We start from the raw sequence: 57,671 nt of genomic DNA on the forward strand, positions 1-57,671 counted from the left end.
AATCCTAAATAGTCATACAAGGTCTGGACGAGACAATTTCTTCTTTTTTCCATGTTTTGTTGAACCCAGATATTGACTTGATTTACTTCTTGCAGCGCAGCCACAGCGGCCCATTGGCTAAGGGTGGTCACTCCACTAGTGCTTTGACTGACCAGGGCGCTTAAAGGTTTGATGAATATTTCCGGGGCAAAAATAAAACCTACTCGCCACCCGGTCATGGAAAAGTTTTTTGAACAGCTTTGAATGATGATGACACGCTCCCGAAACTGGGGTAAAGAACCACAGGATACGTAATGATGCCCGTCATAGGTCAGTTCGCTGTAAACTTCATCAGAGATCACTAAAAGATTATGCTTCTTGGCAATTTGCAATAAGTGAATCAGCTCGGACTGGGTATACAGAGCTCCGGTGGGATTGGTGGCATTATTCAGAATGAGTATTTTACTTTTTGTGGTACACGCTTTTTGCAGTGCCTGTGGCGTTAGTTTCCATTCTTCGGCTTCTGTCGTTTCAACTGGCACGGGGTTGCCGCCAAACAGGCTAACTATGGCTGGATAGGAAACCCAGTAGGGAGAAGGAATAATGACTTCGTCGTTAGGCTGCAGTAATAATTGCATGAGTAAATAAATGCCAAGTTTTCCGCCATTCACAACCAGGCATTGCTCATTTTGGAATGAGCAATCATAGGATCTATACATCCACTCACAGCCCATATGACGTAGTTCAGGAATCCCCATTATTGGAGGATAAAGGGTATGTCCTTGTTCCATAGCTTGTGTGACGGCATTTATTATGGAGGGATGGGGTGGCAGTTTGGGTTCTCCAGCACTGAGATTATGAATTTTGATTCCCGCGTTTATTTTTTGTTGGGCTAGAGAATTGATGGCAACTGTTGCGGAATCTTTTAGCAAGCTCATTTTTTCATAATGGTTCATTATTTTTGGACCTTTTTTGAGTTTGAGATAATTATCTTGAATAATTGATTCACGAAATCCTGCTGCAAGTGATATTGTCTGGATAAAAAGTCATAATATTCAAACAATTTTTTTTCGCGCAGGCGATCTATAATTTTTTTTCCTTCTTTAGCCTTTAAAGCACCGATTTGCTTGGCCAACTCTTGGCGTTGAGCCAACTTTTCAATGATGTCTGCATCAGTTTGCTCAATTTGTTTTCTTAGTTCTTCAATCGTTCCCATGATGAACTCCTTAGCGGATAGGGATCTTATCACTTATTTTTTAACTAATATAAAAGCCGTTCTGTTCAGATGGCTGTCCTGAATATTTCTCGCACTGATTTTTAAATCATAAAGTGGTGCACAACGTGCCGACGCAATGACTGCGGCATGGGGTGGCAATATTCCTTCTGCCAAATCCTTTGCTGCTTTTGCTGTATCGATCCATTCTATTTTTTTCGCATTCTTAAATTTGTTTCCCAGGAATTTTTTGCATTGGGCAAAGCCTTGAGGATGTGACACAATATGTGAGATTTTATGATTTTGAGTATTTGTTTTAACCAACAGGCATTGATTTATGTCATGCCAAATCTCATCGATGGGAGTAAAGGAATATTTGCCCATAGCCTGAAATGCTGGCTTTACCAATCCCCCTAAAAGATTAACAACGGGTAATATGCCCAGCTCTATCGTTTCATTCTCAATGGCATTTAAAACGCCTTTCATATCTAGCAAATGAACGAGATGGGCATTAAGGCCTTTTTTCCTGGCATAAAGCAAAGCCGCTTCCTCCGAAAATGATCCAATATCCCCTGAAACACCAAAGCGAAGGGCTTCTTTTTTTTCAACGAGATTATTCATAATGCTTCCCTCTCCGCCAGCTCCAACAGGAACGATTCTGTCTTCTCCCAACTGAGGCAAGGATCGGTAACGGATAACCCGCTTAAATCAATGTTATCGGGATTGGTAGAATCTAATTTTTGATTACCTTCTTTGATGAAACTTTCTACCATGAATCCCTTGACCAGTTGTTTTAAATCAGGTCTGTTTTTGATGCTTTCCAGAATATTAAATGCAATCTCTGGTTGTAGCTGATGATTTTTTTTCCCATTCACCAGACAGTTGTCATGGCTAACATCAATAATGACAGAAGGGTTCACTATCTGATGCATGCCCATGTAGTACATAACTTCCTCCAGATGAGAAACGGAGTAATTGGGAGCTTGGTTTGAACCACGCAGAACGAGATGAGCATGATGATTACCATGGGTTTGCACTTCATAGCCATCGAAGACAGCAACATGAGGATGCTGTGATGCAACCAGGCTATTTACTCCGACAGCGAGTGAACCATGTGTAGGGTTTTTTAATCCTACGGCACAGTCAAGGGCGGAGGCAAAAATTCGATGCTCTTGATCCTCTGAACTACGGGCGCCTATTGCAACCCAGGACAGAAGTTCAAGAAATCCTTTGGCATTATGGGTGAAAAGAGCTTCATCAGCGATAGGGAGCCCCATTTGAATGACTTTTATCATCATGTCCCGGGTATATTTTATACCTGCCTCAATATCAGGAGTTGAAAATAAATCGGGTTGATTCACCGGCCCAGTCCAGCCTTTGGTGGTTCTTGGCTTTTGAATGTAAACGCGCATGATTAATTTTAAAGCGTGTTTTACTTTGCTGTTGAGTTGTACCAAACGCTCAGCGTATTCCAATACCGCTTTTTTAGGCCATGCTGAGCAAGGACCAACTATCATCAAAAGACGTTTATCTCGCCCTTCCAAAATAGCTTTGATCTCTTGCCGGTCTTGAGCAATTTGTAGATAGGCGGGGTGGGATAGTGGCAATTCCCGGATGATTTTTTCTATTGGTGGCAGTTTTTTTAAGATGGAATAACTCATCGCATCCTCCTCAAGCCAGAAAGCGCTTTAGATGGATGATGAATTTGACATTGATGGTTCATCGTTCACACTCCTCTTTTGTACCCAACCCCCTTATTAGACTGGGGATCTTGGGTATCAAAAACCCCCAGACTCAGCTGGGGGTTGGAGTGTTAGTATTGCCTACCTACCACCCAGCTCAGGGCTGAAAAAGCTAAAATAAAAAAAGCAAGCAAAAGCCTGTACAAAGCTTGCTTTTTTATTTAACTGATTTGGTGTAGTAGTGTAGAACATGAATAATCACAAAAAATTTAATTTGTATATTATATATACAGGACTATGGCAATCCTGTCAACACATGTTGCCCTTGGTTATTTTTAAAGCCAATTTTTTCCTGTGAATTAAATCAATGATTTCCATATAAGGTCAATCATGATTGTACTATGTCAAAAGACTAAAATTTTATATGAAATAAATATATACTATTTGCTCAGTTGTTAATTAAAATTGATAATAAAAAGCTGTATGTCGAACCTGATCTGATCTTTATTTCATAATTAATATTTTTTGATTTAACAAGAACTTGGCATTTGTGATCAACCATTTTTAGCTTAAATTTAATCAATTAGATTATATCGCTGTCTAAATTTGATTCATAAAAAATATCTTTACACCCAAATTTGTTTCTGATAACAATAACTCGCTGCTTTTTAGCAAAGAGATGTAATGGATTTACCTTATCTTTACGAAGGAGTTAGTTATGCCAAACGATAAAATGGATATCGATGAAGGTTCTAAGGATAAAAGCGACCTGAAAAAAAGCAAAAAAGTTCAACAAAGCGGAATAGAAACTTCTCACCCCTACCCAGATTCAAAAACTACCAAAGAATTTACAGCACATGATTTTTCTTTCCTTGCAGAGAATGAGCATTTTCGTTATGCACCAAATAGCGAAAAAATAGGACATGCTGTGATCACTAAGGAAGATGACAAAACTGTTGCGCTGCAATATGAGTTACCACAAGGCGAGAATGAAGAGACACCCAAAGTCCGTCCTTTAATTAATATTGAAGCGATTCAACCTTTTAGAGGAATGCATCGATTTCGTGCACAAACACCCGATGGCCATACTCCTATGTATGGAAAACGTTCCATTTATGGGAAGGTTGGGGAAAAGGAAGATGAAGATCCCATTCAAATCGTTTGTTTTTCTCCTTCTCCTGAAGAAGGTAAGCAACCTTTTTGGGGTTCAATTAAAGAAACACCCTTATTTAGCGATAAGCTTAAAAAATCAGCTAAAAAAGAATTAGAGAAAGAATTGGCCGAAATAGGTCAGGTCACAAAAGGTGGGTCTGAATTAGAGATTGATCATGACTCTGTCCCACAACGTGATCTCATTAAAACAAGAACTCCTGACCAGAATACGGTTATGGGGGAGTCAGCTCGTGATGCTTATGAACACTTTTTTGAAAAAATGAGTGATGAACTTCATCCGGATATGAAAGCACGTCTAAAGCGCGCTTTTGAGGCTGACATTAAGGATAATTTTTTCAAAAATAGTTATCGTCCTGAGTGGTTGCATCTTTATGGTTGGTCCTTAATGCCAATGGATCAGGACCCGCAAAAAAAAGAGAATTTAGGTGCCGCGCCAAAATGGGCGAATACTCAGATGATGATTTTAGAGCGAACTGTCAAATGGTTTGCTATAAACGCCCCAGAATCATTATTAACCATTAAACCTAAATTTGAGATGTTACTTGATTCAGAATTGGTTAAGCATATTGATTTTAGTGTACGAATTAAAATAAAAGAACGCTATGTAGAGTTGATGCAAAAAATCGATCCGTTTTTAACCTACCCATTATTTGCGAAAGCATCGGATTTAGCTCAAGGAACTGCAATAACTTACAATATTCTGAATAAGATTGAGCCTGTGAGTAAGCAGGTAGTGAAAGGCAACAAATCCAAGGGTGATGAAGGCCTTGCGATTGTTTCATCCAAAGAAACAGGATCTATCTTAACAAAAACACAAGTAGCTAAGAGTCATACTGAAACCACTTCAATTTCTCACCAAGACACTTCTCTTACCAAGACAGTTGGTGGGAAAAGAAAACGTGATATTGAGATGGAAGATGAATCGGTAATAGCTCGGTCAAAACCAAAAGCCGCTTCTTCCCAATCTGATGATTTGAATCGTAAAAGAATACGCGATGAGGATGATGCTGAGCTTGAAATGAGCGCACCAAAATCAAAACGTGCTGCTCATGAAGACCAGGTAATGAAATCCAAGCATAAAACAGCCCCTGACAAATCAAGTTCGTCCAATGGTAAAAAAAGACGAAGAGAAGAGGATAGTGACGATGAGGATATGAGAGAAACTCCAAAAAAACGCATCAAATTCCCTACTCAAAATCAGCATGAACTATCAGTAGTGCAAATTTACTCTGACTTTTTTGTGGCTGATTATGATAATCCTTGGCGAGGTCCAGAGTCATCTTCTTGTTCAGGATCCGGTTTTATAGTTCAAGATCCATCTTCAGGCAAAAAATATATAATGACCAATGCTCATGTTGCGGAGAACACAACATTTTTGCAAGTACGATTAGCAAATAATCGTATTAAAAAATATGAAGCAAAAGTCAAATGCGTTTCATATCAGTGTGATTTAGCCTTATTAGAGGTTGAAGATCCTGAGTTTAATGATCTTGTCGAACCTGTTGAATTGGGTGAAATGGTGAGTTTGCGAGATCGAATTATGGTTGTTGGTTTTCCCATGGGGGGAACTGAAATATCCCTTTCAAAAGGAATTGTCTCGCGTATTCAAGTTGATGGTTATTCTATGAGTGGCCAAAATTTATTGCAAGCTCAAGTTGATGCAGCAGTTAACCCCGGAAATAGTGGTGGACCAGTATTTATAGGCGAAAAGGTCGTTGGGGTTGCTTTCCAGGGATATGGTGGACATCAAGGATTAAGTTATATCATCCCTATTCCAATTATGCAGCATTTCCTAACAGAGGCATTAAGTGGTAAGCCATATCGTGGATTCCCTAGCATTCCAATTGTTACAGAAGAAATTGAAAACCCAAGTGAACGTGAATTTTATAAAATGGGTAAAAAATCGGGTATTCGCGTTTTAAAAGTGGATAATTTATCGGATGCATACACCAAATTAAAACCAGACGATATCATACTGGCTATTGATGGATTACCCATATCAAATGAAGGAACTGTAGATATTCCAGGGATCGGAAATTGCATCGATTATTTTCATGTGACTCAGTCTAAATTCATCGGCGATAGCGTTAGACTCAACATTTTACGTAGGAAGCCTGATACTGATGCTGTTGAGGAACTGGAGGTAGATGTTATTTTAGATACGATCTTGGGTGATACAGAAAAAGTATCAGTCCCTGAACACGACAAAATGCCGACCTATTACATTAACTCGGGAATTTGTTTTGTTCCACTGACCCGTAATTACATGGAAGGAAATGGGTGTGATTTCGAAGAAATGCATTTAGTTGAAGAAAATTGCTCCTTACCTGATGCGCCTAAGAAAAAACCCAATGAGCAAATTGTTGTGATTAATACCATCCTCAATTGTAAGGAAACTCAAGGTTATGAGAAGCATATTCGTGGAATTGTTAAAGAAGTTAATGGCCAACCAATTAACAATATTCACGATGTTGTTCGTGCCATGGAAGGGAATAAAGAAAAAAGGCATGTGATTTCTCTGGCTTCAAAGTCAAAAATTGTTATTCCTAATATGTCAGCCGAAGAACACGCCAAGTTATTAAAACGTAATCACATTGCTCACGATCGGTCCGCGGATTTATCAGATAAGATGCTTGTTGATGAAGAACTGGAAGTTTTTTCTCATATCCCTGCGCCAAAAAAATCAGAATTATATGTAGAAGAAATGGAATTAACCCAATCAGGAATGCATGCTCTCTTTGCCCGTATGGGGTATTCAGAAATGGTTAGTGCTTCTATCTATAATGGAAATTTAACGCTTAATTTAGATGCACTGAACCATCAAGGTTTTATGCCTGTATTAACCGATGTGGGAGAAAGCAAAGTTTCTGGCCATTGGATTATGTTAATTCGCGGTCGTGATAATCAATACTTCATTTTTGATCCAATAGGTCAAGCATCAGGAAATAAATATGTTACCAGTTTAGCGAGTCAATTACCCACAGTAGCTACTCTTTCGGTTATTCCTAACGCTGAGGGATTCAACCGAGGTTTATGTGGATATTGGGTTGCATCAACAGGTATAAGGGCTTATGCGGCATTAAATCAAGCAACTCCACCAAGTTTAGCAACACTCGGACAAATCATCTCTTATGAGATGCAGGCAGAGTTAGCAAATAATGGATTCATGAAAATTATCACTTGGTTGCAGTCTGTGGCTGAAAAATTTTCTGGATCTCCTGCAAAGAAACCAATTGATGCTCGAGAATTAAGGCTAGCAAGTGAGGCGCCACTTAAAAGTCATCCAGAAATTGTTTGTCCAATCCCTATAAGACCAAGTTCTTCAAGTTTTTTCAATCAACTTCCTAAAGAAACCGAAGAAAAGATTGCAAAGCCTAAAAGAAGGCGGCTTATTATTGAATCAGATGAAGAAGAAGGAGCTTCTATATTTTCAGGTAAAGAAAACGAAGATGTGGGTTTAACAAAGGATATGTTGCCTGGTTTAAAACGCTGGCAGCAAAAAATTGTGGAAATGGAAGAGAAGTATAAGGATCTACCTGAGAATGAAGAAGATGATGAGTATTATGCTAATTCCTCAGATAATTCAGAAGGTTCCGATGAAGAAGAAATCGAATCCGAGGATCGTAGTGAGGACTTAGAGGAAGAGGATTCAGAGACGGAAGAAGAATCGATTGATGTGAAACCGAAGAATAAAGCTTCTAAAAAAGCACAACATCATAATCCTAGGTTAGAACGACATGGATTTTTCAAACGGCCAGCCGAGGATGACGAAAGGGAGCATCAACATAATACAAAACGAGCCCGCTACAAATAATCAATTTTCTCTATTGCGCCGGGGGTATTAGACCCGGCGATTTCTATTCCGTAATGATGTAGTTGTATTGCTGTAGTTGTATTATAAGGAGATAATGATGTTGCAAAAAATTGAGGAAATTAAAAAATTTCGTGAAGCGTTAAAAGACATTCATTTTGATACTTGGTTGGTTTTAGATCTAGATAATACCGTCATGACACCTCGGATTGCATTTGGAGGTGATGCATGGTTTGAGGGATTGTTCTCTCACGTCAAACAAAAAGAGATTAATCAGGACATTGCTAAGCCTTCGCTGATGTCGGTTTATAATACGGCACAGCATTTTGTTCGAACAACCGCAGTAGAACCCAATATAGTTCGCCTCATTAAAGCACTACAAGATATTGGTGTACCCATTATTGGATTAACTGCACGCGGATATACGATTCGACACCAGACATTGAGACAACTTTCTGATATGGGGGTCGATTTTTCGCGTAACAGCATTGTACCTAATGATGGATCATCATGTCAGGGTGGTGTCATTTTTTGTGCTGGGGGTGATAAAGGGGAAAATTTAAGCGCGTTTTTTGAGCGATTAGGGCGCACTCCTCGCCATGTTGCGATGCTTGACGATAAGAAAAAGCATTTAGAACGTGTGATGATTGCCTTAAAGCCATTAGGAATTCATTTTAGTGGATTTCGTTATGGCTATCTTGATGATGAGGTGAAGCATTTTAGTATGGAAACAGCCAACCTTCAATTGGCACACTTATGGGAATGGCTATCTGCTACGGTACAAGAAGATGTTAAAAAATTAAAACTTATTTCCGAAGAGCTTATTGGTACTCTAAGTCCACTGGTTTATTCAGAGAGTTTTTTTCATCCCGCTCATCCCTTACATCCTATATCAAAACTTCATTCAGATGAGAAGAAACCTAAATTACTGAAACGTACGCTCAGTGTATCTTCATTTTTTTCTGGAGAAAAGCTATCGCTTACACCATCCACAAAATGTAAGAAATTTAGGAACTTAGAAATCGACACAGGCGATTGTGAATCAAGCTACGAGCCACCACCGACATCAATTCATCCCCATCGAATTGACAGAAGAGGTACAGTTGGATTTTTCACTATGGTTTCATCTGAAGGTGTTGAGCAAAAGGGTACTGGTAATGGGCTTAGCTATTTCTGTAATTGAATATCAAACTAGCGTCTTAGTCCCAGCCATTTTCAAACTTGGTTAAACTGGCTGGATTTATCATCTTAATCAACCAGTTTATATTCTTGACTTGGGATGTTTAATCTAGTTAACTTTATGATTGATTTTTTATCATTTTAAAGAGAGTGATTATGTTAAAGGACTGGCAGGTAAAATTTCCAAAAAGTTTTGAACAATTTCCAAATCTTTTTACTGAGTTAGATTTTGAAGAGCAGGAATATTTGTCTCAACTATTACATTTAATAAATAATGCAGGTACAGGATTACTTGATGAAGAAACAGTAAGCCGTATCTTTGATAACTCCTCTCATGTATCTGAATTAACTGCCCTCATTAGTTTGATCAGTAATCTTAAATGTTTGAACAAATCCATGCTCAATTATTTGATCACAAATCACTATCTACCTGACTTGCAAGAAAGTATTGATACTCTTTCCAGCCAAACTTCTCTCTCTACCGATGTGGTAACGTTTTTATTTTCCACCAAAATTCCCCTGGATTGTGTAGAGTTTATGATGCGTGCACTAAAAAACGGAGTAGATTTAACCAGTATTGTAAATTATTTATCGCAACATGTTGATTTAGCGGGTTTGAATCGTGCAATAACCCTATTTGATCTTAGTAGCTTTAGCTATAAACAAGAACATTTTTCAAAGTTTAGTATCCTATCAAGCGTACTCGCAAATCCCTTATGCCAAACTATATTTGATGCCAGATTGCGAGGATTTTCTGATTACTCTGAGCTTTCAGAGCCATTACGATCTATTGATGCTAATGAAATTATTAATCAACTTGTTGATTTGGTCGATGAAGAAACCAAAGCACAAATCTTTTTTGATTTTTTTGCACCATTTCGCCCTTTTCCTCCTAGCCAAAAATACATTGTTGATGTCGATATTGTTGATAAAGTAGCTAGAGTACTGCAAGGTCCAGAAATGAAATCAACATTACGAATGAAAAATGGTATTAGGGTTGTTTTTGATAAAATCAAATATGAGATTGCTAGCAGCATAGAATCAGAAGACTTATATTCTACACGGAATTATAAAGACCTTATGAATGAAATTTGGTCGACACTTAACCAACTGCATAAAGGTTATGGATATCAAGGTTTTTTTGCAGAAGAATTGAGACAACAATCGTTTTTAACCGATACAGAACCTAAGGATATGATGGATGTTGAAACGCGGAGTCCATCAATATCAGTGTAATGCGTTGCATTACACTAATTCTTCTCGGAACCAGGTGACATGATCATAATTTATTATAAGGAAAGAAAATATGAGCCTCGATATCATCTCATACAAAGATCTGTTCGATACTCATAATGATTCAATCAAAGATAGAATTCAAACTGCATTATGCATGACAGGGATTATTGGGGTAAGAGATGTGCCTCATTTTATCGAAAAATCAAGAGACTATCTTCAAGCCGCACGACATTTTTCTTCATTAGGGATGTCAATTAAAAAGCAATATGCTCCTGAGCGCGATGCTGGTTTGACTGAAGGGTATGAATTAGGTGCAGAACAGTTTTTAGATCAAAACGGCCAATGGCAAAGAGATGATAAAAAAATGTCTTTTTACGCATTTGTCCCTGATCATAAACGAAACAAATGGCCAAACGAGATGGATTTAAAAACACCCTACTTGGCATTGGGTGAACTGATGTTTAATACCGGTAAAAAAATTCTAAATTTTATGGGATTGAATGAATCAATTGGACTCCCACTTAATAATCTAGTGGGTTATGGGCGGATGTTGCATTACTTAGCAGTTGATGAAATACAAAATCCCAATTGGTGCGGCGCTCATCTAGATCATGGAGTGTTAACAGCACTGATGCCTGCTTATTATTTTAGAAATGGAGTAGAAGTTGATGAGCCAGAAAATGCTGGGCTTTATATCATGCCTTCGAATAGTGATCAGTTCGAGAAAATTGATGCCTCAGATAAATCAATTATGTTGTTTCAGGTTGGAGAATTTGCGCAGCTCGCTTCAAATGATACAATCCGTGCCACGAAACATTTAGTTAAGAAAACCACAGGTTCTATAGAGCGTTTCACGTTCGCTTTATTTTTTTCCGCACATGATGATACAGTTATTTATAGCCATTCAGAGTTAACTCAAGATGCTCGATATCTTGGGCATAAATCACCAGATGGGAGTATAAGTTACGGTAAATGGGAAGCTGCTTCTTATGCGCGATATCGAGCACTTTAGACGTACTTCTACGAGAATAATAAGCAAACTCCTGAGAGAATATCCAAAATAAGAGATTGCTGGTTTACAGATATTTTAGAGTATTATGCAAGCTCTTTTATGCGTACCTGTTGGCTGTGGTTGGTTTTATAGCCAGTTTTCCCTGTAAATTAACCCAATGATTTCCATATCAAAATCACCTTGGTATTAATCGCACTTACTGATTGGAAAATGAGATGAAAGTATTGCACGAATCATTTTGATCGTATACATTGCATTTTATATCAAATAAAAACTAAGGGATTAATGTTGTGTCAATTTGTTGGGATTTAATCATAAACAATATTACCCCACAGCAAGCCAATTTCCCTGGTCACCGGCTTCAAATGACTGACTCGGGATTCATCCTTAAAATAATTTTTTTCTTATCAAATCAAAAACTTATCGATTTACTCACTTGTATTACTGAGTATCAGTCCATTACCAGAAAAAAATTCATGAATCTTTCAAATAATAAAATCAAGCCAAGGAGGAAACGCAATAAAAGACTATTAACGTGGTAAGGATTTTAAATTTACAAAAAGGAGTCAATATGTTTAATGTGGATAATAGTGGTAAAGGCAATTGCTTGTATTATGCTTACAGTATTTCATTAATGTATTATTTGCGGGCAAAAAATAATGTCAGGATTACTGAAGATATTTTTAAAAAATTAGGATTAAAGGAAGAAGGTCGAGCTAGTTTACGAAAACTATTATCCAAAGACCATGATAGGGCCTTTACGCGTGAAGAAATAAAAACAATTATAGAACCCATTCTTGGCAGAGCAACCAGAGATTTGGCAGCGGAACATACCAAAATTGAATTCAAATCGTCACCTCATGATACGCCTATATTTTCATCCCTCCATTATGCTGTGGAATTTGGTTTTAAACGCGCTCTACAAATCAATGAATCAGAGTTGGTCTTGTTAATAGACAATGATTTCTCCAATCCTGATTATACTGAGGCTGAGATATACAAGGTCAGTGGTTTGTTAGATGCTCTTCAAGAATATATTTTAACAAGAACGCCTGCTGTTATAGAAGAATTCAATCGTCAATGGGAAAGTAAAAAACAGGAACTCAAAGAGCAAAGCTTAACTGAAAAAGAGATCCAGGTTCATCAGGCGACTATTTTAGATAATATCCTAAGAAAAGAAACGATAGATTTTTTATTAGCTGATAATGAAAAACATCTTGATGAATATAGAGAGCATCTTCGAAGAGAGTTCGTATGGGGTAGTGAAGAAACGCTGATGGTTTTACATCGTGCCATACAAGGTGAACGCATGGTACGTAACCATGAGGGAAGAATTGAGCTTGTCTATGATCATGAAATTATTTTGCATGTTCATAGAAATGGCACAAGTCCGTCCTATGATGCGGGATGTCCGGAAATGATATTAAATAATGAAGGCAATACTCATTGGACTTCTATCATTCCTGATTCGATATTTACATCAAAACTAACCGACAAAGAAGAAAAATTACTCGAACTATTGGATAAGATGCAGTCAGAGTATGGCAGTAAAGAGCTTGGGGTAGAAAAATATTCCTTGATAAGTGATTGGCTTAGCGATTTGATGAAGCAGGTAGAGCTTATTAAAACCAGCGCAACTGCTGTTACGAAACAAAAAGAAATCGAATTATTTTTTCAGCTTCTAGGCAAAGCAACACCTAAATTGGCATCAGAACCCGCCTTGAGGATGTCGCTTGGTACTCTTTTTTCCAATTTTCTCGAATGTATTCCAGCCCTTATGGTTGAAAATAAAATCAGTACAGGGTTAGCTAAATTTGGATTGTATAGTCCTGTAATATCTCAGAAAAAAGAAGATTTGTCCTTGACCAAATCATCTGAGGAGAAAGTTAATCCTGAACAGCCTCAAAAGGGGGTATTAAGTCAATTCTCGAAACATACTCTGCTTAAGGTATCTGAGGATGTAAGCCCCAAACCATACCCTACAGAACTAAACCCGTATGTTCGAAAATACATGCAGTCTGGTCCACGAGTAGCGAGAGCACTCACCCAAATGTACCAAAAAGGACTTGAAGGTGATGAAAGATATACGCCAGAAAAGTGCAAAGGCATTGCTCAGAGATATATAGAGTATTCGAAATCTCATAAACGCAATTTCATTCTTGATGATGTCATCCTCTTTGAGCAGGAAATGGATAAAATCATTAAGCAACAAGAATCAATTAGTGAAAATTCCTCTAAGCGTGTTGCAATGTAAGGGTGCTGTTTTTGCTTGAAGTGTGGGAAAAACAACATCGTCAGATTGATTTTGCTTTCTTATCAAGTGGTGACTTAATTGGTGAGGAAGCAAAATAGTAACCGCAATGATTTTCCATGCTGTTATTAATATTAATATACGCAACTCTCTCCCAATCTTTTTGATTAGGCTGAGCATTTTTATCGACTTTTTGAATAAAAGATTCAAAAAGCTCACTAGCATTTCCTTGTTTAAAAAGGGTTGATTTGTTTAGTTTGGTTTTCATGGCACACCTCATTAAAAGCGAACTCTAAAGGGTGACATTTAATCTTAATGTTTAAATTTTATCCTTTTGCGGTTATCGAAAAATGAGGTGATATGTCGCATAAGCGACATTTCTGTATTTAATTATTTAGGGGCATTGATTTGCTAACCTGTCTTGAGTTATCGAGGTGATAAAATTTCTTTTGTGCAAGGGCAATATCCTATAACAAATGCTAAAAATTATTCATTGATCACAAAATAGAATGATTTGAATCAGAGAAAAATGATGGTTGATGTAAAAAACAAATAACGCATAAACTACAGGATCCTGGGATTCGGCCAATAGAAATTAGTTTTGCAGAGTTATGCTGGTCTTTGAGCATTATGATGCTTAGGTTTTTAAAAAATATTTTAATGGTAAGCACAAGTAATTTATGTCATAAAACGCATTTGTCGACCATTGTGAGTGAATAATCTCATGAAAGAAAAATACATCGGGCTTCATAAGATAGAGTTAAATACGCCATGTCTTGTAATTGATTATCAAAAGCTGAAATATAACTTAAAAAAGATGCAGCAACATGGCTTAAAATGGGATATAGGAATAAGGCCACATTGTAAAACTCATAAATGTTCTCAAATCGCACGTTTACAACTTGAATATGGAGCAATAGGGATTTCTGCCGCCAAACTATCAGAGGCCGAAGTATTGGTATCCAAACAAATTACAAATGTTTTGATTACTTCACCCATTGTATCAGAGGCCAAGTATTCAAGATTATTCAATTGTCTTGAATCAGCACCTGATTTAATGCTAGTTGTGGATAATAAGGATAATATTCACATGCTTAATGAGCTTGGTAAGTTGCTAAACCAGCCAGTTCACGTCTTGCTTGATATAGACTCAGGTATTGGTCGAACAGGCATTCATCCCGAGACAGCACTGGAATACGGGCATTTTATCAATGGCATGCATTGGCTCAAACTCAAAGGAATTCAATGTTATGCAGGCCATTTGCAGCACATTCAAAACTATGAAGAAAGAAGAGCATTTTCTTTACGCATTATGGAAATGGCCAGCAAGATTGTTCAGAGTTTTAGAGATGCTGATCTTCCTTGTGAAATATTAACCGGTACCGGAACTGGTACTTTTGATATTGATGTCGAGGCGAGCGAAGTAACGGAAATTCAACCTGGCTCATATGCTGTAATGGATGTTGAATATGGTGCAATCGGTTCAAAAATTCATCCATCAGGATTTCCTCTATTTAAAAACTCGATGACTCTTTTAACGAGTGTGATAAGCAGTAATCTTAAAGAGCACGCTACTGTTGATGCTGGAACGAAATCGATTTATGTCGATCCTCATCATAAACCCCAGATTATTAGTCATCCAGGACTGGTTTATGACTGGGGTGGATTTGGAGATGAGCATGGCAAGGTATTTTCTTGTGAAGGAGGGGAGCATTTTCTGCAAAATGGTGATGTTTTAGAGCTTATTGTTCCGCATTGTGATCCGACAATAAACCTATATGATAAGTTCTATATTACAGAAAATAATGTAGTTATCGATATTTGGGATATCGACATGCGTGGGAAGTCACAATAATCTATACTATTCAACCAGGCGTTTGAGTTTCATATTTTGGCTAAACAGGAGGAGGTCCACTACGTCGGATTAATCCCATAATAAGAAATATGACAAACATCACCAAAAATAGAAAGAATAATATCTTTGCAATTCCAGCGGCAGCCACTGCAAAGCCGCCAAATCCAAAAGCGGCTGCAATAATTGCAATGATAAAAAAGATAAGTGCCTAACTTAACATAATAGCTTCCTGTCAAGATTATCTTTTTTATTAAATTATAGACAGGACTTACAATAAACCCCAATCTCTTTGTTAAAAAATGCTTTTAATTCGGTTCATTTAGTTTATATAAATTCCCTCATTAAAAGCATTTTTTGCCTCGACCTTGGGGTTTATCGTAAGTCCTGATAGACTAATAATGGTCTACAATTAGACAAAAGACAGTTAATCAGGGAAGAATATGCAAACCACTAAAGCTCACTATAGCAAGATATTCTTTGCCTTATTTCTTTTTTTCTTCGTCAGTTCAAGCGCATTATTTGCCTGCCCGTGTTTTAACATGGGTTTTTTACATGTAGCCTTTTTGGATGACAAGGATACAGAATGTCGCATATATAAAGAAGGAAGTGTCGTTTATAAGATCGAGATTTTTGATAAGGAAAAAATTGCGTCAAGTACCCATACCCAATGTACGCTGAATACTGAGCATCATGATGTGTTTATGAATTATGATTTTCATTACCTCGATGATCATGGGGATTGTATAAGGGAAATTCTGGATGCATGTAACAAGCTGAAAATAAACTCCTTGCATATGGATGATGAGTAAGACAGGGCAAGGTGAAATAGGACAGGTATTGAATGATTGGGATAATAACCCGGATTATAATTAAGATTAATACGGGTTAGGCTTATCAATTTTTAGTTTTAAGTCAATGTAAACTGAGGAGCGACTTCGAGTTCTCTTCTTTTTTCATCGATAATGGGGTTTAATATTTTTAACTCAGAAACAGCTTTTGATCTTTGATTTTTCGACAGCGCAAGATGAGAATTTAATTCATTTAATTTTTTGTATGTCGCATCGATTTCATTTTGTAAACTGTTGCTATTGCTATAGTAGCGATCTAGTGGTGACATCCCAAGAGCATTGAGTGCTAAATAGCGTTCTGCTCCAGTACAAGAATCGCCCATAATCGATGAGCGATTGTTTTCATATTGTTGTTGTTCAATAACGATTTTTTCATAATTTTGAGAAAGCTCTTCCCGTCCTTTTAAAAGTACGGATAGTTTTTCTTCACGAGTGGATATCTCTTGAGTTAGTCTATCAATTGTGTTTTCCAGATTTTCAAAATGAGGCCCATAGGAGAGATTAATTTCTATTAATTGTTCCAGGCTTTTTCCTCGGAAATATTGACGAAGTGTCTCAGGGTTTTTATACGGGAATTTAGACATGTTTTTACCTTTTTGAATCAAAATCAGCATATCTTAACATATGCTTTTTAAGCATATCAAACATATATGCTTCACAATAAGTAAATTGAGAGCTTTTTTCATTGGGCAATAAGTGATGACAAGGTTCATTTTAACTCAATATCAATCAGGAAGAGTATTTTTTACGAGTTTAAAAATACTCTTACTGATTATTGATACTTAGAGATTCTTTAAAATGAAATTGTCTTAAAACTGATTAGCAAAAGAATAGTTGTAATCTTCAGACGATTCTGGTCCGCATAGTGCATCACCGAGTATTGCAATCGGATAAGTCACGAACATACTGGCTACCGCAAGCAACATGGCTATTGAAGACAGGGTAAACGTAAAAGCACATAGAACTGGTAATACTGGAACAACAAAAGTGAGAACTCCGCAGACAATGCTGGCAGCAAGAGCCCTGGATAAACAATCTGCTTCTTCAACCTCTTTCGATTTGACGATGGATAGAAAAGTATTGGTATAGGGGGAAACAGCAAATTTAGTACATCCCCAAAAGAATGAGCCGTATTTTTGACCTAACGAGAGAGTCATTGACATTTTTTACTCCAATTTAACTTAAATTAGGTCAGCAATTATAATTCAAATTCAGATTAAAACCTATAAAAATAAGCATTAAATTACTAAATTTGTTCTATTTTTATCTATTTTTTATAGAATTTTCGATTTTATAGGTAGAACCAGGTACTTTCGAATTAGTATTTATTGAATAATTTAATATTCGAAGAACAATGCCCTAATCCAAATGATCAAGGGGCAGGGCGGTTGTGTCAGAAACATTGCGTAATATAAAGCTGGAGTGAACACTTGCAACGCCATTGATACGGGTTAATTTGCCTAATAAAAAAGCTTGATAAGCGTTTAAATCGGGCACAATTATCTTCAATAAATAATCAGCAGATTGGCCTGTAATCAAGTAGCATTGAATGACTTCCGGAAAAAGTTGTATGGTTTTTTCAAATTGATTCATAACCTCAGGTTGGTGATTGTTTAACCCTACTAAAACAATAACGGTCAATTTTAACCCTACTTTTTCTGGCTCAAGCAGGGCGACCTGTTTCTTGATATAACCATTATCTATTAATAATTTGACTCGGCGCAAACAGGAAGAAGGAGACAAGGCCACAAGGTCAGCTAATTCCTGGTTATTGATTTCGCAATTTGCTTGCAGTATTTCAAGTATTTTTTTATCAGTACGATCGAGCATCATATTTTATGCAATGAAAATGGCATTGATATTTCTTAATATAGAATTATATTCCAAAAAAATCTATTAAATTAGAATTTAAAATCAAAAAAGAGGGTTTTATTTTGTTTTTTGCAATCCAATTTCAAGGGAAGTAAGATAAAATACTTTGTGATAATTATTTGATCTTCATGGTATTTTTATTTGCTTTTCCGAGGGTGATTATGTCTGTTTCACGAGTTACAGCCTGGTTTGTATGGGTCATAGTATCCATATTTTACGCATACCAATATGTTCTGAGAGTTATGCCCAATATTATGCTGGATGATATTACTCAGCAATTTCACATTGATGCCATAATTTTTGGGCAATTTTCCGGTATTTATTACATTGGTTATTCTTTGATGCATTTGCCTATTGGGATTATGCTCGATCGTTTTGGCCCAAGAAAAGTGATGACAGGATGCATCATGTTGACCGTGATAGGTTTACTTCCCATTTTGTTTGCTGAAAATTGGGTGTATCCAGTGATAGGAAGAGCCCTGATTGGTATAGGTTCATCGGCTGCCATTTTAGGAACATTTAAAATAATACGCATGACTTTTAAGGAGAAACATTTTCCAAGGATGTTGAGTTTTTCAGTCATGATAGGACTTGTTGGCGCGGTATATGGTGGCGGCCCTGTAAGTTACATGTGCCAACTTATGGGTTATAAAATGGTGGTGGAAATATTTGTAGGCATAGGAATAGTGCTGGCTGGTATTACCTATTTGATTGTTCCCGATGCACAGCCTTCTCGCCAGGATAGCGTGATTTCTAATATCAGAATGGTTTTTGGTAATAGTAAAGTGATCCTGTTGTGTTGTTTTGCGGGATTGATGTTGGGACCACTGGAAGGTTTTTCTGATGTATGGGGCTCTGGCTTTTTAAAAATGGCATACAATTTGAATACCAACGCGGCGAATTATCTTCCATCAATGATTTATATTGGCATGTGTTTTGGTGCCCCTGTCTTAAGTCTGATTGCAGAAAAAACAGGCTATTATCTTGGAACTATCATCGCATCAGGCGTGGTTATGTTTCTGGTATTTGCTATGCTTGTCGGAGGTGTTCTGACTGTTCCCAGTATAACAATAAGTTTTATCCTGGTTGGTATTTGTTGCTCTTATCAAATTTTGGCTATTTATAAAGTATCCACTTATGTCCCCGATAATCTTGCAGGGTTAACTACTGCAATTGCCAATATGATTATTATGATCTTTGGGTATGGTTTTCATTCTGTAATTGGTTATGTCGTCAATATGTATGGGGGGACACATGTAGCTCGCGCTTTTGTTTATGGAGTTGGGGTGATTCCTTTGACATTAGCTGTTGGCGTGGTGGGTTTTTTGTTTCTGGCCTATCAAGAGAAAAATTTTACCCCGGATGCTTCCTTTGCCTCTCCTGAATTACGATAATTACTGGCATTTCTATCTTGTGGGGTAATTAATATCAAGGGAGGTATAGCTATCATGTATATGTTGTATTTTCATGTTCCAGAAACTCATCTTAACGAAGTAAAAAATGCAGTTTTTGCGGCAGGGGCAGGTTATGTTGATAATTATAACCATTGTGCCTGGCAAACTTTAGGTGAAGGCCAGTTTATGCCTTTACCAGGTAGTCAGGCATTTATTGGAGAAATTAATCAATTGGAAAAAGTGCCTGAATACAAGGTGGAAACGATTTGTGCCAGAGAGAGAATCAAAGATGTGGTTGCAGCTTTAAAAAAAGCTCATCCCTATGAAAGTCCTTCTTATCAAGTGGTACGTATTGAGACAGAGTTCTAAATATTAGAGCGAGAAATTCAGGCAGGTCGAATCACCAGATGGTTGGTCAATTAGTAAGAATTTGTTTCTTCAGGATACTTGTCCAATTGAGTATTCATAGATAATATCTGATGATTGATGAACCAATAGTTCAAATCCATCTTCAATCTACATAAGCTGCTTTTGAACAGATAGGGAAATACTAGTATACATGTTGAAAATCCTTGCTCTCTTAAGTTGTTTGATTCTAAGCTCCTGTCTGGTCGGGCCAAATTTTAAAGAGCCTAAAAAAGATGCGGCCAATTATTGGCTTACTTCAAGCCCTGCAATAAAACAATCCGCTTTTCAAAATGCGAATTGGTGGAAAGTCTTTAATGATCCCACTTTAACTGCATTAATCGATAACGGTTATCACAACAATCTCTCCTTGCAAATGGCAGGAGTACGAGTTTTACAAGCAAGAGCTCAACTTGCTCAATCAGTTGGGGAGCTTTATCCCCAGCAACAAGCTATGGTGGGAGATTATAATTACAATCGAATCGGGGGCAATCAATTACAAGGGCTTCTACCCCCCGATTTTTTAACAGCCAGCCTCGGATTTTCCGCAAGCTGGGAACTTGATTTTTGGGGAAAATACCGAAGAGCGATTCAATCTAATGATGCCCTGTTCCTTGCCTCTCTGGCCGCTTATGATTCCGCATTGGTTACTCTCACGTCAGATATTGCCAGTACTTTTATTAAAATCCGTACCAGCGAAGAATTAATCAAAGTAACAAAAACTAATATCCAGGTGCAGGCGATGAGTCTTAAAATCGCAAAGGATCGTTATTATGGTGGTCAAACCAGTTTACTGGATGTGGAACAAGCGGCAACAGAACTTGCGGAAACTCAATCAAAACTGCCCCAATACGTGAGTGACCTCCAACACCAAAAAGATATTTTGGCTGTATTACTTGGTACCACTCCCGATAAAGTGGATGATTTGCTTAAAAAAAATAAAGGAATACCAAAAGCTTCAGCGGTAGTGGAAGTTGGAATTCCTAAAGAAGTGATAGCGCGAAGGCCGGATGTTTATCAAGCCAGAATGGAGGCTATAGCCCAATCAGCTGCAATTGGCGCCGTGAAGGCTAATCTTTATCCTTCACTTTCATTAGTGGGGACTTTTGTTTTTGCTTCAAATAATATTGGCAATTCTACTATTAGTGATATATTTAACTGGTCTAATCGCAATATAGTCGCAGGCCCGTCACTGGGATGGTCTTTATTAAATTATGGTCAAATCACGAATGCGGTACGAGCTCAAGATGCTGCTTTCCAGCAAGCATTGCTTAACTATCTTAATTTGGTGCTCAAAGTGCAGCAGGAAGTCCAAGATAACATTACGCGCTATGTTGAGGGGCAAAAAACAGTCTCTTCACTTAAAACAGCCAATGCCTCTGCTATAGAATCAACAAGGCTTGCTTTAGTACGATACAAGGAAGGAGAAGCTAATTACACCACTGTATTGAATGCAGAACAGCAACAATTGCGAGTACAAACTTCACTGGTTAATGCCACAGGTGAGTTGGCTTTGTCTCTGGTTGGCTTATACCGCTCACTTGGAGGCGGTTGGCAAATACGAGGCAAGAATGATATTGTTTCAAATCAAATAAAAAGTGAAATGGCTGCCCGTACTAATTGGGGTAGTTTATTGAAGCAGGAAAATCATTTGCCTCCGGATTCTAATGGACAACGAATGAAACAACTATATTTACCAACCTGGTGATGAGAATGAACTCTCAAAATAAACAAAATTTAGTTAAAACCGTAGCAATTGTATTTTTTGGTATTGTCTTTGTTTATTTAGTATATGACCATTTTACAAGAACCCAGGTAGCAACCCCAGCACCACCAGTTGTAATCGTTCAAAAGCCCAAATTAATGAAAATGGGACAGTACGTTACCCAGACAGGCAATACAGTAGCATTTCAATCGGTAGATTTGGTGGCACGGATTGAAGGTTATTTGGATGCCATAAAATTTACTGACGGCGCTTTTGTCAAAAAAAATCAGGAATTATTTATTATTGAACCCGAGCCCTATCTTGAGCAACTGCGTGCTGCTGAAGCCAAGGTAGCAGCTCAAAAAGCAAATTATGCCTATGCTAAATCAGAGTATGCCAGACAGCAACGCATGTATAAACAAAATGCCACGTCTCTTAACAGTGTTGAAAAATGGAAAGCAAAAGTTGAAGAAGCACAGGCGGAAGTAGATAAATCGGAAGCTGATGCCACAAACGCCGCAATTACATATGGTTATACCCATGTTTCAGCTCCTTTCGATGGGCGGATGGGTAGACATTTAGTCGATGTAGGTAATTTGGTTGGGCATGGTGCCGCAACGGATTTGGCTACCATAGAACAAATCGACCCTATTTACGTTTATTTTAATTTAAATGAACTGGATTTAATCAGGATTAGAAATGCAGCGCGCAAGAGAGGATATAAACCAATGGAATTGGTCAAAATCCCTGTTGAAGTGGCTTTACAAGATGAAAAAGGATTTCCTCATAAGGGGACATTGGATTTTGTAAATACTGGCTTAAACGCTTCAACTGGAACCATGGAGTTTCGCGCCTTGTTACCTAACAAGGGATATCCCCTGGTGCCTGGTTTATTTGTGCAAGTCCGGGTACCGATATCTGAACCTTCTCCAAAATTAACAATACCTGACACCTCTGTTCAATACGATCAAATTGGCCCCTATGTCCTTGTGGTTGATAAAGACAATTATGTGCTTACCAAACGCGTGACACTTGGCGGGCTAGAAAATGGGGTAAGGGCTATTACTAAAGGCCTCGATGCTCAAGATAGTGTGATTGTTTCCGGTTTGCAAAATGCGACGCCCAACCATCAGGTTACGCCTAAAACAGGGCAACCAGAGTAAGTATGGCCAAAAAATTGTAAGAATTTAAGACCCTTTATTCAGGGAGCGAAACAACTGAAATGATTTCCAAATTTTTTATTGAAAGACCTGTTCTGGCCAATGTCATTGCCTTATTTATTGTATTTATAGGGATAATAGCGATTGCTGTTTTGCCTGTGTCTCAATACCCTGCCATTGTTCCTCCTACTATCCAGGTTACCACCAGCTATCCTGGTGCAGACGCAAAAACGTTGATTAATACTGTCGCTTTGCCAATTGAGCAACAAGTCAATGGGGTTGAGGACATGCTGTACATGCAATCGACAAGTACTAGTGGAGGCACCTATACTTTAATTGTCACGTTTGCTATAGGCACGGATCTGAACTATGCGCAAGTTCTGGTGCAAAATCGAGTACAAGCGGCGATGGCTCAACTCCCCGAATCAGTACAAAAGCAAGGTGTTGTCGTTCAACAAAAGTCGACTGCTATTCTTCAATTTATTACTTTGACTTCAAAAAATAATGAATACGACGGCGTATTTCTTGACAGCTATGCGACCATCAATATGCAAGATGAATTATCCCGTTTACCCGGAGTAGGGAATGTGGTGGTTTTTGGTTCAGGAAGTTATGCGATGCGTGTTTGGCTCGATCCTAAAAAGATGCTTGCTTTTTCTTTGAACCCAAGTGATGTTTTAAATGCTATCAGCTACCAAAACAAAGAGGTGTCAGCCGGACAACTGGGTGCTCCTCCTACTGTTGGCAAACAAGCCTATCAATTTACAGTGAATGTGCCTGGACAACTCTCTGATCCCAAAGAGTTTGAAAACATTATTATTAAAACGATTGATACCCCACCCGATCAAAATTCCTCTGCCAGTAGCTCTGCTCAGGTAGTACGTATTCGTGATGTAGGGCGAGTTGAGTTGGGATCCGAGAGTTATAATCAGCTCGCTAATCTTAATGGTAAACCTACAGCAGCAATAGGTATCTTTCAACTTCCTGGTGCCAATGCGCTGGATGTTGCGCAAGAAGTTCGTAAAGCCGTGGCGAAAATGGCGAAACAGTTTCCTCCGGGTCTTGAATATTCTATTCCATTTGATACCACCGTTTTCGTCAAAGCTTCAATTGAAGAAGTATATAAAACGCTTTTTGAAGCAGGAATTTTGGTTTTAATAGTGATTGTTGTATTTTTACAAAATTTTCGCGCTTCATTAGTACCCGCGACAACGGTTCCTGTGACTATCATTGGGACATTTTTTGCCATGCTTTTATTGGGCTATAGTATTAATTTGCTGACTTTATTTGCTTTGGTGTTAGCAATTGGAATTGTGGTTGATGATGCCATCGTTATTGTTGAGGGTGTGACTCAACATATTGAAAAAGGCATGTCACCTAAAGAATCAGCCATACTTGCAATGAAAGAATTATTTGGCCCGATTATTGGTATCACTTTGGTATTAATGGCTGTTTTTGTACCGGCCGGTTTTATGCCTGGTTTAACGGGGTCAATGTATGCACAGTTTGCTTTGGTTATTGCTGCAACTGCCTTTATAAGCGCAATTAATGCCATGACGTTAAAGCCGACTCAATGTGCTTTATGGTTAAAGGCTCCTGATACGAGTAAACCAAAGAATATATTCTTTCAGGCCTTTGATCGAATTTATAATCCCATTGAATCGGCTTACGTAAAGTTTATTGATCGGCTTGTACATCGTAGTGGTAAAGTTTGTTTGATTGGAATCATTTTAGTGGCTTGTGCCATTTATGGCTTGACGCGTATTCCAACTGGCTTTATTCCCATGGAAGATCAAGGCTATTTGATGTTAAGTATTCAGCTGCCGGATGGCGCCAGTTTAGGACGTACTGATGAAGTAGTGAGTAGATTAGCTAAAAAAGCATCTGAAGTTGGGGGTGTAGATAATGTGATTGCTATTGATGGTATTTCATTATTGGATAACAATTCTCTGCTTTCTAATGCCGGTGTCATCTATGTTATATTCAAAGATTGGAGTGTCAGAGGAAAATCTGAAAATTTACGAGCTCTTTATACCAAATTCAATGCAATAGCCAAAGAAACCCTTGATGCAAAAGTATTGGTGGTTGTGCCCCCTCCCATTCAAGGTTTAGGAATGTCGGGGGGATTTCAAATGCAAGTTGAATTACAAGACGGTACTTTTGATTACAGGAAATTACAGCAAGCTACTGATCAAATGATCAATACAGGGCGTCAATACCCACAGTTGCAAAATCTTATGACGACATTTCGTGCGAGTGTACCCCAAGTTGCAGCACCTATTAACAGAACCAAAGCCGAATCTTTAGGAGTGCGCGTTGCTGATGCCTTTGATACTTTACAAACTTATTTAGGCTCTTCTTATGTCAATCTGTTCACGAAATTTGGCCAAGTATTTCCAGTCTATGTTCAGGCGGATGCATCCTCGAGGATTAGCAGCGAAGATTTAAGGAATTACTATGTAAGAAATCAATCCGGCTCCATGGTGCCCTTAGGTACTCTTACAGACGTGGGGCCTGCGGTAGGACCCTCAATTATTTCTTTATATAACCTTTATCCATCAAGTAACATAAATGGGGTTGCTGCAAGAGGTTATAGCTCGGGGCAGGGAATCCAGGTTATGGAGGAATTGGCAAAGGAACAATTACCCCCAGGGATATCTTATGAATGGACAAGTACAGCTTACCAGGAAAAGGTGGCTGGTAACCTCAGCTACTTTATTTTTGCCTTGTCTTTGGTTTTGGTTTATTTAATTTTATCTGGCCAGTATGAAAACTGGCTTATTCCATCTGCGATTATTCTGAGTGTTCCTTTGACTTTGGTTGGAACAGTATTAGCTCTTGGCAGTTTGGGTATGGATAATAATATGTACACTCAAATTGGATTGTTACTTCTCATTGCATTGGCTACAAAAAATGCTATTTTGATTGTTGAGGTAGCGCGTGAACAACGTGAAATTCATAATAAATCAGTTCTTGAGGCAGCGGTCATTGGCGCCAAAACACGTTTTCGTCCTATTCTGATGACATCTTTTGCATTTATCATGGGGGTTATGCCCTTGGTTTTTGCAACGGGAGCAGGTGCCAATTCTCGTCGCTCAATTGGTATAGCGGTGAGCAGTGGTATGCTTGCCTCAACTTGCCTTGCAGTTGTTTTTGTGCCTGTTTTTTATGTATTGTTGCAAACCTGGCAGGACAAGAGGAAGGCAAAACATTAATTAATTTAACGTAATTTATGGATAAAGATTACATAAGAACCAGTCGATATCCAGAGGACGTTTGGGCTGAGGAGATGCGTAAGCATCGTCTCGAAGCCTTGGCCAGTTAGCGCTTTGGAGAAAAAGAAATTTGATGATGAATCATGTGGTGAAATTGAAACAACCCACCCTGGTTACCTCGGCTCTCAAGATACTTTTTATGTGGGTACGCTTAAAGGAGTCGGTCGTATTTATCAGCAAATTTTTGTTGATACTTACAGCAAAGTAGCTTTTGCCAAGCTTTATAGGACAAAAATAGCGATTACCTCAGCAGATATACTCTTACCATTCTTTGAGCAATACAACTTGCCTATACTGCGAATTTTAACTGACAGAAGCACGGAATATTGTGGAAAGGTAGAGCACCACGATTATCAGCTTTATTTGGCGATTAATAATATCGACCATACGAAGACAAAAGCAAACTCACCACAAACAAATGAAATTTGTGAGCGTTTCCATAAAACGATTTTACAAGAGTTCTATCAAGTAACATTTCGAAAGAAAATTTACGAATCAATTGATGAATTACAAAAAGATCTGGACGAATGGATGGATTACTATAATAATGAACGAACGCATCAAGGTAAAATGTATTGTGGACGTACTCCAATGCAAACTTTGATAGAGGATAAATAAATCTGTATGGAAAAAATTTATAAACTAAATTTGACCTGACAGACACTTCTTGAAAAACCAGTAACTGTCATATCAAGTTTGAACTACTACACATAAGCTTAATGAGATTTTTCTTATTTCTGCTAACAATTGGATTTTATGCAATTCCTTACTATTTAATTAAGACAAGATTTTATTATTCATCCAGGGAATTATGGTGGAAGTTTAAACTCAATATCAGATATGATTACGCTTTGAATTGACAAAAACAAGACAAAAAACGATACTTTTGCTTTTATAAAGAAAGCAAATTTTTTTAAAACGGTCAATAATATCTTATTGATTAAATGATGTTCAAATGGTATAATTTTTAATTAAACTGCTGAACTTAACTTATTTCATATGAAGTGTGAATCATGCCTGAAGAGACGAGCACAAATTTACCAAAATCACTCAGCCATTTTCTTATTCAATCTGATTTGGATTATAAAAACTCATTGAGTTCGATTCCTTTATTTGACGTTAAGCGAACTATTTTCTGGGATGACAACCTTAGAAAAATGTTTGCATCAACTTTTTATCATTTAAGAGGGCATTTTATAAATTTTTTGTGGTACGTTGCCAACTTTGCTGATAACGAAGCTTCAAAACAAATTATTATTCAAAATATTTATGAAGAAATTGGAATTGGCAATCGCTTTTCCCATGAAAAGCTTTATGAACGTTTTGCAAAAGAATGCGGTGTTGATATTCATGATGAAATAGTGAATGAAACCAACTATATTCCTTTTGCCAAAGAATTTAATAAAGCTCATTTATCCTGGTTGGCGCAACATGATCCTAAAGATCATTTGTGTGCTTTTGCGGCTTATGAGCGCTTGGATAATCTTGATTATCCTTTTCTTGTTGAACTTGCCAAATCGATGAAAATATCTCAACATGGCATGACCTTCTTTAATGTACATACCCACGTTGATCATTTTGATACCACGCTACAATTGATTGTGCCCATATGGGAAGAATCACCTCAGCGTCTGATCGAATCATTTCATTTTATTCAAACTCATCAGTTAGGGATGTGGGAACAGTTTTCCAATGTCTTATTTAATTGATATTTTTTAACATAAGAAATCTTGGGATTTCTTATGTTAAATAGGAACTAATCAATTTTGGGGAATTTTAAAGTGAAATGAGCGAATTCATTTTTTTTCCCTTTACAGGAAATATCACCACCTGCTGCTTGCATCAGAAGTTTACAATAGGCCAAGCCTAAACCAGTTCCTTCTTTTCTGCCAGAATAGAAGAAATCAAATATTTTTTCATATTCTTTATGATTTAAACCTTTGGCTGTATCTTTTATATGGAGGTAATTAAAATTCTCTTTCTCCCATCCTTGTTCTAGCCAGATAGAGATTTCGCCTTTATGGGTTTCCTCAATATATTCCAGGCTATTTTTTAGCAAATTCCACATCATATTTTTAAAACCCACTTCATCAATCCATATGGAAAAATCATTTTTATCATTTAAATGAATCAATGATTTTTGATTTTCTTTGAAAGGGTATTCTTCTAAAGACGCTTTGAGCAATTTTTTGATGGAATAAATCGAAAATGTACTGGTATCTAATTTGTCTCGTTGAATATTATTTAATTGCATACGAATTAATTGATTACTCATTTCTATGCCGCGAGTAATTTTGCTTAAATTTTCCTTCAGGTCCTTTTGAACTTCTGGGTTATTTAATCTTTCAACAATCAATTCCTGTAATTCGGCTTGTAAATAAATACTGGCAAGTGGCGTTCTTAAATCATGAGCGATACTTCCAGCCAGCATGCGCATACCCGATAAACGTCCGGCATAGGTAATTTCTCTATCTCTTGCAAACAAGGCACCAATGATTATTGCTGCAATAAACGTAACAATTAAACTAAAAAGTGATATGGTTCCTGGGTTATAGACAAACTGATTATTTGATAAAATATAAAAATGAAAAAAAGCAAGTCCAACACCTGATATAAGTAATATAAGAGCCCCCAATACACTGGAAACTAATAAAAGAAAAAAGATAGCGGATACGCAATTCATTAGCCAAAGAGTCGAGCCATTGTTTATGAGAGTCAAATAAGCAAAAAAGTAAGGCAAACAAAAGAGAAGAACTATATACCAAAAAACAGGTAGAAATTTTAATAATTGTCTTGGCCAAAATTGATTAAATGCCAAACAGGCACAGAGGAGGGCTGCAGTGATGCGTAAAATAAATTCTTCTGTCAGTTGAAAATGCTCCAGTTTCCAGAAAACTCCGAAAAGAGGGTAATTAATCATCATGACGATGCCAAATAAAGTGATTTGGTGGCTTGCATCTTCAGTTTCTTTTAATAAATATTGGTAAATTGCAGTAAATATATTTTTTAACCTTTGCATGATTCCTTAATTATCTGAGAAAAAATTTTGAGATTGTTTGGGTATTAATCTTATTAGTCCTGAACATTGAACAGTTAGTGTAGGATTAGAAATACTTATAAATTATGAGTATTTCAATGGTGAACTCTGAATCGATGCTACCAATTTGAGTTATGATTTCTACGGTTTCTTGGACTTAATTTAAATAATATTGCTCCCAATTAAAACAAATACCAAGGATACCATAATCCCTGTTTTTTAATACTAATATTACTTTTCCATAAGTAAAAACTCATATTATTGCGCTTTAATTTAATATGAATTGTCCTATGCAAAATACAGCGACCTTGAAGCTAATGTTGATTATTTTTAGCATCATAATACAATACCATAAAGAGAATATCAGCGAACGATATTATAAAATAGTTGGTCGAGTTATACTGTCCTCATCGTCTTTACCAGTCATACTCATGATGTCTTTAAATCTATTTTCAAATGTTTTTACAGCGTTTGCTTCCATGACATTTCGAGCCGGATAAGGTAATGCTTCTGAGGCTAATTCAAGGCATCGGGCTTTAATTTCTGATATGGAGTTCAAACCAAATGCATTACTGGTTGCTAATCCCTTATTAAAGTATGCGTTGTGAATTTCTCGTTCAGAATCTGTCTCTAACAATTGTGCCAAATGAAGTTGTCCCCAGCATTCTTTATAACATTCAATGCTTTCTGCTTTAAGATCCAGGCGCAGATAAAATCCAGCAAGATAAAAATACGCATTAGCAAGCAATAAGCACCCTGGCGTTTTGTGTTCTTGTATTTGAGTACTTTGGCTAGTTATAAAATTGTATAAAAGGTCGATATTTTCTCTTTTGGTGTCATTCTTACAAGCACCAATTAAGAACGTCAAAATTTCCTGTGCCGCATAAAAGCAATTAAATGTTGTGAAGGCAAGATTAAGATAATCATAATAACTACTGACTTCTTTTTGTTTTTCCTTTAATGCCGCTAAATATAAAACATATCCACAATAGAAATCAGCTCTTGATTGCGGATCCGGGTTTCTAAATTGAAAAGTATGATTTTTTTCTAATCGCAATTTATTAAATTTATTTACCCAGAATGGTTTTAATTCATCACTATCCAGTAGCGTTTTAACTTTGTTGTCACTAGTGGCTTTGAGCATGGCTAAATCAAATGGTTTTAACCTGGATAGAGTCGCAATCACATTATCTGTGATGCCTTCATCACAAATTAATTTTTGCACATCCTTCATAAAATGGGGCATAAACTTTCCTTTTACCATATCAAAATACCTGTATCGATTCTTTAATTTTATTATTTTCTTGTTTAGTCGCCAAGTCAGCACGACGTGAGCCAAAAAAACCTAATTCAGGGCAAGAGCGTGTTAAACACAGACGTGGTGTCTTAATATCAGAAAGAACGTCTAAATTATCTATTTGTGCTTGTACTGGATCAACAGTCTCAAATAATTCATCGACCTCTTCTTGAGCAATTAAATAGCCGAGTCCTATATTCTCTAATAAATGATCTACAGCATTTTTGAGTGTAAAGCACTCTTTTAATAGCTTTTGCGCTTCTACTATTGTTCGATAGTTATCGGAATCTTCTATATTATCACATATTAATTGATTTTCTTCTCTTGCGACAATGGAATCTAAAATATCCTTTGGATCTCTGGATTCTGATTGTCGCTTATAAGCAGAATCTGGATTTTTGATTAGCCACTTAGGTAGTGGTTCTTCCTCATGCTTTTCTTTAAATTCCTTTTCCTTTTTTAACAGACTGTATTTCCCATAACGATATTCTCCAATATCAACGGCATTGCCGTATTTGCCGCCTTTAATAAAAATATCGTCTGTAACAGAACCAAATTTAGTATAAACGACTCCAACGTCTAATACACTGATAATTGCTGAGCCATTGTTTCTCATGCCCATGTCGTCCATTCGACAAACGTATTTACAGTTTTGCTTTAAAGCCAGCAATTCATGCGGCTCACACCAAGGATATATTTCGATGTAAGGATTATTAAGAACAGCGCCTTCTTCTTTAACTTTTGCATTTAACTCCCTAACCAAATTTTTCCAATAATCTCTGCGCTGGTTATTAGTAAATTTACTATCATAGGGATATATTTTCTGATATGTTTTGACCGCTGTTTTCCCAAATCTTTCAACAACTATTTGCTTCATTAAACCTTTATCTTGTGGGTCACCAGCCAGTTTTACAACAGGTACTCGTTTTATTTTTTCATGAATAGAAAGAGAGTTATCTTGGATCAATTGAGCCAGCTTTAACGCTTCTTCAAACCCTTTGCCAGGACGAATCGTACCGAAAGATAAGATATTAGGGGCCTTGGCTACTACATCCAATGGATGATCCGGCTCAGTACTTAATTTTTGTGATGCAACGGTTAATCCTGATTTTCCTTTTAAATCATATTTTTGAACCGGGTATTTATCTAAGTCAAAATCTTCCCCAACTTCTCTTATTTTTTTTGCAACACCAGTCGGTTCAGTTGTATTGCGCTTATCACAATCACCATAAGTAGCGGCAATAATAGCATTTTCTCTATCTGTTGCATTAAAGAATTGCACACTGTTTGCCTGGCGCATTAAATCATGAGTATATTGTTGTAAATAACGTCGAGTGTAGTTCTGTTTATATTCATGGATGGTGATATTGACTTTAATACCTGCCTCTTGAAATTTTTTGATGTCTTCTGGAGTAATAAAGACCCCGCAATCTGGTGGACGAATATGAATATCAAGATGAGTATCCTCATCAATGGGTTTCATTTTGGTAATAATGTTTTCAATCACTTCAGGTTTTATCGGGTCACGTCGGTTTGCCTGATAGGCTAAATGAAACCCTTCACTTGCAGAGAGTTTCCTTTTACTGTAAAAACCGCCAAGCTTTTCATTTGCAGACAGGTAAGGTTCTTGGTGATTTGCAATTAAAGTTTGTAATTCTGAAATTAACTTGTTTCTACAATCCTCTTTATTGGTGATAATATCCTGGGTGTTTTTCAGTCTGTTTTTAACATTTGTATAAGATTCAATTGCCTTTTCAACATTCTGAATTGATAATGCCTTGATAAAGGTTTGTTGGTCATAAGTGGTGCTAAATCCATCGTTGAAAATAATATTGATAAATTTTAATTTATCATCTTGTTCTTCTGCTTCATTTAGCGCTTTAAAGCTATTGGGATACTTGTCTGATACAGCCTGACGAATGCTGTTAAGTACCTCTAACTCTTTGATAATGTTTTCAACGGATTCTTTTAATCCATTAAAGTCATAAAAATTTCTGAAACTTTTATCATGCTCTAAATCATAAGGTAAACTGTTGCTATGGAAGTCATAGCTGTACTCTCTAACTCCAGTCAGTTTATCTGTTAATTTTTCCAGCTCTTTTAGATTGACAGGACCAGTAAACTGGCTTTTAAGTGCTTTAAAATTATTGAGCGCATTTTCATGTCTACTTAAAAAATTAGAATTAAATAAATGGGCCTCAATATATTCATTTAAGGTACAATAATCCTGAATATTCTCTTTGTTTTCCTTATATAATTTAACCAAAAAAGCTAATTTGGATTTTTGTTTCTTAATTTTACTCAGCTCAGCATTATTATCTTCTATAGCTTTTTCTAATTTGACTTTTTTCGTATCCAAAGAGCTAATTATTTCATCAACTTTTGACTCATCAAATTGGATAGGTTTTTGAGAGTAAATATCCATTATTGTAAGTGATTGCAGGCTGTTATCATGCTTTACAATAATTTTTGGCGTTCTGGGGCTAGCTGTTTTGTTATTTACTTCCTGTGCTTTTTCTGGAGATGAAACAGCATCTTTTAATTTATAACCGCTTATGATTGTATTTTCGTTAGCGACTGGCTGTAATATTATCGCGCTTGGTATCGTTTCTTCCGGTATGGAAGTAGTTCCTGTTGGGAATGGGATAGAGTAATCACCTTTGTCTTTTTTTAACCATTTACAGGGTATATGTTCGTAATTTTCAGCAAAACCCAATTCTAAAGAGGCCGCGTATTGCCCATCACCAGTTTTTGCCTCTTCATCAAAAGGTGCGGTTAATAAGTATATTTTAGTCATAAATTACTCTAGTAAAATTTTTGTCATGGTGAATATCTTACATTAAGATTATTAAATGAACATTAAGAGGTATAATTGCAAAATATAATCAGGAATAAAAACATGATAATATCTTGATAAAATTATGAGTTTTTTGACTTAATTGCATAAATAGAACTTGAAAAAAGCAATTATTTATAATTTAGAGCATTAATATGGGTTAGATCCATCAAAAGTAATTCAGCAGGTGCATGTCCTGTAGTATGGAAATTACTTTCTGTAAAAAAACTTTCTAGCATCGTGGCTAGGGCTTTGGGAGAAAATCTATGAAACCGCCATCCAGAAAACTAGGCTATTGGGAAGAATTATGTCAATGGGGAAATGATAAAGATCATGGGAATGGTTTAATCGCTGCTGTTGCAAAAATCACTGTTTCAGATTTGGATTTGGAGCGTTTAACCAACGCGATCAGGTTATTACAAATCCAGCAGCCATTGCTTAGAGCAAAAGTAATCAAAAGCAATCAACAGTGTCAATTTAATGTAGAGGAAGGTGATGCTGTTTATTTACCATTTCAAATCATAAAAAGGACTTCAAACTCTGTATGGAAAGAGGTGATTGAATTAGAATTAAATCGACCTCCTCGCAATCAAGATTATCAATGGCGAACAGTTCTTATTTATAACCAACATGGTAATTCTCATGAAATCCTGTTAATCGCAGGACATAATATTGGAGATGGTGTCTCGGTAGCCTATTTTTTCGATACTCTCTTTAGAGTTTACCAGAAAAGTGATTCAAATCCATCCTTCCCTCTCTATCCTCCTGTTGAGGAACTGGTGCAACACAAAAAAGGGCAAAAATCTTCTCTGCCTCCTGCATTTTTGCCTACTCCGATTTATTACCAAAACTATGTCCCTCCTGGCGAGCGAATAACAAAAAATCATTATTATCCTGTTACAGTGAAACAAACCGGAGCGCTTCTGGCTTTTAGTAAAAATCACAACTTTTCTCTGAATGCATTAATTAATGCGCTGTCCCTAATGACATTAACAAAAATTCTCGATCGGCCTTTAGATACAACACTACACACCCCGGTTAATTTAAGGAAGTGGTGTATACCTTTGATTCCGGATGACTATTTTGGCTGCTATGTGTCTGTGGTGACTACGTATCATAAACAAGTCAGTATAGAATCAGATATTATAGAGCTTGCCAGGGATTATGATCATCAGTTAAAACAAGAGCGATTGCCTGGTGACGCTGTATTCCCGGTTCATCACAGTAAGCAGGATATTATTGATGCTCTGTCATCATGGGAAGGTCATAGGGATCGCTTTTCAATGGGAGTGACCGTAACCAATATTGGTTTGTTACCTTTTAATACTCAATATGGTCATTTGAAATGGGAAAAAAGCTATTTTTGTACATCCCGGCAAAATGCAGACATACCTGTTTTGCTAAATGTTCTTACTCTTAATGATCAACTCATGTTTTGTTTTACCTTCACAGAACCAATGTGTGGTTCTGTGTTTCAGGAGAATTATGTAAAAAATTTTATATCCAATATGGGGAAGTTAACAGACTGTTAGGTCAACGCTTCTTCGCTATCCATGTCTGAGTTTCTCGATTCAGTGGTTAATCGGCTAAAATGCCATGAGAAAAAGAGGGCTCCAATTCCTGAGCCTATTAATCCCAGTGGAAGAGCGTCAAGATTCCTTGCCAACAAATAGCCGGTTAGAATAGTTAAAAGAGAGGGGCCGATTAAACGTATGGTATTCATAAAAGCCATAACTATTCCTGCATTTTGCTTAAAATCCGTTAGGGCGATGGAGATGGTTGGAGCGGCACTGACACTAATTCCCAAGTTGGCAATTAATGAAAATGATAATGCTAACAGACTAAACCCAAACAATTTGGAAGTAACCAACATCGCTGTACCACCAAAGACAATGAACCAGTTCCCCAAATAGATGGTGGTTATAATGGGTAATCGGTCACGAAGCCAAATACCCAGATAGTTTCCAAAAATAATATTTAAACCATTCAGAATAAAAATAAGTCCATAGGCAAGTGGAGAGTAATTCAGTACCTCGATAATAAGGTAAGAGGAATTAATTACAGTGAGCATGACAGCAGAAATGCCAAACATTAAAATAAATGATGCACACCATAGAGAGGGTATATTAAGTATAGACTTATATTTCTGGAGTATTTTTTTTACCGAGAATTTCTCCTGGGGAGGCGTCCAGAAAGGGGACTCTAACAAGGAGAGTTTGGTTTGTATCAATAGAATAAAGGCAACGATTGCCATGACTATAAAATTGGCTTGCCAGCCAAAATGATGAAAGATAAGAGCACCAATTACCGGGGCTATAATCGGTGAAACTGAAACGGTCATGGAAATATAGGACAGCACTTTGGCGCGAACAATCGTGTCTTCAAAATCACGTGCTGCGGAATAGGCAATGAGATTTGCGCAGCATAAGGCGAATCCTTGTAGGGCACGACCGCAAATAAGCATGGTGATATTCGGCGCAAAAGCACACATTAAACTGCCAATTAAGGCTAATAAAAGGTTTCCAGGAAGTAGGCGCCGGCGCCCAAAATGGTCTATAAGTGGTCCCCATAGAAGATGAGTGATGCCATAAACTAGCAAATAAATACTTAGGGTTAATTGCCCCATACTTGGGGTAATATTAAAATAATTCGTTATGAAAGGCAGTGATGGTTGATAAAGATCAAATGTAAGCAAAGAAAACGCAGAAAGCAAACCAAGGAATATAATGGAATTATGTGATTTAGGCATATAAAAAATCATTCACCAAAAATTATGCGATTGTAACCAAATTCAGCTTGCATTTGAAAGGAAATATTAAAGCAAGTTGGCAACTGCCGACTTGCTTTACTCTGGGACAGATCGCTTTTCTTCAAAAAAAGTCACCTTACCTGTTTTAATATCATGAATACCCGCTACAATCCCAATTTGTTTATTCTTAACTAATTCATTTAAAATAGGGCTTTGCTCTAGTATATTTTTTACAACATGCAGGGCATTGGCTTTAGCCATGCCATCAATCAGTTTGGGGTCAGAGCAATTATCAATACCCGTACTTTCCATGCTAGGTTTTACAACAGGCTGGATTTTATTTATAACATCAGTCAAATGCCCTAATTTAACATCTTTGCATGCTCCTGCAACAGCACCACAGGAGGTGTGAGCCAAGACAACTACCAAACGTGCTCCCACTACTTTTGTTGCAAATTCCATACTTCCTAAAATGTCATCGTTGAGAACATTGCCGGCAACACGTAAGGTAAACAGGTCTGCCAATCCTTGATCAAAAAAGAATTCAGGAACACTGCGCGAGTCCATACAATTCAAGATGACCGCAAAAGGGTATTGGCCATAAGCTGATTGCTTGGCTTGTTTTAGATAATCTCGTGCTAAAGGTTTATTACTTAGGAAGCGTTGATTACCGTCTTTTAAACGTTGTAATGCCTGCCTGGGGGTCATTTGTTGTTGTTTAGCCTGGGTCATGGTTTTCCCAAGTATGGGTATTTCTGTTGATGAGGCATAGGCTAGATGGCTGGGGTTACAAAAAATATTGCATAAGAAAGCAGCGATGAGCAGTTTTTTTGGCATTGGTTAACTCCTTGTTATGTTATTAATTTTCCTAAACTGTTATTTGCAATTATTGATTACTTCAAATAAATTCTCAATGAGCGTATCTGGATATTGATTGACAATGAGCGTATTTCGATCCTTTGAGTGTAAAAAGCCTTGATTAACAGCATAGTCTAAAAATTGCAAAAGGTAATCATAGTAACCAGAGGCATTGAGTACACAGCAAGGTTTCTTATGGTATCCCAATTGTACCAGGGTAAACATTTCAAAAAATTCATCCAGAGAACCTGACCCACCTGGCAGTAGAATGAACCCGTCCGACAATTTACACATCAATACTTTTCTTTCATACATAGAATTAACAACATGTAATTCCGTCAACCCATCATGTGCTTTTTCTGTGTCAACCAGAGATTTTGGTATAACACCAATGACATTAGAGCCATTTTTTAACATGCGATTGGCTATTATTCCCATCAAACCGCTCTTTGAGCCACCATAAACCATGGTAATACCATTACTGCTTAGGACATCGGCCATGTTTTCAGCTGATTGTTTATAAACTTCAGAATAACCAGTGTTAGATCCACAAAAGACAGCGAGTTTGTTTATTTTGGTATTATGGAGCATTTTAAAATTCCAGATGCAATGTTTTATTTATAACATGAAATGACGAAATACAGTTTATTTTTAATGAGTTAATGTTTTCACTATTAAAATTTATAGGATTTAATTTAATTGCCTCAACGCAAACCATTCTTATTCACCTGCGTAAAGACATTGATTTTTAGCATTTTCCTCACAGGCTTGAGTACAGTCACCATAATTTGTTTTTTCGCACTTGTTGATGCATTGATTATAAAATTTTTGGGCGCATAACTCCTGATCTGACTGTTGGTCTTGTATGTCTACTTCTGGGATATCTCCAGCTAAAACGGAAGAAAAAAATAATATTGATCCAATAAATACGAGGAATTTGCTCATGATCGCGTTTTCCCTGGTTTATTTAATCCAAAATAGATTAAATATTATACTATTAAATATAATAGGATTTAGGAAAAACTCCAAGGTCAAGGCGAAAAATGTTTTCTAGTGAAGGAGTATATATAAACTGATTTATTGAATTAAATTCGTTTTTATAATAAAAATAGATTGAGATTTTGTGTGGGCATCTATAATTTTTTCTGAAAATATTTCCAGTGATTAAAATCTGCCATGACAAAATATTTCGATTTAAAAAAAATTTTCTGCCTTGGTAAAGAGTCGCTATCCAAGCCAGAGATGTTTTATTTAAGTTTATCGATACAAAGTCATATCCTCTTATAATAAGCTTAATTGATTTTGTTTCAATTCTTTTTGGCAGGAAGGCTTAGAGGTGGTTTTTTTATCCTGTGGCGCAAACCATAGAATTGCGCATTTGTCTTTGTACTTAACATAGTGCGCTTTATCAATTCTGCTCATGTATTTTTTATTGGCGTACGCATTGTAATTATTTTCAGTAGAGGCTGCTTTTTCAAATTTTTTTTGGAAATGGTTTAATTTATCAGCTAAAAATAGAGCCTCTTTCGAATTATCCCATGGTGATGTCAAAGTTTGAGTAATTATATTAGGGCAGGTAAAGGTTTCGTCAAATGAATCAAATAGAATGCTCCATAAACTGAATGATTCGTATTGGCCATGGATTTGAGAGATTTTTTTAATGAATTCGCAGACTGTATTGCTGTGAAGCTTTAATTGTCCGGTTTTTCTGGCTTCTTCCAGAATAAAAAATTGGATGGTATGCGCCCATTTCCCATGCTTGGGGCCTGCGCCAAGATCAGCGGATAAGTAACCCTGTTTTAGAAGAACATTATTGAATAAGTCTGAAGTTAATTCACCATATAAAATCGGAGTGTGATTGGGGAAATGAAAATTGGGGCTGGTTTCATAAGGTATCTTATCATTAGGCGGAGCTTCGTGGTTAAAATGATTTTTACTTCCCCAGTCATCAAAAAATTGTCTTAATGTTTTTTTCTCAGGTTGGTTAAACTGATAAAATTGTGTCACCAATTTTTTTAAACCTTGTAAAACCAGCTCTTCATTACAAAAGAATTGGCATATAGACTTGGCATCTTCTTTCAAGGATTTTTCTAATGTTTCGTATCCAAAAGAATCCAGGTGTTGCTCATAATCATTGGTATCTGTCTCTCCATTTCGAATAAGTTCTACTGTCATAGTGATGCCTCCAGCTGCTGTATGAGTTATTGTCAAATACCGATTTGAGAATTATTTGAGGGGCTTAATTCCTTTTTTGGACTAAAGGATTATTAATTAATCATAAACTGATGAAAAAAGAAAGGGGTATTTTCTTGCTCTTAAATTGCGGTCTGCTCATTTCGTGATAAAATATAAGTCCAACATTAGGGGTGCCAATTGATAAGTTGGCTGAGAGGATCACCCAACCCTTTGAACCTGATCTCATTAGTCTGAGCGGAGGAAAATGTGTCAATTGTTATTTTTTCTGGAATAGTTGCTTTTATTACCTCGTTTATTGGACTTTTACCGCAAATCGTTAAATCCTTAAAAACCAAATCAACTGAAGATCTTTCCATGATGATGTTAGTGAATTATCTAATTTGTTCGCTGGCCTGGATCATTTATGGAAGCAGCACAAACTCATTTTTTGTAACGAGTTCCAATGTAGTGGGTTTGATAGTGAGTTTTGTGCTGATTTTATTAAAAAGACGTTATGATGCTAGATGTAATTAACTTTAAAAACTATCGTTCTATTTTATGTCTTAATGGTGATTTGCCTGCTCCTTCCTTTTTTCATAAAAGAAAGCTGCCGGTTATTGCTGCTGATGGTGCCGCTAATGTGTTATGTAATCTTGGTGTCTTTCCTGACTTAATTACTGGAGATCTGGATTCTATTCAGCCTGCTTTGTTGGAAAACCGTTCTTTTCTTCATTTACCAGATCAAGGGAGTACGGATTATCAAAAGGCCATGCATTATTTACAGGCTCATGATCTATTGCCTGCTATCGTTGTAGGGATAAATGGTGGGTATTTGGATCACATTCTGAATAACATCAACATTTTTATGGATACAAACTGCCTTTTATATTCGCCTCCCATCAAAGGTTTTGTTGTTAATGAAAAATTGAGGGTTAATTTTATTTTACCTGTCCAGACTAAAATCTCGTTAATAGGTATTCCTGAGGTTGTCCTGTCTTCTGAGGGTTTGAAGTGGGAGCTAAAGCACTCACACCTTTCGTTTCCTGGAAAAAATTCCTGTTTCAATCGAACACAAACAGCAGAAATTAGTTTGGAGGTTCACCAGGGCGCCGCCCTTGTTTTGATTTATGAAGATGCTATTGAGGATGCTGGAGTTTCCTCTTTATAAGGAATAAGGACTTACGCCCTCCCCAATCTCTTCCATTGCTGTAATCACTATCAGGTGAATTACCAAGTTAATGCTTACATGTTGAAATCCATTTGTCTCCATGCTTCGTACAATATGATTGCTACAGCATTTGATAAGTTGAGACTACGATTATTTTCTCTCATGGGAATCCGTATTGTTGAATATTGGTTCAGTATTTGTTGAGGTAAACCGCAAGATTCGGGTCCAAATAATAAGATGTCATCTGTCTTATAATCGACGTCACTATACTTCACTTTTCCTTTTGCGCTACAGCACAATAATCGTCGTTTTGAATGAGACTGCAGGAATGTTTGCCAATTCTCATAATGCAATATTGAAGCCCATTGATGATAATCAAGACCTGCTCGTCGCATTTGTTTATCTTCCAAAGTAAAGCCTAATGGATGAATCAAATGTAGTTGAGCTCCACTATTGGCGCAGAGTCGAATAATATTGCCCGTGTTCGGTGGAATTTCTGGTTGATAAAGCGCAATATGGATCATGTGATTTTCCAGTAGCATTCTGGCTACCATTTTAATTGATTTATTCAAAGCCAGGAATAGAGTGGCAGGATGCAATTTTACTACATACTTTAAAAATCAAGCAGGGAGTAGATATATCTAATTTTTTACTCAACAGGCTGTCTGAATTCAACATAGCTACTACAATATTAGTATGCCATATGAAAGTTTTTGATGTCTGTTGGGTATGATCATTGTTGAATAGTTATTGAGTATTAAAAATTCAAATTAAACTGGGCCGGGAAGTTAAGGATTCATCATGGATAAGAATCATAATACAAAAAAAATCTTGTTTAAAAATCGTTTTGTCTTATTAGGATTTGGTTGCGTTGGTCAGGCATTAATGCCTTTAATCTTTGAGAAATTTGATATCAAACCATCGCAAGTGACAATCATTGCCGATGAAGGGGCAAGGGTTGAGGTTGCCCAAAAATACGGAGTTTTATTCAAGTTACAACAGATTACTCCTGATAATTACCTTGACGTGATTGGTAGTACTTTGGAAGAGAACGATTTTTTAATTGATGTATCAATCGGCATATCAAGTCTTGCTTTGATTATATTATGTAATCAAAAAGGAGCATTGTATATTAATGCCGCAACTGAGCCGTGGAAACAAGAATTTGTTATGGAGAAGATGGCGCTTAATCGCCGAACCAATTATTCTTTGCGTGAAGAAGTCCTTCGCTTAAAGGATAAAACTCAAAAAACAGCCTTAATTACTCACGGGGCTAATCCGGGTCTCGTTTCACATTTTATTAAAGAGGCCTTGTTGAATATTGCAAAAGATAATGGCCTTACTATTAACAGGCCTAAAAATGCAGCAGCATGGGCTAATCTTGCCATGACTTTGGGAATTAAAGTAATCCATGTTGCAGAGCAAGACTCTCAAGTTACCTATCCTCCAAAATCACCAGGCGAGTTCGTTAATACCTGGTCCGCTAATGGTCTGATTTTGGAAGGACTGCAACCTGCTGAAATCGGGTGGGGGACACATGAAGCTCATTGGCCCCATGACGCTTATTCTCATAGTAATGGACCACAATGCGCGATCTATCTGTCTCGCCCGAGCGCTAGTGTCATGGTTCGTTCATGGACTCCAACATTGGGGGCTTTTCACGGGTTTTTAATTACTCATGCAGAAACTATTTCACTTACCAATTTTTTAACATTAAAAAATGGATCTGAATTATTGTATAGGCCAACAGTTCACTATGCCTATAATCCTTGTCCAGATGCCAGGCTCTCCATTTTCGAATTAAAAAGTAATGAATGGAAACCACAAAACAAGAATCGCCTGATTTTAAACGAAATCATTGATGGATGTGATGAATTGGGTGTGTTGTTGATGGGTAATCAAAGAGGAGCGTATTGGTATGGTTCAACTCTTTCTATCCAGGAAGCAAGGCAAATTGCCCCCTATAATAATGCAACCAGTTTACAAGTTGTTGCCAGTATGATTTCAGGAATAATCTGGGCAATAGAACATCCTGATGAGGGTATAGTAGAACCAGAGGAAGTTGATCATCAATACATTATTGATATTGCCAAACCGTATCTTGGAAAAGTCGGTGGTTATTACACGGATTGGACCCCCTTAAAAAATAGAGGGGAGCTATATCCTGAAGAAGTGGACTTATCTGATCCCTGGCAATTTTTCAATATAAGAGTTAATTAAAAGGAGTAACGTACTGTAATAATTAGCATTAATCAATGAACTATACATTATCATACCAGTCCAATTAACTGGACTGGTGACTCAGTAGCATTGATTATTTTCCATGGTAAAGCAAGGGTCCAGGCGCCAATGGGTGGCATGGAATTCGCATTGGCAACGTTTTCAATAATATATTTACCTGCTTGTAATAAGAGTTGATGCACAGGGTAACCTGATTCTGCAGTATCTGGAGAAAGTGTGTCTATCCCAATGCCAGCAATATTTCTTTCCAGCAATAATTGGGCTGCGTAGGCACTAATGCTTGGAAAAACCAAATTGTTGCGATATTTGTCAGTATTAGGCCAATGTATCTCCCAGCCAGTATAAAAAAGCACAAACACATTTTTTTTTAACCTCCCATATCTGGCTTCGAAATCCAGAATATCCTGTTTTGTAATTTGATAATGTTCATCCGTTTGATGACTAACATTAATCAGCACACTTTGTGTGAGCAGGTAATTACGGTGCAGATCGAGATCAGTAATAGAGGCGGCCCCTGGAATACAATGAGCCGGAGCATCCATATGGGTTCCAATCCCCAAGGGTGACTGTATTTGCTGAACTCTGAATTTGATTTCCGATGTACAGTCTTCATAATCAATAAAATTACTATGGATAAATCCACAATCCAGATCCCAACCAGGGGAGTCAGGTGAAACAGGGTGTGTTAAATCGATTATTTGAAAAGGAAATTTCATAGTCATTTGAGAGAGCGATGGATTATTTCAATTAAATTATCATAAAAAGAATCAGGATCAATGAAACTAATTTTTAATTTAGGTTTTGCAAAAGAGTGTCAGTTTGTTTTTTTATTATAATAATGATCATTCAAGCTAATAATTAACAATTTTATTCAAATTTTACATAATTATGGATTAGTATTGAAATATCCATTGGAATTATTTTAGGCGCTGTCATAGGAAGTTTAAATTCACCGGGTATTGGGTCAGCGACAGGCGCTCTCATAGGCATAATTCTTATGTTATTAACTACCATTTGGGAAAGTAGAGCCAAAAAATAAGAACGGGGCTGACTCCATCGCTTTGGAGCCTGACCCTGACTGAATTAATTATTTTGCTTTTTCAATTTTAATTGTTTTTACATTTTCCCTGGCTTCAGTTTTTTTAGGTATTGTGATCCATAACATACCCTTTTTAAAAGAGGCAGTCGCTTTATCCACATCCGCAGATAGAGGTAAGGAAATGGTGCGTTCATATCGCCCATAACTAATTTCTCGACTGATATAATTTTTATTTTCATCTTTTTTAGAAGTGGTTTTCTCTCCTTCAATGGTTAATCTGTTTTCACAAAAAGATACTTTAATATCTTCTTCGCCCATACCAGGCATTTCTACTTCAATTTTGAAATTATCTTTATCTTCAACGATATCCAAAGACGGAGTAAGAGAAATATGCTCGAATTGCTCAAGATTGGCACTTCTTTGAGGGTCAAATAAATTATAAAAATCACTCATAGCATGATTGACCTCTTGCTGAAGTCTTAAAAACGGACTCATCAGAAGATCAGTTGTTTTACCTGGTTGATTTTTTCTTAAGCCGCCCATGATGTCACCTCCTTATTCCATAAATTTACGTATCAGTTAGTTGTTAAAAACACCGAAAGTAATATTCACCAGCTTATCAATGTAAATATAGTTACTAGATAAAATATTTTCAATTGTTATAAATTTATTTCATAATGATTTGACATTGCTGTTTTTATATTTATATATTCTTTTAAATATTGCTTAAACCAATTTTGAGCGAGGCGAGCTACTTCCTTGATGATTTGTGTTTGTTGTAATAGCTTTTGATAATTATAGCTTTATTTCATAACAATAACCCCGGCTCCTCTATACCTGCCATGTCTTAAATCCTCCATTGCTCGATTAACCTCGGTAAGGGGATAGGTTTGAATTTTTGTCTTAACTGGGATTTTAGGGGCCAGAGACAGGAACTCTTCTCCATCTTTGCGAGTTAGGTTGGCAATTGAACAAACAGTACGTTCACCCCACAGTATTTCATAAGGAAAGCTGGGAATATCCGACATATGTATACCAGCACAAACCACAGTACCTCCTTTTACAGTATTGCGAAGAGCCTGAGGCACCAATGCACCAACGGGTGCAAAAATGATTGCAGCATCAAGAAGATGAGGTGGTGATTGCGTAGAATCTCCGGCCCAGACAGCACCTAATCGATATGCAAATTTTTGAGTTTCCTGATCACCTGGGCTTGTAAACGCATAAATTTTTATTCCTTTTTGGTAAGCTACTTGAATCAGTATATGTGCTGCCGCTCCAAATCCATATAGACCCAAATGAGTTGCGTCGCCAGACTTTAGCAAGGCACGGTATCCAATTAAACCAGCACAAAATAATGGTGCTGCCTGATGATCCGGGTATCCATCGGGAATAGGAAAGCAAAAATGGTGATTTGCTACACAGAATTCAGCGAAACCACCATCTATTTGATACCCGGTAAAGCAGGCTTGATCACATAAATTTTCTCGGCCAGAGGTGCAAAAATTACAGATCCCGCAACTTCCACCTAGCCAAGGGACTCCAACTCGCTGTCCAATTGCAAATTTCTTTACAGCGGCTCCAACCTGCTCAACAGTTCCTACAATTTGGTGGCCTGGAATAAGGGGAGTCTTGGGATTTTTCAGCTCACCATCGACTACATGCAAGTCAGTTCTACAAATCCCACAAGCTGATACTTTAATTAAAAGTTCATTTTCATTTGGATTTGGTTTATTAACTTCCTGATATTGCAATGCACATCTAGGCTTTTCCATGATCATGGCATGCATGGTATTGATCCTGTTTTTATCCTCTATCTTACAATTATAGTAGGGTGGGTTATACTTACTTAATGCATTCAAAAAATAACAATTTGGTATTATTACCATAGATGATATAACGGAAATAATGGCAAAGATGTTACACAAAGTAGTCGGTGTCGTTGACAGGCAGCAAAAAATTGAAAAACAGCAGCGATTTTGATAATTAATTTGGAAAAAGTGTTTGTTTTTCGGAATTTATTTTGTGGATTGCAATATTTTTCGAATAGGCAATGAATATTATGAACGCTATACGTGCTTTTTTTGCTATTTCACTACCGCCAGCGATCCAGGAAAATATCCGGAGTAATTTGGAGCCATTGAGGCAAATGGCACCAGTTCACTCCATAAGGTGGACAAAGCCAATGCATTTGCATATCACCTTGCAATTTTTAGAGAGACTGGAAACAAAACATATTCAGGTCTTGATTGAAAAAGTAAATAATGAACTTAACCATATAAAGCAATTTGATTTGGAATTCGGTGTTTTAGAGTGGTTCCCTTCTCCCAAAAATCCAAGACTTATTTCATTATCTGTAGATCCTCAAGACAGACTTAGGGATTGGTCTCGAATGATTAGTCAGGTGATGGACAGTTTAAAGTATCCTTTAGAAAAACGTCCTTTCAGAGGGCATTTGACTGTAGGCAGAGTGGGGAATTTCAGCCCAAAACTTCAGCAGTTGTTGCAAATAAAATTTCCTATCATTCCACCAGTTCAGATTAATAAATTTTATTTAATTGAAAGTAGGCCTGATAAAGAAGGAAGTAATTATTTTCCCTTGGCACAATTTGATTTAACCCGCTAAAAGAGAAGGCTGATTTGCCAATTGGAAAGATTCTTTGCCTCTGTGTCCTTATGCTGAAGTGTCTTTATTATTTGGCATAGGATGAATATAAGCCAACCTATGCCAAAAAGAGAAGATTATCCATAAACTAATGTTTCGGAGTGAGTGGAAGAAATCGCTTTTTCCAACGCGTCCAATTTTTTCCCGCTGTTAGTTTGGCTGAAAAAGGTATAATTGCCAGTAGTTGCTTTGTTAATCAAAATAGCGGCGATATAACCGATTCCAAGCAAGAATACCCCTAAAGTAACATTGGCTAATAGGTACTTCCATTCTTCGCGATGTTGATTTAGCGTTTCCTTGGAGTTTTCAATATGCCGTTTGGCATTTATTTTGAATGAGTTTAAGGCACTTTTTTCATTTGACTCATTATTGTCGAGATAATTTTTTATCTCTAAACGAAATTTTGTTGCGAGTGTTTTTGCCGCTGTTGATGCTTCTGTTTCCCTTCTTTCCTCTAATTCTTTGGCCTTTTGTTCAATTTGCTGTATTTGCAAATAAATAGGAGACACTCTTTCCATTCGCGCAAAGTAAATTCCCTTTTTCTGTTCTAAAGCTTGCTGATAGCGTTTTTCAGCCTCTTTACTTTGAGCAATTATAGATTCTAATTGATTTGTATTTAATTGTTGTTGTTTAATTTCTTTTTGTAGACGATCAATTTCCTCTTCCAGATGTTTTTGGGCTAATTGCATTTCCTCATTTTGTTTTAGCGAAGAATCTTTCTTAATGAGTTCTTCTCTCAATTTTCTAATGGTTTGTTCTTTTTCACTTGAAGATTGATGCAATTGTTCCAATTGAACAGTTAATTCATTCAATTTTTTCTTAAGATCTTCAATTGTATTCTTATTATGTAAATTTTCCTTGCTCAAACTTTGGTTTTGTTTTCCAAGCTCTTGATTTGCAGATACAAGTTCCTGAATTTTGATTTTTAATTCTTCCAATTGTCTTTTTTGATCTTCTATAATCTCTTGAAGAGCAATAATTTGTTTGGATTGCTGGCTTATCAAAGAGGAGCCTTTTTCTTTTTCCTGAATTACCTCTCCAAGTTGCTGTAATTGCAATTTTAAATTGCTTACTTGCTCCCTAAGTGAAGCCACAGTTCGTTTTGCTGAAGCTTTATCTTTCTCACTTTGCTCAACTCTTTTTTCTTTTTCTTGTAATTGCTTCTCAAATTCTCTAATTTGTAATTGTTTTTCTTCAAGTTGTTCGCTAAGAGAGTTGACTTGTTTTGTTAATTTAAGTTGATTTTCTTCGTTTTTTCGAGTTAATTCATGCATCTCTTTTCGAAGCGATTCAAGAGCAGAATCGGCCAATGATTTTTCTTTAGTAATTCTTTCAATAGTTTCTTCCTGGTGTGTGTTGCTTTTCTTTTGTTTTTGTAACTCCTCTTTCAAGCCCTCTATAAGTAATGTTTGCTCTTGAATTTGTTTTCTTAAAGATTTTAACTGCAATTGTAATGTTTCTTGTTTTTGCAGTTCTAGTTTAAGCTGATTAAGCTCTGAGGTTAGATATTCAATAGCAGATTTATCCAGGGATTTTTCATGTTGGTTTTGTTTGTCAGCATTTTTCAGGACTAGATTTTCCTTTTCTTTCTCTGCTAATTGCTCTTCTAACTGTTGTACTTTTAATTGTTTTTCTTCAAGCCTTTTATGAAGAGAGCTTTCTTTTTTTGCCAATTCATGCAGTTCTTTTCGAAGCGACTCAAGGGAAGAATCGGCCGATGATTTTTCTTTGGTGATTCTTTGAATGGTTTCTTCCTGGTGCGTGTTGGTTTTCTTTTGCGTTTGCAGCTCCTCTCCTAATCGCTTGGATAGAGTCGTTTGTTCATGTATTTTCTCTTTGAGTTCTTTTAACTGGAACTGTAATTTTTCTTGCTCTTGTAGTTGTAATTTAAGCTGACTAAGTTCTAAATTCAGAGAGCGAATAATGGATTGGGCGGAAGATTTCTCATGTTCGCTTTGCTCAACCATTTTCTCCAGTAACTGATATTTTTCTTTTATTTGGATTAAAGTCGCTTCTAACTCCTCAAATTCAATCGTTTGCTTGTTAATTTTTGATTGAAGAGAAATTACTATCTTTTGCAGCTCATCAATTTGTCCAGCAGTTTTTTTACCAGAAATCTGTAATAATTGATGCCATTCACGGATTTTAGCTATTTTACCGGCGGGATCATCTGTGCGGCCTTTAAATACACCACTTTCGAAAGCAGAGTTAATACGTTTCCCAAATTTTTTATTACTGAGAATTCTTTCAATTAAAGGCGATGGTTTAGGGCTATTTAGTTCTTCCAGACAAATCGTTGCAAGTTGATATCCATTCATTTTAGCTAATGCTTTTTCATCAATGGGATAAAAAAACTCACTTTCCTTATCAGGCAAGGGCTCTGCAAAATAAGGTGCTTTTAATGATTCCTTTACATCAGCTTCCGCAAGTTGAAAAGCAATGAATTGTTCTTTCAATGCTTTTAAATTCTCTGTAACTGCCTCATCTATTCCGAATGCTTGAGCCTGTTTGATTATTTTTAGCGTATTAATAATTCCATTACCTAAAGTCAGTAAGGTTTGGATTTTAACCCAGGCAGAGTCTTTATGTTCCTTGCAATAGAGTTGGCATGGTCCTTCAAAAGGAGCAAAACGAGATAAGTTAAAAGTATTAGGGTCTACTGTAAATAGGCGGCGCAATACAATGCTTTCTTTGTAGTAAGGAACAAAGGCATGTCCGTGAATCGCTTCACCACCGCTATTATCGTAGAGAGCGAACAGATTAGGGGTGCTGTCTATTCTTTCTTTTGCCCAGACATTATTGGCTTCACACGTGATGGCTAGTTCATCAACGTAAAGATTAAATTGTTTGACTAATTCCAGTAAGTTGATTGGATTACTATCAAACGAAAATTTTTCCATGTCTGTAGTTTTGAAGATGTCTGTCCATTGATTTATAGTTTCTGAAAAAGAGGTTGAAGAGGTCATAAGAAGCGTCAAGGGTTTTAACTCCAAAATACTTTGATACAGCTCTTCAGGATTGCTCAACGGGGACATATCTTTAAGAACAGCAATTTTTCCTAAACGATTTTCTAATAATGTGGCCATGGCAATGGCAAAATCTTTGCAATTACCTTTTGGGCCAAATGTTGCTTCTTTAAATGAATCCATACACATGTAGGCAGCAAGTTGGATTTTGGTTTTTTCTTCTATCAGATCAGCTGGAATATTTTTGAGTGCGCTAGTTACTATTTCAATAAGCAGTTCAGGATTTAGTTTGGATTGCAATTGTCGGGCTTTTTCAGCCATCGCAGGGAAGAGCCCATTGATCTTCTTATAGTTCAGGAAATAATCTTTAGTTAGTGATTTATAATTAAACCAACCTCTGTTTTCATAAGCATAAAGGATATTATCATTATTGTTTCGATGAGCGAAATAACGGAAGGCATCTCCCCAATCGATTCGGCCAAATTGTTTGCTTTTTTCTTCTCCTTCTCCTTTGAGTACAACGATATTGCCACTATGTACACTATGGGCTCCCAGCAATAGAGAAAACATAAGGGCCATAGAAAGGCCAAAATATTTATTTTGTTTTGTGATCCCAGCATAATAACCTGGCCCAAAGAAGGTTTCCTTTATCGTATTACGATCACTGCCATCACCGTAGCTCGTTCCAATGATTTTGTGTAATTCATCAAATGAAACCAGTGGCTGTATTAGGCCATAGGACTTGTCTTTAAATTGAATGACATCGGCGCAAATCAATGATGGAAAATAGCTTTCATCAATCAATCCTCGCTTCATGAACTCTTTTAATAGCAAGCCTGCAAATAATTCCGTGAATAGTTCACGGGGGTCGCCCGGTTTTTTTATAAAAAATTTCCGGCCATCACTGTCTTTGTAAAAACCATCGACATCACTTTTATTTTTACCACCTGTTTTTTCTTTAAATCGAACTATTTCTTTATCTTGATAAGTTAACATAATGACTCTGAGCTAAAACAACACTTTGTGCAATTATAGCAACCAAGTATTAACTAAACCTTAAGAATTCATCTGCAAATTTCTTTCTTCTTTGGCCGGTATTGCTCACTGATTCTTGCTTTAACAGTTGTTTTTTTACGCTTCATTAGACAATAAAGACCAACAGAGCTTAAATAGGGGAATCCAAAGAGAAATACTATGTGCTTTATCGTCCCAGCCAGGGCGATATCAGAAACTAATCCCATTACAAAAATAAATTGAAACGAACGATTTTTTATAAAATCCGTAATAAAAGGTTGGAGCATTTTTAATCCATTAACTCAAATGATAGGGGCGGGAGCTAGTTACATACCCATTTGTTCTCAGCAAAAATGGAATACACTTCATTATCCCCAATGACAATGTGATCCAGTAACCGGGCATCTACCAGGTCCAGAGCATCTCGAATGCGTTCTGTAATGGCTAAATCTTGCTGGCTTGCATCAGACAAGCCCGAGGGATGATTATGTGCCAGAATTAAAGCAGCAGCATTTAATTGCAATACACGTTCTACAATCGGCCTGGGATAGACTGTTGCTGTGTTGATGGTTCCTGAGAATAATTCTTCATAAGCAATGATTCGGTGTTGGTTATCCAGAAAGAGTGCGGCAAAAGTTTCATTTTTGTAGTCTCGCAGTCGTTTTTTTAAAAAAGCATAAGTTTGTTGCGTGTTAGATAACCGGATTTCTTTTTGCAGATCAATGAAATCACTACGATGACATATTTCTTTCGCAGCCTGAAGTTGCGCATAGCGCACTTCTCCTAATCCATGGATTGATTTAAAGCTTTGCAGATCAGCATTGAGGATATTACGTAAATTTCCCAAGTGTTTGGTGAGCTCATAGGCTAGTTGCAAACAAGATTTTTTATTATTACCCGAACTGATGAAAACGGCTAACAATTCGATATCAGAGAGGCTATGTACTCCATTAGTAAGTAGTTTTTCGCGCAAGTCAAGTTGCTGCGCTGTATGGGCAACCATCATTTTGTATTCCTTTTATATTCCTTTATTGCGAAGTTTGTGCTTTGATCGAGGTTATTCTTATCAAAAATGGCGAGCCATGCAAGATTTTATTAATAAAAAAATTCTACTTGGTATTTGTGGCGGCATTGCTGCTTATAAATCTGCTCATCTGGTTAGAGAATTGACTCGTTTGGGGGCTGATGTGAGGGTTGTCATGACTCATTCAGCACAACAGTTCATTAACCCTTTATTGATGCAGGCATTATCAGGCAATGAAGTGAGGATTGATTTATTCGATACTCAAGCTGAACGGGCTATGGGACATATTGAATTAGCAAGATGGGCAGATTATTTGCTCATTGCTCCTGCGTCTGCAAATTGTCTTGCTAAAATGGCTCAAGGTCTTGCTGACGATTTGCTTTCAACATTATATCTCGTTACTGAAACGCCAGTTATTGTTTGTCCTGCCATGAACAGAAGCATGTGGGCACATCCAGCAACCAAGGCAAATTGTGAATTGTTAAAAGAACGAGGTGTGTTTTTTGTGGGGCCTGAAGAAGGCTCCCAGGCCTGTGGGGAACATGGATTGGGAAGAGTCAGTGAGGCGGATCAAATTGTGAATACCTTGCGCTTACTGGATGTGAACCAACTATTGTATGGCAAACGAATTGTGATTACTGCAGGCCCTACTCGCGAGTCGATTGATCCAGTTCGTTATTTAAGCAATTACAGTTCAGGGAAGATGGGTTTTGCAATGGCTGAAGCCGCCGCTATGGCAGGCGCACAAGTGACATTAATTAGTGGTCCTTGTCATTTACAAACGTTTTCGGACATCGAGCTAATAAGAGTTGAATCGGCGCAATCTATGTTTGACGAAGTGAACAGGCATTTACAACAAGGTGATTTGTTTATTGGGACAGCAGCGGTATCAGATTATAGCGTGCTGAATCCTGCTTCGGAAAAAATGAAAAAAAATGAGAATTCTGAACTCACTCTCCAGCTTGTTAGAAATACAGATATTCTTTCTGAAGTAGCTAAAAGTGGTAAAGCTTCCTTTGTTGTTGGGTTTGCAGCTGAAACAACTGATGTGATTTCCTATGCAAAAGAAAAAATGAAAAATAAAAAACTGGATATGATTATCGCCAATCAGGTAGGTAAGGGAATGGGATTCGAAAGTGATGTAAATCAAGTAACAGTGATTACAAAAAACAAACAAATAGAGCTGCCATTAACCCATAAAACACGCCTGGCAGGCCAAATTATTGCAATCCTTGCTGCAAGTCTGCAAAATTAGGCGCAATAAAACGATTGAGAATTATTATGCATCAAGTTATTCAGTTAAAAATTCTGGATCCAAGGATAGGAGATACCATTCCATTGCCTGCCTATGCCACTGATGGGTCCGCCGGTCTGGATTTAAGGGTGTGTATCTCGGAGCCTATGCAAGTAGCACCTCAGCAAACAGTATTGCTGCCCACCGGCGTAGCTATTTATATTGCCGATCCAAAGCTGGCGGCAGTGATTTTACCAAGATCAGGTTTAGGCCATAAAAATGGTATTGTTTTAGGAAACCTTGTAGGGCTGATTGACTCGGATTATCAAGGAGAATTAAAAATCTCTTGTTGGAACAGGAGCCAGGAATATTTTACTGTTAATCCTGGTGATAGAATTGCTCAATTAGTTTTTATCCCGGTTGTACAGACTTCTTTTGAGGTGGTCAATGAATTCACAGAAAGCTCCAGAGGAGAAGGTGGTTTTGGCAGCTCCGGGAGATATTAAATGACCTATCAACAAAAGCAAATTCCCCGCTCTGTCTTTCGTGCCTATGACATTAGGGGGATTATCGGTAAAGAACTGGATGAGAATTCTTTTTATAGCATTGGTTTAGCCATTGCACGTTATTTACAAAAATTAAATCGCCGACAAATATTTGTAGCTCGTGATGGACGTCTGACCAGTTATGCTTTGGCTACGGCTTTGAAAGAGGGTTTGCTAGACAGCGGGATAGATATCCTTGATCTTGGTGCTGTGGCGACACCTGTCATGTATTATGCTACCCATACGCAAGGGATTGATTCTGGTCTGATGGTTACCGGAAGTCATAATCCCGCTGATTATAATGGTATCAAGTTAGTATTGGCTGGAAAAACATTAATTCAAGATGAAATAGATACACTTTATGCTTTGCTTGGTGAAGTCAAGCAGTCAGCTGTTCGTGGCAAAGAAATGGCTTTTGATGTAATAGAAGACTACATTCAGCGTGTCGTGAGCGATATTCAATTGAATCGCCCTTTAAAAGTAGTTGTTGATTGTGGCAATGGTGTGGCGGGTCCAATTATTCCCAGGGTTATTTCGAAATTGGGCTGTGAGGTCATTCCCCTATATTGTGAAGTGGATGGCCGATTTCCCAATCATCATCCTGACCCTTCAATAGAAGCCAATTTAGTTGATTTAAAAGCGGCGGTGGCAAATCATCAAGCCGATATTGGTTTGGGCTTTGATGGGGATGCTGACAGACTTGGCCTGGTGACTGATAAAGGCGAAATGATTTGGCCTGATCGTTTAATGATGTTTTACTCAAGAGAGATTTTAAGTCGTAATCCAGGCGCTACGGTTGTGTTTGATGTGAAGTGCTCCAGTCATTTGGAGAAAGAAATCCAGGCAGCAGGCGGTGTTGCCAGAATGTGCCCTACTGGCCATTCGATCGTGAAAGCGGTGATGAAAAAAGAGCAAGCTATCTTGGCTGGCGAAATGAGCGGGCATCTGTTCTTTAAAGATCGCTGGTATGGATTTGATGATGCTTTATATAGCGCATGCCGATTGTTAGAGATTATCAGTTCTTCTCATCTGACTGTCAGTGAGCAATTTGAGTTGATCCCTAATAGTGTCAATACTCCTGAAATAAAAATAGCGATTACGGATGAAGAAAAATTTGATTTTATTGAACGTTTTAGTGAGCAGGCTGATTTCCCTGAGGGCAGGATTTTGAATATTGATGGTTTGCGTGTTGAATTTCCAAATGGATGGGGATTGTTGCGAGCATCAAATACAACTCCTTGTCTGGTCGCACGTTTTGAGGCGACAGATAAAGATCATCTGGAGCAAATTCAATATTTGTTTAAGAAACAAATTCAGCGCCTGGATTCTGAGTTGGATTTGCCATTTTAGTGTTTAGGAAGATGAAAAATTCAATATAGTGCTATTCTGCCCAGAGTTTGCCAGAGTTTGCCAGAGTTTGCCAGATTTGGACAGGACTAACGAAAAAGCCCAAGGTTCATTTTTTAATAAAGAGATTAGGGGTTTTCGTAAGTTCTGTTGGAAACAAAACGAGATGTTGACTTCTTAACACAATACAACATGACTTCCAGCACTTGTTTGTTTTGTGTTCGGCCTGGTATTTTCTCTTGTTTGATAAGATGAAATTGGTATTTATTGATTAAGCTCTCTATGTATTCGGGTTGATGGCTAAATCGAGCGCTGCTTTCCAGTTTCCACGGAGTTGTTGTGCTGATTTCGGTAGTGAAAATAAAATACCCTTCTTGCTTCAGATGTTGATTGATGTAATGAAAAATATCATCCAGATTACCAAAATAGGGTAGGACGTCTGCAGCGACTGCTAAATCGTAATCGTTTTTATTTTTTCTTAAAAAATCAATTAATTCCGAGCATACCAGAAGATCATAGATGTTTTTTTCCTTTGCTCGAGCTATCATTTTTTCTGCTATATCTACTCCGGTTAAATGTTTGCTTATTTCACGAAGCACAATACCTGTTAATCCAGTACCACAACCCAAGTCCAAAGAATGACTGGTTTGCAAAAGTTGAAGTTGGTGGATGAGGCGGCCAATGTGATGCGGAATCTTATAGTGTAATTCACCTTGCATGTGCTGGTCGTAATACAAGGCATAATTATTAAATAAATTTTGGGCATATTTTTCTGTAGTATTAACGCTCGTTGCTCCTGTAATGGCATTCAGCATATGCCTGCTGACCACATCATCGGTGTTGATTACCAGAGCGCGCTCAAGATATTCGCGCGCGGTTTCTCGCATGTCCATTTTTAAATAAATAGCGGCCAGATTATTCAAGGATGGGGTGTGATCACTTTGTAATGTTAAAATCTGATCAAACAAAAGGGTGGCTTCATTGAGATGGCCTAATGCCATTTGAGCGACTCCGGAATTGTATAAATACTCCAGATTATTGGGTTCTTTTTTCAGTAAAATATCGTAATGCATGAGCGCATTTTCAAATCGATCATGATGCATGAATGTGGCTGCCAAATTATTACGTGCATCAATGTCTTCATTATCTAAAGCCAAGGCTTTAGTAAAATAATCAACAGCTAATTGGTTTTGTTCTCTTTTCAAAGCGATCACGCCCAAGTTAATTAGGGATTGAACATGTTCATGATCTTGCTCTAACACTTTATGAAATGCCTGTTCTGCTTCTGAGAGTAAATTATCTTCCAAATGCAAAATACCTAAGTAAAATTGAGCTTCTCTGTGCTGAGGATTTAGAGCTATCACATTATTAAATTGTGTTTTGGCAGCAGACAATTGTTGATTTTTGAGAAGTAACAAACCTAAATTAAAGTGAGCCGCGCTAAAGTCAGGTTCTGTATTCACTGCAATCACATAATGATGCAACGCTTTCTGGTAATTGTTGAGTAATGCGTAGGTTGCTGCCAGATTATTATGAGCCTGGACATACTCTGGTTTAATCTCAATGGCTTGCTGGTAGTATTTAATTGCCTCATCTAATTGACCTGCCTTTTTATAAGCGTTAGCGAGATTATTGAGTATACCAACGTCATTGGGGTTAATTTTTCTGGCTTGCAAAAAATATAAAATGGCATTTTCCATATCACCCAATTGGGCATAGGTTAATCCCAGGAAATGCAGAGTTTCCGTATGTTTGGGTGATTGGGCAAGTATTTGCTCATATAAGCTAATGGCTTGAGGTAAATGGCCTTCATATTGAAGCTTATAGGCTTGTGTAAAAAGAGTATCTACTTCACTGTTCATATTAATCTGGAAGAAGGGCGCGTAATTGGTTTAAAGCTTTTGCGCGATGGCTAATCCTATTTTTAATTTTAGCAGGTAATTCAGCGGCTGTGCATTGATATTCGTTGAGATAAAATACCGGGTCATACCCAAAGCCATTTGTGCCTGAAGGTTTCATGCTAATAACGCCATGAAATACGCCTGTGGCAATGATCGGTGTTGGATCTTTGGCATGTTGCATTAGCGCTATTGCGCAAAAAAAGTAGGCTTGTCTTTGTTCTTGGGATAAATCAGCCATTTTACTTAGCAATTGTTGAATATTGTCTTCGTCATTTGCCTTTATTCGAGCATAGCGTGCTGAATAGATACCCGGCTCTCCATTTAAAGAGGGGACTACAAGCCCCGAGTCGTCGGCTAAAGCTGGTTTATTGGCTAATGAGCTGGCATGACGGGCTTTGAGAATGGCATTCTCTATAAAACTTAATCCTGTTTCTTCCGCATCGGATATACCCAAATCGGCTTGGGGAATGCATATGGTGGGGGCTAGTAATTGTTCTAATTCTTTTATTTTTCCAGGGTTACTGGTTGCCAAAATAATTTCTTTCATTCTTATTCCATGTTATTAATTCAGTATTCATAAAAAGGATAATTATGCATGAGAATTTTGGAAAAAAATATCAAGAAGACTCCCTGGTATTTAAAACCATTCTTCTGGAATCAAAAAAGAAAATACGGCCAAATACTCGAACCTGCTTTGATTTGGGCAAGAATTCCCAGGTTATTTTTGGCAGTTGCTGCTATGTATGGCGTGATAGACAGAAAAAAATCACCACTTTCCCCAATATTACGCTCTCTCATCACTGTCAGGGTTTCTCAAATTAACTGGTGTGAGTTTTGTGTTGATATTAATTCAGCAACTTTAATTAAAAGGGCTGGAAGTGAAGCACAGTATAAACAACTGGCGAAATGGAGTAGTTCCTCATTATTTTCACCAGAAGAAAAAGCGGCATTGGATTATGCTGAAAAAGTAACTTATTCTGATCAACGTCCTGATGATGAGTGTTTCAATCAATTGAAATTGTATTATTCTGAACAGGAAATCATTGAATTGACAGCACTGATTGCATTTCAGAATATGTCCAGTAAATTTAATAGTGCCCTTGGCGTTGAAGCACAAGGATTTTGTTCGAGGCAACTGACTGGCAAAAGCTGAATAGTTCCTGCCAGTCAGTACTTTCAATTACATAGAGATGCTTTTAACTATTGTATTATCGTTGAATCGATCATGCCTTAGTTGTTGTTCATCCGTAATAAGATCAACAACTGTGTTAAAATCCTGAGCCTCATCTTCAGTAATATCTACTGAATCAGCTGCTTGTAAGTAATGTAATTGACTTAAATCCTGTTGAATGTCTTTAATACCTTTTTGGGGATGTTTTTCTATGTAAGCATTCGATCTGGCAATATAGTCATTGACAAAACCTTGATACACCGATTGCCCATCCAACATTTCCAGCTCACACAAATCAGCAAAGTGAGCATTGACTCTTCCAAATTTATCGACTCCAAATTTGGAAGCAAGGCG

At 37.2% G+C, this 57,671-nt stretch carries 49 protein-coding genes, 1 pseudogene and 1 riboswitch (2 of these 51 running past the window's edge); of the genes and pseudogenes, 23 read left to right on the plus strand and 27 right to left on the minus strand.

Annotated features, from left to right (window positions below):
- The 4 genes in view from OQI99_RS14470 to OQI99_RS14485 are tightly spaced (at most 33 nt apart) and all read right to left on the minus strand, a layout consistent with a single transcriptional unit that may run on beyond the window.
- On the minus strand, positions 1 to 935 hold the 5' portion of the coding sequence (locus OQI99_RS14470; RefSeq protein WP_265732236.1) for a pyridoxal phosphate-dependent aminotransferase. It extends 232 nt beyond the left edge of the window; only the first 935 of its 1,167 coding nucleotides appear in the window; its start codon is at positions 933 to 935; its stop codon lies off the left edge, out of view.
- On the minus strand, positions 935 to 1,195 hold the full coding sequence (locus OQI99_RS14475) for a chorismate mutase (protein WP_014844677.1): 261 nt from the start codon (positions 1,193 to 1,195) through the stop codon (positions 935 to 937). Before OQI99_RS14475 ends, OQI99_RS14470 begins: the two co-directional genes overlap by 1 nt.
- 33 nt (positions 1,196 to 1,228) lie before the next feature.
- Positions 1,229 to 1,813 (minus strand): prephenate dehydratase domain-containing protein, encoded by a 585-nt coding sequence (locus OQI99_RS14480; protein ID WP_265732237.1) that lies wholly within the window; start codon positions 1,811 to 1,813, stop codon positions 1,229 to 1,231.
- The gene (locus OQI99_RS14485; protein WP_265732238.1) at positions 1,810 to 2,853 is read right to left on the minus strand and encodes a 3-deoxy-7-phosphoheptulonate synthase; all 1,044 of its coding nucleotides are present in this window, start codon (positions 2,851 to 2,853) and stop codon (positions 1,810 to 1,812) included. The genes OQI99_RS14480 and OQI99_RS14485 overlap by 4 nt, the downstream gene beginning before the upstream one ends.
- A 739-nt stretch (positions 2,854 to 3,592) precedes the next feature.
- Here OQI99_RS14485 and OQI99_RS14490 point away from each other — a divergent pair.
- The 5 genes from OQI99_RS14490 to OQI99_RS14510 all read left to right on the plus strand — a co-directional run bounded on the left by OQI99_RS14490 (position 3,593) and on the right by OQI99_RS14510 (position 13,539).
- Positions 3,593 to 7,861, plus strand: a complete 4,269-nt coding sequence (locus OQI99_RS14490; RefSeq protein ID WP_265732239.1) for a PDZ domain-containing protein — start codon at positions 3,593 to 3,595, stop codon at positions 7,859 to 7,861.
- Between the two features lie 97 nt (positions 7,862 to 7,958).
- Positions 7,959 to 9,041: a DUF2608 domain-containing protein gene (locus OQI99_RS14495; protein ID WP_265732240.1), complete on the plus strand. Its 1,083-nt coding sequence runs from the start codon at positions 7,959 to 7,961 to the stop codon at positions 9,039 to 9,041.
- 152 nt (positions 9,042 to 9,193) lie between these two features.
- Positions 9,194 to 10,273: a hypothetical protein gene (locus OQI99_RS14500; protein ID WP_265732377.1), complete on the plus strand. Its 1,080-nt coding sequence runs from the start codon at positions 9,194 to 9,196 to the stop codon at positions 10,271 to 10,273.
- Between the two features lie 70 nt (positions 10,274 to 10,343).
- Positions 10,344 to 11,285 (plus strand): hypothetical protein, encoded by a 942-nt coding sequence (locus tag OQI99_RS14505; RefSeq protein ID WP_265732241.1) that lies wholly within the window; start codon positions 10,344 to 10,346, stop codon positions 11,283 to 11,285.
- Between the two features lie 535 nt (positions 11,286 to 11,820).
- On the plus strand, positions 11,821 to 13,539 hold the full coding sequence (locus tag OQI99_RS14510; RefSeq protein WP_265732242.1) for a hypothetical protein: 1,719 nt from the start codon (positions 11,821 to 11,823) through the stop codon (positions 13,537 to 13,539).
- Positions 13,540 to 13,579: 40 nt separating this feature from the next.
- Here OQI99_RS14510 and OQI99_RS14515 read toward each other — a convergent pair whose 3' ends face one another.
- Positions 13,580 to 13,804 carry a hypothetical protein gene (locus OQI99_RS14515; RefSeq protein ID WP_265732243.1) on the minus strand — a complete coding sequence of 75 codons (225 nt, stop codon included), beginning with the start codon at positions 13,802 to 13,804 and terminating at the stop codon, positions 13,580 to 13,582.
- Positions 13,805 to 14,260: 456 nt separating this feature from the next.
- On the opposite strand from OQI99_RS14515, the gene OQI99_RS14520 reads away from it, so the two are divergent.
- The gene (locus OQI99_RS14520; RefSeq protein WP_265732244.1) at positions 14,261 to 15,391 is read left to right on the plus strand and encodes a DSD1 family PLP-dependent enzyme; all 1,131 of its coding nucleotides are present in this window, start codon (positions 14,261 to 14,263) and stop codon (positions 15,389 to 15,391) included.
- A gap of 40 nt (positions 15,392 to 15,431) precedes the next feature.
- On the opposite strand, the gene OQI99_RS14525 is transcribed toward OQI99_RS14520, so the two are convergent.
- Entirely contained in the window at positions 15,432 to 15,593 is a 162-nt protein-coding gene (locus tag OQI99_RS14525) for a DUF1328 family protein (protein WP_265732378.1), read from the minus strand.
- 238 nt (positions 15,594 to 15,831) lie between these two features.
- Here OQI99_RS14525 and OQI99_RS14530 point away from each other — a divergent pair, with 238 nt between their 5' ends.
- On the plus strand, positions 15,832 to 16,200 hold the full coding sequence (locus tag OQI99_RS14530) for a hypothetical protein (RefSeq protein WP_265732245.1): 369 nt from the start codon (positions 15,832 to 15,834) through the stop codon (positions 16,198 to 16,200).
- Positions 16,201 to 16,298: 98 nt separating this feature from the next.
- Here OQI99_RS14530 and OQI99_RS14535 read toward each other — a convergent pair whose 3' ends face one another.
- The 3 genes from OQI99_RS14535 to OQI99_RS14545 form a co-directional block, all read right to left on the minus strand.
- Positions 16,299 to 16,823: a hypothetical protein gene (locus tag OQI99_RS14535; protein ID WP_265732246.1), complete on the minus strand. Its 525-nt coding sequence runs from the start codon at positions 16,821 to 16,823 to the stop codon at positions 16,299 to 16,301.
- 225 nt (positions 16,824 to 17,048) lie between these two features.
- Positions 17,049 to 17,402, minus strand: a complete 354-nt coding sequence (locus OQI99_RS14540) for a hypothetical protein (protein ID WP_061513350.1) — start codon at positions 17,400 to 17,402, stop codon at positions 17,049 to 17,051.
- Positions 17,403 to 17,598: 196 nt separating this feature from the next.
- Entirely contained in the window at positions 17,599 to 18,072 is a 474-nt protein-coding gene (locus tag OQI99_RS14545; RefSeq protein ID WP_011216399.1) for an Lrp/AsnC family transcriptional regulator, read from the minus strand.
- Positions 18,073 to 18,272: 200 nt separating this feature from the next.
- On the opposite strand from OQI99_RS14545, the gene OQI99_RS14550 reads away from it, so the two are divergent.
- From OQI99_RS14550 to OQI99_RS14580, 7 genes and pseudogenes are all read left to right on the plus strand, one after another.
- Complete coding sequence (locus OQI99_RS14550) at positions 18,273 to 19,505, plus strand: MFS transporter (RefSeq protein WP_265732247.1); 1,233 nt, start codon at positions 18,273 to 18,275, stop codon at positions 19,503 to 19,505.
- A gap of 54 nt (positions 19,506 to 19,559) precedes the next feature.
- The gene (locus OQI99_RS14555) at positions 19,560 to 19,874 is read left to right on the plus strand and encodes a hypothetical protein (RefSeq protein WP_061513347.1); all 315 of its coding nucleotides are present in this window, start codon (positions 19,560 to 19,562) and stop codon (positions 19,872 to 19,874) included.
- Between the two features lie 190 nt (positions 19,875 to 20,064).
- Positions 20,065 to 21,618 (plus strand): efflux transporter outer membrane subunit, encoded by a 1,554-nt coding sequence (locus OQI99_RS14560; protein ID WP_061513346.1) that lies wholly within the window; start codon positions 20,065 to 20,067, stop codon positions 21,616 to 21,618.
- Positions 21,619 to 21,623: 5 nt separating this feature from the next.
- Positions 21,624 to 22,778, plus strand: coding sequence for an efflux RND transporter periplasmic adaptor subunit (locus OQI99_RS14565; RefSeq protein ID WP_061513345.1), 1,155 nt, complete (start codon positions 21,624 to 21,626; stop codon positions 22,776 to 22,778).
- 59 nt (positions 22,779 to 22,837) lie between these two features.
- Positions 22,838 to 25,990, plus strand: coding sequence for an efflux RND transporter permease subunit (locus OQI99_RS14570; RefSeq protein WP_061513344.1), 3,153 nt, complete (start codon positions 22,838 to 22,840; stop codon positions 25,988 to 25,990).
- 105 nt (positions 25,991 to 26,095) lie between these two features.
- Positions 26,096 to 26,668: pseudogene (locus tag OQI99_RS14575) on the plus strand (integrase core domain-containing protein); the annotation flags it as partial.
- A gap of 395 nt (positions 26,669 to 27,063) precedes the next feature.
- Complete coding sequence (locus tag OQI99_RS14580) at positions 27,064 to 27,759, plus strand: iron-containing redox enzyme family protein (RefSeq protein WP_265732248.1); 696 nt, start codon at positions 27,064 to 27,066, stop codon at positions 27,757 to 27,759.
- Between the two features lie 47 nt (positions 27,760 to 27,806).
- Here OQI99_RS14580 and OQI99_RS14585 read toward each other — a convergent pair whose 3' ends face one another.
- The 3 genes from OQI99_RS14585 to ceg32 form a co-directional block, all read right to left on the minus strand.
- Positions 27,807 to 29,069, minus strand: coding sequence for a sensor histidine kinase (locus OQI99_RS14585; protein WP_265732249.1), 1,263 nt, complete (start codon positions 29,067 to 29,069; stop codon positions 27,807 to 27,809).
- Between the two features lie 394 nt (positions 29,070 to 29,463).
- Entirely contained in the window at positions 29,464 to 30,351 is an 888-nt protein-coding gene (mesI, locus tag OQI99_RS14590) for a Dot/Icm T4SS effector metaeffector MesI (protein ID WP_080447316.1), read from the minus strand.
- 1 nt (position 30,352) lies between these two features.
- Positions 30,353 to 33,181, minus strand: coding sequence for a Dot/Icm T4SS effector Ceg32/SidI (gene ceg32, locus OQI99_RS14595; protein WP_061513342.1), 2,829 nt, complete (start codon positions 33,179 to 33,181; stop codon positions 30,353 to 30,355).
- 305 nt (positions 33,182 to 33,486) lie between these two features.
- On the opposite strand from ceg32, the gene OQI99_RS14600 reads away from it, so the two are divergent.
- Entirely contained in the window at positions 33,487 to 34,752 is a 1,266-nt protein-coding gene (locus OQI99_RS14600; protein ID WP_061513341.1) for a phthiocerol/phthiodiolone dimycocerosyl transferase family protein, read from the plus strand.
- On the opposite strand, the gene OQI99_RS14605 is transcribed toward OQI99_RS14600, so the two are convergent.
- The 5 genes from OQI99_RS14605 to OQI99_RS14625 form a co-directional block, all read right to left on the minus strand.
- Positions 34,749 to 35,969: a multidrug effflux MFS transporter gene (locus OQI99_RS14605; protein ID WP_265732250.1), complete on the minus strand. Its 1,221-nt coding sequence runs from the start codon at positions 35,967 to 35,969 to the stop codon at positions 34,749 to 34,751. The two genes, OQI99_RS14600 and OQI99_RS14605, sit on opposite strands and share 4 nt — an antisense overlap.
- Positions 35,970 to 36,065: 96 nt before the next feature.
- Positions 36,066 to 36,806 carry a carbonic anhydrase gene (locus OQI99_RS14610; RefSeq protein WP_061513339.1) on the minus strand — a complete coding sequence of 247 codons (741 nt, stop codon included), beginning with the start codon at positions 36,804 to 36,806 and terminating at the stop codon, positions 36,066 to 36,068.
- A 39-nt stretch (positions 36,807 to 36,845) separates the two neighbouring features.
- Entirely contained in the window at positions 36,846 to 37,418 is a 573-nt protein-coding gene (locus tag OQI99_RS14615) for a TIGR00730 family Rossman fold protein (RefSeq protein ID WP_061513338.1), read from the minus strand.
- A gap of 129 nt (positions 37,419 to 37,547) precedes the next feature.
- Positions 37,548 to 37,772 carry a hypothetical protein gene (locus OQI99_RS14620; protein WP_011947421.1) on the minus strand — a complete coding sequence of 75 codons (225 nt, stop codon included), beginning with the start codon at positions 37,770 to 37,772 and terminating at the stop codon, positions 37,548 to 37,550.
- A 336-nt stretch (positions 37,773 to 38,108) separates the two neighbouring features.
- Positions 38,109 to 39,038 (minus strand): LirA/MavJ family T4SS effector, encoded by a 930-nt coding sequence (locus OQI99_RS14625; protein ID WP_265732251.1) that lies wholly within the window; start codon positions 39,036 to 39,038, stop codon positions 38,109 to 38,111.
- Between the two features lie 141 nt (positions 39,039 to 39,179).
- Positions 39,180 to 39,283: riboswitch (TPP riboswitch) on the plus strand.
- On the opposite strand from OQI99_RS14625, the gene OQI99_RS14630 reads away from it, so the two are divergent.
- Positions 39,270 to 39,536, plus strand: coding sequence for a SemiSWEET family sugar transporter (locus tag OQI99_RS14630; protein ID WP_061513336.1), 267 nt, complete (start codon positions 39,270 to 39,272; stop codon positions 39,534 to 39,536). (Overlaps the previous riboswitch by 14 nt.)
- Entirely contained in the window at positions 39,520 to 40,170 is a 651-nt protein-coding gene (locus tag OQI99_RS14635) for a thiamine diphosphokinase (protein WP_061513335.1), read from the plus strand. The genes OQI99_RS14630 and OQI99_RS14635 overlap by 17 nt, the downstream gene beginning before the upstream one ends.
- A gap of 74 nt (positions 40,171 to 40,244) precedes the next feature.
- Here OQI99_RS14635 and trmL read toward each other — a convergent pair whose 3' ends face one another.
- A complete protein-coding gene (gene trmL, locus OQI99_RS14640) occupies positions 40,245 to 40,694 on the minus strand; it encodes a tRNA (uridine(34)/cytosine(34)/5-carboxymethylaminomethyluridine(34)-2'-O)-methyltransferase TrmL (RefSeq protein WP_061513334.1) in 450 nt (149 codons plus the stop codon).
- Positions 40,695 to 40,971: 277 nt separating this feature from the next.
- On the opposite strand from trmL, the gene OQI99_RS14645 reads away from it, so the two are divergent.
- The gene (locus OQI99_RS14645; RefSeq protein WP_061513333.1) at positions 40,972 to 42,390 is read left to right on the plus strand and encodes a homospermidine synthase; all 1,419 of its coding nucleotides are present in this window, start codon (positions 40,972 to 40,974) and stop codon (positions 42,388 to 42,390) included.
- Between the two features lie 50 nt (positions 42,391 to 42,440).
- On the opposite strand, the gene OQI99_RS14650 is transcribed toward OQI99_RS14645, so the two are convergent.
- The 3 genes from OQI99_RS14650 to OQI99_RS14660 all read right to left on the minus strand — a co-directional run bounded on the left by OQI99_RS14650 (position 42,441) and on the right by OQI99_RS14660 (position 45,240).
- Positions 42,441 to 43,133 carry a cyclase family protein gene (locus tag OQI99_RS14650; protein ID WP_061513332.1) on the minus strand — a complete coding sequence of 231 codons (693 nt, stop codon included), beginning with the start codon at positions 43,131 to 43,133 and terminating at the stop codon, positions 42,441 to 42,443.
- A 365-nt stretch (positions 43,134 to 43,498) separates the two neighbouring features.
- Positions 43,499 to 43,993 (minus strand): Hsp20/alpha crystallin family protein, encoded by a 495-nt coding sequence (locus OQI99_RS14655; RefSeq protein WP_265732252.1) that lies wholly within the window; start codon positions 43,991 to 43,993, stop codon positions 43,499 to 43,501.
- A 260-nt stretch (positions 43,994 to 44,253) separates the two neighbouring features.
- Entirely contained in the window at positions 44,254 to 45,240 is a 987-nt protein-coding gene (locus OQI99_RS14660; RefSeq protein WP_265732253.1) for a zinc-dependent alcohol dehydrogenase family protein, read from the minus strand.
- Positions 45,241 to 45,512: 272 nt separating this feature from the next.
- Here OQI99_RS14660 and thpR point away from each other — a divergent pair, with 272 nt between their 5' ends.
- On the plus strand, positions 45,513 to 46,076 hold the full coding sequence (thpR, locus tag OQI99_RS14665; RefSeq protein WP_265732254.1) for an RNA 2',3'-cyclic phosphodiesterase: 564 nt from the start codon (positions 45,513 to 45,515) through the stop codon (positions 46,074 to 46,076).
- Positions 46,077 to 46,192: 116 nt separating this feature from the next.
- Here the strand turns inward: thpR and lepB are convergent, their stop codons facing one another.
- From lepB to radC, 3 genes are all read right to left on the minus strand, one after another.
- A complete protein-coding gene (gene lepB, locus OQI99_RS14670) occupies positions 46,193 to 50,077 on the minus strand; it encodes a Dot/Icm T4SS GTPase-activating effector LepB (protein WP_265732255.1) in 3,885 nt (1,294 codons plus the stop codon).
- 68 nt (positions 50,078 to 50,145) lie between these two features.
- Entirely contained in the window at positions 50,146 to 50,382 is a 237-nt protein-coding gene (locus tag OQI99_RS14675) for a hypothetical protein (protein ID WP_061513327.1), read from the minus strand.
- A 35-nt stretch (positions 50,383 to 50,417) separates the two neighbouring features.
- Complete coding sequence (gene radC, locus OQI99_RS14680) at positions 50,418 to 51,101, minus strand: RadC family protein (RefSeq protein WP_014842517.1); 684 nt, start codon at positions 51,099 to 51,101, stop codon at positions 50,418 to 50,420.
- Positions 51,102 to 51,177: 76 nt separating this feature from the next.
- Between radC and coaBC the strand changes: the two genes are divergently transcribed.
- From coaBC to OQI99_RS14695, 3 genes are read left to right on the plus strand one after another with little or no spacing between them, the layout of a single operon-like run.
- Positions 51,178 to 52,374, plus strand: coding sequence for a bifunctional phosphopantothenoylcysteine decarboxylase/phosphopantothenate--cysteine ligase CoaBC (gene coaBC, locus OQI99_RS14685; protein WP_027224291.1), 1,197 nt, complete (start codon positions 51,178 to 51,180; stop codon positions 52,372 to 52,374).
- A 26-nt stretch (positions 52,375 to 52,400) separates the two neighbouring features.
- A complete protein-coding gene (gene dut, locus OQI99_RS14690) occupies positions 52,401 to 52,859 on the plus strand; it encodes a dUTP diphosphatase (protein WP_265732256.1) in 459 nt (152 codons plus the stop codon).
- Positions 52,860 to 54,248 (plus strand): phosphomannomutase/phosphoglucomutase, encoded by a 1,389-nt coding sequence (locus OQI99_RS14695; protein ID WP_265732257.1) that lies wholly within the window; start codon positions 52,860 to 52,862, stop codon positions 54,246 to 54,248.
- Positions 54,249 to 54,373: 125 nt separating this feature from the next.
- On the opposite strand, the gene OQI99_RS14700 is transcribed toward OQI99_RS14695, so the two are convergent.
- Positions 54,374 to 56,107 carry a tetratricopeptide repeat protein gene (locus OQI99_RS14700; RefSeq protein ID WP_265732258.1) on the minus strand — a complete coding sequence of 578 codons (1,734 nt, stop codon included), beginning with the start codon at positions 56,105 to 56,107 and terminating at the stop codon, positions 54,374 to 54,376.
- 1 nt (position 56,108) lies between these two features.
- Positions 56,109 to 56,693 carry an RdgB/HAM1 family non-canonical purine NTP pyrophosphatase gene (gene rdgB / locus OQI99_RS14705; protein ID WP_265732259.1) on the minus strand — a complete coding sequence of 195 codons (585 nt, stop codon included), beginning with the start codon at positions 56,691 to 56,693 and terminating at the stop codon, positions 56,109 to 56,111.
- 48 nt (positions 56,694 to 56,741) lie between these two features.
- Here rdgB and OQI99_RS14710 point away from each other — a divergent pair, with 48 nt between their 5' ends.
- Positions 56,742 to 57,299 carry a carboxymuconolactone decarboxylase family protein gene (locus tag OQI99_RS14710; protein ID WP_061513322.1) on the plus strand — a complete coding sequence of 186 codons (558 nt, stop codon included), beginning with the start codon at positions 56,742 to 56,744 and terminating at the stop codon, positions 57,297 to 57,299.
- 27 nt (positions 57,300 to 57,326) lie between these two features.
- On the opposite strand, the gene sdbB is transcribed toward OQI99_RS14710, so the two are convergent.
- Positions 57,327 to 57,671, minus strand: the final stretch of a protein-coding gene (sdbB, locus tag OQI99_RS14715) for a Dot/Icm T4SS effector SdbB (protein ID WP_061513321.1). The gene runs 1,002 nt beyond the window's last position; only the last 345 of its 1,347 coding nucleotides appear in the window; its start codon lies off the right edge, out of view; it ends in the stop codon at positions 57,327 to 57,329.

The organism is Legionella sp. PATHC039 (assembly GCF_026191275.1).
GTDB lineage: Bacteria > Pseudomonadota > Gammaproteobacteria > Legionellales > Legionellaceae > Legionella > Legionella pneumophila.

Bases quoted from the DNA above. Each gene is read 5' to 3' on its own strand.
- OQI99_RS14475 (WP_014844677.1), bottom strand. From the start codon at position 1,195: ATGGGAACGATTGAAGAACTAAGAAAACAAATTGAGCAAACTGATGCA.
- OQI99_RS14480 (WP_265732237.1), bottom strand. From the start codon at position 1,813: ATGAATAATCTCGTTGAAAAAAAAGAAGCCCTTCGCTTTGGTGTTTCA.
- OQI99_RS14485 (WP_265732238.1), bottom strand. From the start codon at position 2,853: ATGAGTTATTCCATCTTAAAAAAACTGCCACCAATAGAAAAAATCATC.
- OQI99_RS14490 (WP_265732239.1), top strand. From the start codon at position 3,593: ATGCCAAACGATAAAATGGATATCGATGAAGGTTCTAAGGATAAAAGC.
- OQI99_RS14495 (WP_265732240.1), top strand. From the start codon at position 7,959: ATGTTGCAAAAAATTGAGGAAATTAAAAAATTTCGTGAAGCGTTAAAA.
- OQI99_RS14500 (WP_265732377.1), top strand. From the start codon at position 9,194: ATGTTAAAGGACTGGCAGGTAAAATTTCCAAAAAGTTTTGAACAATTT.
- OQI99_RS14505 (WP_265732241.1), top strand. From the start codon at position 10,344: ATGAGCCTCGATATCATCTCATACAAAGATCTGTTCGATACTCATAAT.
- OQI99_RS14515 (WP_265732243.1), bottom strand. From the start codon at position 13,804: ATGAAAACCAAACTAAACAAATCAACCCTTTTTAAACAAGGAAATGCT.
- OQI99_RS14520 (WP_265732244.1), top strand. From the start codon at position 14,261: ATGAAAGAAAAATACATCGGGCTTCATAAGATAGAGTTAAATACGCCA.
- OQI99_RS14530 (WP_265732245.1), top strand. From the start codon at position 15,832: ATGCAAACCACTAAAGCTCACTATAGCAAGATATTCTTTGCCTTATTT.
- OQI99_RS14535 (WP_265732246.1), bottom strand. From the start codon at position 16,823: ATGTCTAAATTCCCGTATAAAAACCCTGAGACACTTCGTCAATATTTC.
- OQI99_RS14540 (WP_061513350.1), bottom strand. From the start codon at position 17,402: ATGTCAATGACTCTCTCGTTAGGTCAAAAATACGGCTCATTCTTTTGG.
- OQI99_RS14545 (WP_011216399.1), bottom strand. From the start codon at position 18,072: ATGATGCTCGATCGTACTGATAAAAAAATACTTGAAATACTGCAAGCA.
- OQI99_RS14550 (WP_265732247.1), top strand. From the start codon at position 18,273: ATGTCTGTTTCACGAGTTACAGCCTGGTTTGTATGGGTCATAGTATCC.
- OQI99_RS14555 (WP_061513347.1), top strand. From the start codon at position 19,560: ATGTATATGTTGTATTTTCATGTTCCAGAAACTCATCTTAACGAAGTA.
- OQI99_RS14560 (WP_061513346.1), top strand. From the start codon at position 20,065: ATGTTGAAAATCCTTGCTCTCTTAAGTTGTTTGATTCTAAGCTCCTGT.
- OQI99_RS14565 (WP_061513345.1), top strand. From the start codon at position 21,624: ATGAACTCTCAAAATAAACAAAATTTAGTTAAAACCGTAGCAATTGTA.
- OQI99_RS14570 (WP_061513344.1), top strand. From the start codon at position 22,838: ATGATTTCCAAATTTTTTATTGAAAGACCTGTTCTGGCCAATGTCATT.
- OQI99_RS14580 (WP_265732248.1), top strand. From the start codon at position 27,064: ATGCCTGAAGAGACGAGCACAAATTTACCAAAATCACTCAGCCATTTT.
- OQI99_RS14585 (WP_265732249.1), bottom strand. From the start codon at position 29,069: ATGCAAAGGTTAAAAAATATATTTACTGCAATTTACCAATATTTATTA.
- mesI (WP_080447316.1), bottom strand. From the start codon at position 30,351: ATGGTAAAAGGAAAGTTTATGCCCCATTTTATGAAGGATGTGCAAAAA.
- ceg32 (WP_061513342.1), bottom strand. From the start codon at position 33,181: ATGACTAAAATATACTTATTAACCGCACCTTTTGATGAAGAGGCAAAA.
- OQI99_RS14600 (WP_061513341.1), top strand. From the start codon at position 33,487: ATGAAACCGCCATCCAGAAAACTAGGCTATTGGGAAGAATTATGTCAA.
- OQI99_RS14605 (WP_265732250.1), bottom strand. From the start codon at position 35,969: ATGCCTAAATCACATAATTCCATTATATTCCTTGGTTTGCTTTCTGCG.
- OQI99_RS14610 (WP_061513339.1), bottom strand. From the start codon at position 36,806: ATGCCAAAAAAACTGCTCATCGCTGCTTTCTTATGCAATATTTTTTGT.
- OQI99_RS14615 (WP_061513338.1), bottom strand. From the start codon at position 37,418: ATGCTCCATAATACCAAAATAAACAAACTCGCTGTCTTTTGTGGATCT.
- OQI99_RS14620 (WP_011947421.1), bottom strand. From the start codon at position 37,772: ATGAGCAAATTCCTCGTATTTATTGGATCAATATTATTTTTTTCTTCC.
- OQI99_RS14635 (WP_061513335.1), top strand. From the start codon at position 39,520: ATGCTAGATGTAATTAACTTTAAAAACTATCGTTCTATTTTATGTCTT.
- trmL (WP_061513334.1), bottom strand. From the start codon at position 40,694: ATGATCCATATTGCGCTTTATCAACCAGAAATTCCACCGAACACGGGC.
- OQI99_RS14645 (WP_061513333.1), top strand. From the start codon at position 40,972: ATGGATAAGAATCATAATACAAAAAAAATCTTGTTTAAAAATCGTTTT.
- OQI99_RS14650 (WP_061513332.1), bottom strand. From the start codon at position 43,133: ATGACTATGAAATTTCCTTTTCAAATAATCGATTTAACACACCCTGTT.
- OQI99_RS14655 (WP_265732252.1), bottom strand. From the start codon at position 43,993: ATGGGCGGCTTAAGAAAAAATCAACCAGGTAAAACAACTGATCTTCTG.
- OQI99_RS14660 (WP_265732253.1), bottom strand. From the start codon at position 45,240: ATGCATGCCATGATCATGGAAAAGCCTAGATGTGCATTGCAATATCAG.
- thpR (WP_265732254.1), top strand. From the start codon at position 45,513: ATGAACGCTATACGTGCTTTTTTTGCTATTTCACTACCGCCAGCGATC.
- lepB (WP_265732255.1), bottom strand. From the start codon at position 50,077: ATGTTAACTTATCAAGATAAAGAAATAGTTCGATTTAAAGAAAAAACA.
- OQI99_RS14675 (WP_061513327.1), bottom strand. From the start codon at position 50,382: ATGCTCCAACCTTTTATTACGGATTTTATAAAAAATCGTTCGTTTCAA.
- radC (WP_014842517.1), bottom strand. From the start codon at position 51,101: ATGATGGTTGCCCATACAGCGCAGCAACTTGACTTGCGCGAAAAACTA.
- coaBC (WP_027224291.1), top strand. From the start codon at position 51,178: ATGCAAGATTTTATTAATAAAAAAATTCTACTTGGTATTTGTGGCGGC.
- dut (WP_265732256.1), top strand. From the start codon at position 52,401: ATGCATCAAGTTATTCAGTTAAAAATTCTGGATCCAAGGATAGGAGAT.
- OQI99_RS14695 (WP_265732257.1), top strand. From the start codon at position 52,860: ATGACCTATCAACAAAAGCAAATTCCCCGCTCTGTCTTTCGTGCCTAT.
- OQI99_RS14700 (WP_265732258.1), bottom strand. From the start codon at position 56,107: ATGAACAGTGAAGTAGATACTCTTTTTACACAAGCCTATAAGCTTCAA.
- rdgB (WP_265732259.1), bottom strand. From the start codon at position 56,693: ATGAAAGAAATTATTTTGGCAACCAGTAACCCTGGAAAAATAAAAGAA.
- OQI99_RS14710 (WP_061513322.1), top strand. From the start codon at position 56,742: ATGAGAATTTTGGAAAAAAATATCAAGAAGACTCCCTGGTATTTAAAA.